Here is a 51,977-nt window from a genome sequence, read left to right as displayed (position 1 = left end):
AAGCCCGGCATGCCGGGCTTTTGGTGCGAGGAAAGGGCGGTGCGTGGCTTACTGGAAGTTCACGCGGTCCAGCATCTGCTGCACTTTGGTCATGTGCTCGCCCACCGCGCTGATCGGAATGGTCTCGCTCTTGAAGGGCTTGCCGTCCGTCATGGCTTTCAGGGCCGGATTGCCCGGGTCCACGCCCTTGGCGGCGGGCCATTCGTTGTTGCCGTTGGCGAAGTAGTTCTGCGCCTCGGGGCTGGCCAGGTATTCCAGGAACTTGACCGCGTTGGCCTGGTTCTTGGTGTTGCGTGCCACGGCGCCACCGGCGATGTTCATGTGCGTGCCCCACGATTGCTGGTTGGGAAACACCACCGACACCTTGCTGGCGATGGTTTTGTCCTCGGGCTTTTCCGAACGCAGGATGCGGGCCAGGTAGTAGCTGTTGGTCACGGCGATGTCGCACTCGCCCGACGCCACGGCCTTGATCTGGTCGGTGTCGCCGCCCTTCGGAGGACGCGCCAGGTTGCCGGCCACGCCCTTGAGCCAGGCCTCGGCCTTCTGCTCACCCATGTGCTCGGTCACGGCGCCGAACAGGCTCAGGTTGTAGGGGTGCGAGCCGGAGCGGATGCAGATCTTGCCCTTGTTCTTCGGGTCGCCCAGCTCTTCATAGGTGTCCACGTCTTCCTTGCTGACCTTGTCCTTGTTGTAGACGATCACGCGGGCGCGGGTGGACAGGCCGAACCAGGCAATGCCGCCGTCGGCCGCGGGCTTGGCGCGCAGGTTGGAGGGGATGGTGTCTTCCAGCACCTTGGAGCGGATGGGCAGGAACAGGCCATCGACCTCGCCGCGGTACAGGCGGGCGGCGTCCACCAGCAGGATCACGTCGGCCGGGGAGGCGGTGCCTTCGGCCTTCAGGCGGGCCATGATGCCGGCGTCGTCGGCGTCCACGCGGTTCACCTTGATGCCGGTGGCCTTGGTGAAGCCGGTATACAGCGCTTCATCGGTGGCGTAGTGGCGGGCGGAGTACAGGTTGACGACCTGGTCCTGGGCGGAGGCGGCGCCAGCGGCGGCCAAAAGGCAGGCCGCCAAAACGGCTTTCATGGACTTCTGCATGGAGAGGGTCTCTTCTCTGGAGGTTGGAAACCGGGCGATGATAGGTCGAACGAGAATGATTCTTAAACAAGACCTGCTGAACCAGAGGTCATATCGCGGTGGTCCCGCCCGGCCCGCGGCCACTCCAAGCGCCGCGCGCCCATAAAAAAAAGCCCGGTCGCAAGACCGGACTTGAATTGGATCCCTGAAACCCGGTTTCGAGAGATCCAAGGAGACAACGGGTTTTAGCGCTTGCGCTGCTGCACGGCGGCGGCCGACTTGGCGGCGGCGTTGGCAGCGGTGTTGGCCACGGCATTGAAGTTGGCTTCAGCGACATCGCTGGCTTGCTTCACGGCCTTTTGAACGGATTCGAAGGCGTTGTTGGCGGCAGAGACGGCGCTCTTGAACACGGCCACGCTGGTTTCCGAACCGGCGGGTGCATTCTTGGCGGCGCTGTCCACCAGGTTGCTGAAGTTGCGCTGCACTTCGGACGCCTGGGCTTCGAACGTGCGGCCGAATTCGGCGCTGGTGCTCGAGGCGATGTCGTACAGGTGGCGGTTGTAGGCAGCGGTCTTTTCTGCCAGGGGCTGGAACAGGCTGGCTTGCAGGGACAGCAGTTCTTGCGCATCCTTGGCGCTCAGCACGGCTTGCGTGTGCGTGGCGACTTCGGCCAGGGCAGCGCGGGAAGCGGTGACGTTCAGTTCCACCAGCTTTTCCACGCCTTCGAATGCCTTGTTGGTCAGGCCGAACAGGGTTTCGAGGTGGGCCTTGTGGGATGCAATGAGTTGTTCCGGGGTCAGCGACATGGTGTATCTCCTATTGATAGGTCCTCGAGGGACGGATGGTTGAGACATCTGCGCTGTCGTGACCTGGAAGTCATGTTGCAGTGCAGCATGGGGCGGATTCTAGGCGGTTGAGTTCAGGAATCAAGCGATTTTGCTGCGTTGCAACATGATTAGAGTGCATAACCAAAAATGCCGGTCACCTGAGGCACATCAAAGGGGGCGCCTCCACTGGCAGAATTTGCCGCCATGAATGCCCCCACCGTTTCCACGCCGCCCCGCCGCCTGCCGGAGCCGCGCTCCGCATATTCCGTGTTCCGGACGATTACCACCCGCTGGGCGGATAACGACGCATATGGCCATGTCAATAATGTCGTGTATTACAGCTGGTTCGATACGGCAGTGAATTCCTATCTGATTGAGCGTGCGCCCTGGATATCCATGCGGGCGAGACGATCGGCCTGGTGGTCGAAACCCAGTGCCATTATTTCGCGCCGCTCGCTTTTCCCCAGACGGTGGAGGCTGGCATCCGCGTGGCGCACGTGGGCCGCTCCAGCGTGCGCTACGAAGTCGGGCTGTTCGCCGAGGGCGCGCCCGAGTCGGCGGCGGGCGGGCACTTCGTGCACGTGTATGTCGGCCGCGAGGACCGCCGGCCCCGCGCCTTGCCGCAGGCGCTGCTGGACGCCCTCGCCCCCCCTGCGCATCGCGGTCGGCACCTGACCCGGCCCCTTTCATGAAAAAAGCACCGGAACGCTCACGCGGCCGGTGCTTTTTGGAGGGGGGCGCGGCAGGCGGCAGCCCTTCGGCCGGGCCGCCTGGCGCGTCAATGCACGGTCAGGGCTTGTAGGTATCGCCCAGCACCACGCCTTCGCGGCGGGGATCGGCGCCGCCCTGCAGCACGCTCTCGCCGTTGCGCTGCACGCGGATGATGGTGCTCGTGCCGCTCGACTGGGCCGAGGTGGACACCGTGTGGCCCAGTGCGCGCAGGCCCGTGATCAGCGGGTCGTTGTTGCCGCCGTTGCTGCTGTTGATGGCCGGGTGTTCGCCGCCCAGCGAGGTCGTGGGGCTGTTGCTCGCGCCGAAGTCCACCAGCGAGGTGGCCTGCTGCGCATCCAGGCCCCAGTCGAGCGCGCCGACGACCGTCTTCACCACGTACTGGATGATGGTGCCGCCGCCGGGCGAGCCCGTGCCCATCAGGAAGTCGCCCATGCTGCCGTCCGCGGCCTTCTTGAACACCAGCGTGGGTGCCATCGAGCTGCGGGGCCGCTTGCCGGCTTCGACGCGGTTCGCCACCACGGCGCCGGTGCTGTCGGTCGGCGTGGCCGAGAAGTCGGTCAGCTGGTTGTTCAGCAAGAAGCCCTGCGTCATGTGGAACGAACCCATGCCGGCTTCCACCGTCGTGGTCATCACCACGGCATTGCCCTGCTTGTCCACGATGGTGAAGTGCGTCGTGCCCTTCTCGTCGATCAGGCTCACGCCGGCAGGCTTGTTGCTCAGGTCGCCGGCCACGGCCGTGCCCATGCTCTTGGTCATGCTGATCAGGCCCGCACGGTTGCGCAGGTAGGTCTTGTCCAGCATGGCCGCGGGCGAGCCGCCGGGCAGCGACACGAAGTCGGTGTCGGCGATGTACTTGTCGCGGTCGGCATAGGCCAGGCGCTCGGCCTCGCTCACCAGGTGCACGCCCATCACCGAAGGCTTGCCGCCTTCGATGTCGATGGCCGTGGGCTTGTAGTTGGCGAGGTTGAAGTTCTCCAGGATGCCGAGCGCCGACGCCACGGCGATGCCGCCGGAGGACGGTGGCGACATGCCGCACACCCAGTAGTCGCGGTAGGTCGTGCAGACCGGGTCGCGGCGCTTGGCGCGGTAGTTGGCCAGGTCGCTCATCTCGGTCAGGCCGGGGGTGATCGCCACGGTGGGCGTGCCGCCGCTGGTGACCTTGATCTTGTTCACGATGCCTTGCGCCACGGGGCCGGTGTAGAACGCATCGGCGCCGCCGCTGGCGATGGTGTTCAGCGTGGTGGCGTAGGCGGGGTTCTTGATCAGCGTGCCCAGGCCCTTGGGCGTGCCGTCGGCATTGAAGAAGTAGGCGACCGCCTCGGGATCGCGCGAGAGGCCGGTGGTGGCGCCGGCGATGGCGCTGGCCATGCGGCCGCTGATCTGGAAGCCGTCCGAGGCCAGCTTGACCGCGGGCTGGAACAGCTCGCTCCACTTGAGCTTGCCGTGGTCATGGTAAGCCATCTCCAGCATGCGCACGGCGCCGGGCGTGCCGATGGAGCGGCCGCTGGCGCGCGCGCCGCCGGGCTGCGGCAGGGTGCGGTCGCTGTCGCTGACCCAGCGCAGGTAGTTTTCCGTCGCGGCCGCGGGGGCGGTTTCGCGGCCGTCATAGGCCTGCACTTTCTTCTGCGCCGCATCGTAGTGCAGCATGAACGCGCCGCCGCCCAGGCCCGACGATTGCGGTTCGACCAGGCCCAGCACCATCTGCACCGCCACGGCCGCATCGACCGCGGAGCCGCCCTGGCGCAGCACTTCGCAGCCCGCGCGGGAGGCCAGCGGATTGGCCGTGCTCACCATGTACTGCTTGGCATAGACCGCGGTCTTGCCGACCTTGTAGCCAGAGGCGGGTTCGGGCGCTGCGGGATCGCCGGGCAGGCCGGAGCCGACCGTGACCGAGCCGCCATCGCTGACGACCGCGCAGGCCGAATCCTGTCCGGGAGCCGAAGCGCTGCCACTGCCACCCCCGCCACCGCCGCAGCCGGCAAGGACCAGCAGGGCGGCCGTCAGCGTGGCGGTGTAGCGCCAGACAGGGCGCGTGGTGGAGGGTGTGATGGGCGGGCGGGAATGGCGCATTGGAAAAATACCTTTGTTCTTGAAGAAGGAAGTGCCGTCGTCTCTGCGGCGCATCGAGCATACGCGCTGCGCGGGCCCGTTCGGACCCGCTCCATTCCGCCGTGCGACATGTGCGAGATGCGATCGGTGGCGAAGCGGGTGGGTCGGTGACGCGTGCGCGCGTTGCGGGATGCATGCAGTGCGGCGGCCGAAGTGCGGTGCAAGATCCGGACCAGTGCGGTGCCCGGCAATGGGGCGCCCTTGATGACACAATGCCATGCGACGGTGCGCCGCTGCCGTTCACTGCAGATGCCCAGCCGGCCCGCCGCGGCCGCTTCCACCCATGATCATCACCAGCCTGCTCGACACCGATCTCTACAAGTTCACCATGATGCAGGTGGTGCTGCACCAGTTTCCCGGCGCGCAGGTGGAGTACCGCTTTCGCTGCCGCAATCCCGGCGTGCAACTGGTGCCTTTCGTCAACGAGATCCGCGAGGAGATCCGCTCGCTGTGCAGCCTGCATTTCCAGGATGCCGAGCTGGCCTACCTGCGGTCCATGCGCTTCATCAAGAGCGATTTCGTGGATTTCCTCGGGCTCTTCCGGCTCAACGAAAAGTACATCACCGTGAGCCCGCTGGCCTCGGGCGAGATCGACATCACCATCACCGGGCCATGGCTGCACACCATTCTGTTCGAGGTGCCGGTGCTGGCCATCGTGAACGAGGTGTACTTTCGCAATACGCAGAAGGTGCCCGACTTTCCCGAAGGCCGCCGCCGGCTCGACGCCAAGATCGCCCTGCTGCAGGCCGATGGCCTGGGTGACCTCAAGATCGCCGACTACGGCACACGTCGCCGCTTCAGCCGCGCCTGGCACGAGGAGGTGCTGCGCGTGCTGTGCGCGCGCCTGGGTACGGGGGAGCGCCGCACGACAGGCGCGCCTTCGGGGCCGGGACAGTTTGCCGGCACGAGCAACGTGCTGTATGCCATGAAGCTCGGCGTGACGCCGCTGGGCACCATGGCGCACGAGTACTTGCAGGCCTGCCAGGCGCTGGGCCCGCGCCTGCGCGACAGCCAGATCTTCGGCTTCGAAATGTGGGCCAAGGAGTACCGTGGCGACCTGGGCATCGCGCTGTCGGACGTGTATGGCATGAGCGCCTTCCTGCGCGACTTCGACCTGTATTTCTGCAAGCTCTTCGACGGCGCGCGCCACGACAGCGGCGACCCGTTCGCCTGGGGCGAGCGCCTGCTCGACCACTACCGTCGCAACCGGGTCGATCCGCTGACCAAGACGCTGATCTTCAGCGACGCCCTCACCGTGCCGCGCACCATCGAGCTGTACCAGCAGTTCCGCGGGCGCTGCCAATTGGCCTTCGGCATCGGCACCAACCTCACCAACGACCTGGGCTGCGAGCCGCTGCAGGTCGTGATCAAGATGACGCGCTGCAACGGCCAGCCCGTGGCCAAGCTGTCCGACACCCCCGGCAAAGGCATGTGCGACGACGAGAAGTACCTGGCCTACCTGCGCCAGGTGTTCGAGATCCCGGCGCCGCAACGAACGCATCGACCCCCATGCAGCGCACCGGTCCGCCGGCGCGCGCTTTGATGGCCACCCCCAACCCCGTTCCCACTCTGGAGGCTTCCAACGCCATGTCCCTGTCCTTACTGATGTCCCGCGGCCTGCGTGGCTTGTTGCTGATCGCCACGGGCCTGCTGCCGGGCCTGGCGCGGGCCGCCGAGATCGACGGCAGCGCGCTGTCGGTGCTGTGGGGTGTGCCCTTCGCGGGCCTGTTGCTGTCGATCGCGCTGGTGCCGCTGTTCGCCCCCGCGTTCTGGCACCACCATTTCGGTAAGATCGCTGCCGCGTGGGCGCTGGCGTTCCTGCTGCCGTTCGCGGCAGTCTTCGGGGCCGGTGCGGCGGGTGTGAACCTGGTGCATGCGCTGCTGGCCGAGTACCTGCCTTTCGTCATCCTGCTGGCGGCGCTGTTCACCGTGGCGGGGGGCATCCACATCCGCGGCAACCTGCATGGCGGCCCCGGGCTGAACACGGCCATCCTGGCCATCGGCGCGGTGCTGGCAAGCTTCATGGGGACGACGGGCGCATCGATGCTGCTGATCCGGCCGCTGGTGCGCGCCAACGACCACCGCAAGCACGTGGCGCACATCGTCGTGTTCTTCATCTTCATCGTCTCCAACGCCGGGGGCTCGCTCACGCCGCTGGGGGACCCGCCGCTGTTCCTGGGCTTTTTGAAGGGCGTGGATTTCTTCTGGACGGTCGGGCACATCCATCAGGAGACGCTGTTCCTCGTGGGTTCGCTGCTGGCGATCTTCTACGCGATCGACCGCTGGTTCCATGGCCGGCCGGGCGAGGCGGCACGGCCGGACCCCACGCCCGACACGCGCTCGATCGGCTTCGACGGCCAGGTCAATTTCTGGCTGCTGGGCGCGGTGATCGCCCTGGTGCTGCTCAGCGGGTTCTGGAAGTCGCCGGTGGTGTGGAGCATCGCCGGCACGCCCGTGGGCCTGCCCGGGCTGGTGCGCGACGTGGGGCTGCTGGCGGTGGTGGGCGCCTCGCTGTGGCTCACGCCGCGCCAGGTGCACGCGGACAACCAGTTCGGCTGGGCTCCCATGCAGGAAGTGGCCAAGCTGTTCGCGGGCATCTTTCTCACCATCATCCCGGTCATCGCGATGCTCAAGGCGGGCACGCAGGGGCCGTTCGGCGCCATCGTCGGCGCGGTGACCCGGCCTGACGGCACCCCCGATCCGGCCATGTACTTCTGGGCCACCGGCCTGCTGAGCGCGTTCCTGGACAACGCGCCTACCTACCTCGTGTTCTTCAACACCGCCGGCGGCGACCCGGCCGTGCTCATGACCACGCTCGCCCCCACGCTGGCCGCGATCTCGGCCGGCGCCGTGTTCATGGGCGCGGGCACCTACATCGGCAATGCGCCCAACCTCATGGTCAAGGCCATTGCCGAAGAGCGCGGCGTGAAGATGCCCAGCTTCTTCGGCTACATGCTCTGGTCGTGCGGCATCCTGCTGCCGCTGCTCGTCGCCATGACATTCCTCTGGTTTCGCTGAAAGGTCCTGATCCATGTCCAAGCCCCGCATCCTGGTCGCCCGCGCCATCTTTCCCGAGGTGGTGGAGCGGCTCTCGCAGCATTTCGAGGTCGAGGCCAACCCCGCCGACGCGGTCTGGTCGCCGGCCGAACTGGCCGAGCGCCTGCAGGACAAGGACGGCGCCCTGACCACCGGCAGCCAGCGCATCGACGCCGAGTTGCTGGCGCGTTGCCCGCGGCTGCGCATCGTGGCCAACATGGCGGTGGGCTACAACAACTTCGACGTGAACGCGCTCACCGCGTCGGGCGTGCAGGGCACCAACACGCCCGACGTGCTGACCGAGACCACGGCGGATTTCGGCTTCGCGCTGCTCATGGCCACCGCGCGCCGCATGACCGAGAGCGAGCACTATCTGCGGGCCGGCCAGTGGACGAAATGGAGCTACGACATGTTCGCCGGCTCCGACGTGCACGGCAGCACGCTCGGCATCCTGGGCATGGGCCGCATCGGGCAGGGCATCGCCCGGCGCGGCGCGCACGGCTTCGGCATGCAGGTGATCTACCACAACCGCTCCCGCCTCTCGCCCGCGCTGGAGGGCGAATGCGGCGCGCGCTACGTCTCCAAGGAGGAGTTGCTGCGCAAGGCCGACCACCTCGTGCTGGTGCTGCCCTACACGGCCGAGTCGCACCACGCCATCGGCGCCGCCGAGCTGGCGCAGATGAAGCCGACCGCCACCCTGGTCAACATCGCGCGCGGCGGCATCGTGGACGACGCGGCGCTCGCGGCGGCGCTGCGCGACAAGCGCATCGCAGCGGCCGGGCTGGACGTGTTCGAGGGCGAGCCGCAGGTGCACCCGGACCTGCTCACCGTGCCCAACGTGGTGCTGACCCCGCACATCGCCAGCGCCACCGTGCCCACGCGGCTGGCGATGGCCAACCTGGCGGCGGACAACCTGATCGCGTTCTTCGACGGCCGGGGCGCGCTGACGCCCGTGAACACGCCGGGCGAACGGCCGGTGTGACGGAGGCCGCCACGGTGCTTCCGCGCCGCGGTTTAGAGCCGAATCGGCCACATGCCGGCGATTTTCATGCCGGTGTAGCTATCAAATAAATAGCAAAAGGAGTGTCGGGTTTTGGAAATGTTCGCTGTCCTGGGTTTGCTGGTGCTGGTCGTCCTGATGCTTGGGGTGCTGCTGCTGCGCAGCCCGCGCGCCGAACTGCCCCCCGAGTGGCTGATGCGCCTGCAGCGCCTGGAGGCCACGGCCCAGGCCACGCAGCTGGCGGTGGCCAAGAACGATGGCGCGCTGGAGGGCATGGCCCAGCAGCTGCGCGGCTTCACGCAGACCATGCAGGGCACGCTGGAAAGCGTGCGCCAGGCCGTGGACGAGCGGCTGGCCCAGGCGGTGCACGAGTCGCGCAGCGGCCGGGCGGAGCTGCTCGCGGCCTTCACCGCCTTCGAAGGCAAGCTGGAGCAGCGCCTGGCGCTGGGCCAGACCGATGCCGTCGCGGCGCGGCAGGAACTGGTGCAGGCGCTGGGCGCTTTCCGCGCCGAACTCACGCAGACTGGCGAAGCCCTGCGCGGCGTGCTCAACGAGCGCCTGTCCGCCATCCAGGCCGACAACGCCGCCAAGCTGGAGGAGATGCGCCGCACCGTGGACGAGAAGCTGCACGCCACGCTGGAGCAGCGCCTGGGCGAATCCTTCAAGCTGGTGAGCGACCGGCTGGAGCAGGTGCACAAGGGCCTGGGCGAGATGCAGACGCTGGCCGGCAGTGTGGGCGACCTCAAGCGCGTGATGACCAACGTGAAGACGCGCGGCACCTGGGGCGAGATGCAGCTGGGCGCCATCATCGAGAACGTGCTCACCGTGGACCAGTTCGCGCGCAACGTGAAGGTCGTGCCCGGCAGCGACGACCTGGTGGAGTTCGCCATCCGGCTGCCGGGCCGGGGCGACGAGCAACCCGTGTGGCTGCCCTTCGACTCCAAGTATCCGGTGGAGCAGTACCAGCGCCTGCTGGACGCGCAGGACCTGGCCGACAAGGCGGCGGTGCTCTCCGCGGGCAACGCCTTCGAGACCTCCATCAAGGCCGAGGCGCGCAAGATCTTCGCCAAGTACGTGTCGCCGCCGCACACCACCGACTTCGCCGTGATGTACCTGCCCACCGAGGGCCTGTTCGCCGAGGTGATTCGCCGGCCCGGGCTGGTGGAGGCGCTGCAGAACGACTGCCGCGTGATGATCACCGGGCCCGCCAATCTGGCGGCCATGCTCAGCAGCCTGCAGATGGGCTTCAAGACGCTGGCGATCGAAAAGCGCTCGTCCGAGGTGTGGGGCCTGCTCGGCGCGGTGAAGACGGAGTTCTCCAAGTTCGGCGACGTGGTCGAGGCCACGCGCAAATCCATCGACGCGGCGGCCCGGCGGTTCGATGAGGTGGGCGTGCGCACGCGCGCCATCCAGCGCCAGCTGCGCGAAGTGCAGGCCCTGCCGGCCCCGGGGGCGGCGGTGCCCCTGGCGGGTGCGGGTGCCACGGATGGCGGGCTACCGCCCACTACCGAAGACGAGGCCGTTTGACATGAACACCGCACTGGCCCGCCTGATCGCCGGACAGATCTGCATTCACGCCTGCATGGCCGGCATGCGGCTGGCCGCACCGCTGCTGGCCCTGCGCGAGGGCTACAGCGCGGCGGCGGTCGGCATCCTGCTCGCGCTGTTCGCGCTCACCCAGGTGTTCCTGGCGCTGCCGGCGGGCCGCTATGCCGACCGCCATGGCCTCAAGCGCCCGGTCGGCTATGCCGTGGTCGTGGCGGTGGTCGGGGCGGCCGGGGCGCTGGTGTGGCCGGCGTTTCCCATGCTGTGCCTGGCCGCGCTCATGACGGGCGGCGCCACGGGGGCCGCCACCATTGCCCTGCAGCGCCATGTGGGGCGCGCGGCGCACGACTCCACGCAGCTGCGCCAGGTGTTCAGCTGGCTGGCGATCGGCCCGGCCGTGTCCAACTTCGTCGGGCCGTTCTGCGCCGGGATGCTCATCGACCATGCCGGTCCCACGGCCGGCAGCACCGAGGGCTACCGCGCCGCCTTCGCGCTGATGGCCGTGCTGCCCATCGCCACCTGGTTCTGGGTGAGGGCCACCGTGGAACTGCCGCCCGTGATCGCGGCGGCCGGCGGCGTGCGCCCCCGGGCCTGGGACCTGCTGGCCGAGCCCGGCTTTCGCCGCCTGCTCATCGTGAACTGGCTGCTGTCGTCGTGCTGGGACGTGCACACCTTCGTGGTGCCGCTCCTGGGCCACGAGCGGGGCCTGTCGGCGTCGGTGATCGGCACCATCCTGGGTGCGTTCGCCATTGCGGCGGCCGTGATCCGCGTGCTCATGCCCCTGGTGGCAGCCCACCTGCGCGAGGCGGTCGTGGTCACCTGGGCGATGGTCACCACGGCGGTGCTGTTCGCGGTGTACCCCTTGCTGCCCAACCCGTGGGCACTGGGCCTGTGTTCGGTGCTGCTGGGCTTCGCGCTGGGATCGGTGCAGCCGATGATCATGAGCATGCTGCACCAGATCACGCCATCGCATCGCCACGGCGAGGCGCTCGGCCTGCGGCTGATGGCCATCAATGGTTCGAGCGTGCTGATGCCGGTGCTGTTCGGATCGGCAGGGGCGCTGATCGGGGTGGCAGGGCTTTTCTGGGTCGTGGGGGCGGTGGTGGGCCTGGGGGGGCGTATAGCGTGGCGGATGGGGGATTCCGTTTCGGCGCATCACTGATTGCAAGAGGTTGAACGGTGCGCGCCCATCGCGCAGTGATTCGCCGGACGCTGACAATCTTCGTTAACCTACCGGGTGGGTTGGAGTGCTTTTGCCATAGTTTCTCAACGCAATACCCCGAGGAAACCATGGTTCGAGTCAAGTCTCGCAACGCCGATATACCGTCTTCAAGCCGCAGCTCTGACGAGAAAGCCAGTTCATCTAAAAAAGAGAGCAGTTCCGCGTCTCTCTCGCGTGATGGGCAACTCAAGGATCTGCCAAGTCGCAATGCTTCCAGCCGCGCTGGCCAGTCAACATCTGCTCCCCGCGGACGTCTTCCTTCCGGCGCTTCGCAGGCGCCAGACCGCGCAACCCCTGCGTCTTCCTTGCTTGGGAGAGCCGCTGAGGTGGCAGGCGGAGCGCTGCATCTCTCGTGGAAAACTTATGTGGGGGTGGCCGCAGTGGCTGCCGGATACGGGGTTTTCAAGCAAGCCGGCACTGCGCAACCCAAGCCGTCAGGCCCCGGCCCATTGGTCGACATGCCGACATTACATCAAGCGAAAGCTGAGGTCATGGACCGGCACGCGGCCTTCATCCCGGCTGATAGTGTGTGCCATGCGGTCGAACCCCAGGTGACTTCGAATTTGCCGAATGGCTATCGTGGCCTAGTCAGACGCCACAAGTCTGAGCCAACGAGTTTGTCGGTCAGGGAAGGACTGGCACGCGATGTCGGCATCCACACGGCCCGCCATGAATTCCTGCATTGCTTCAGCCATCCGAATTTCGTGAAGGGGCTGGCGGGTAGCCCTCATCAGAATTCCATTGACGAGGCGTTGACAGAGTATTTCGCCGATCAGTTTCCAGATCATCCCAACACGATGACGGTCGCCGATCTGCCGCTGTCCAACGGAAAAACCGGAGTGGCGGCAGCGGCTGAACTGGAACGCGCTGTCGGTAAAAAAAACGCTACAGCGCGCCTATTTCCAAGGCGAGCCTCGTGCCATGGCCAAGGTCGTTGACGCCCTCGTGGATATCTTTCCCAAAGAAACGACACCGATGGCCTGGATCAGCATCATGCGGTTCGATCAGCAACCTGCCAAGCAAGCGTTGGCGGAGTGTTTCATTGGCGCAGCGCTTCTGTACACCGACCGCATGCCCGAGGAAAAAGAACGATTGGTCGTTCCGGGTCATTTTCTGCCACTGAGACATTTTGCAGATATCACTCCATCGCAGGCAGCCTCCCTCAGACAGCAGGCTGAGGCGGCCCAAGCGCGGCATGGGCGCATCTTCGATCAGGCCTTTTGTAATTTCGAGCCAGCCCGGCAACGTGCCGCGATGGACAAGATCGCTCAGGAACTGCAAGCCCAGTGGCGGCCGGTTTTGGCCTGACGCAGGACCCGTCCGTGCATTCGACAGCGAGGTTGCGTCGGGCCTGAACTGCCATCAAAGCTTGTAGAACGCCTTGATGATGTTCCAGGCTTCCTGCGGGTCGTCCGTGTAGTGGAACAGGTTCAGGTCGGCGGCGGAGATGGTGCCTTGCTCCACCAGCGCATCGAAGTTGACCAGCTTCTTCCAGAAGTCGGTGCCGAACAGCACGATGGGTACCGGCTTGGCCTTGCCGGTCTGCACAAGGGTGAGCACTTCGAACAATTCGTCCAGCGTGCCGAAGCCGCCGGGGAATGCCACCAGGGCCTTGGCGCGCATCATGAAGTGCATCTTGCGCAGCGCGAAGTAGTGGAACTTGTAGCTCAGCGAGGGCGAGATGAAGCGGTTGCCGCTTTGCTCGTGGGGCAGGGCGATGTTCAGGCCCACGTTGAGCGCGCCGACGTCGTGCGCGCCGCGGTTGGCGGCCTCCATGATGCCCGGCCCGCCGCCGGTGCACACGTAGATGCGGTCCGCCGGCTGCTGCTGTTCGCTGTGCTCGGCCACCACGCGCGCGAACTGGCGCGCCAGGTCGTAGTAGCGGGCGTTGCGCACGGCGAGTCTGGCGCGTGCGATGCGGCTGTCGTCACCGCTCGCCTCGGCATCGGCCAATTGCTGCTCGGCTTCGTCGGGGGCGATGAAGCGCGCGCTGCCGTACACCACCACGGTGTTCTCGATGCCCTGTGCGGTCTGGCCCAGATCGGGCTTGAGCATTTCGAGCTGGAAGCGGATGCCGCGCGTTTCGCGCCGCAGCAGGAATTCGGGGTCCGCGAACGCCAGCCGGTAGGCATCGGCGTGCAGCGGGTTGCCGTTCACGGCGTGGTTGTTCAATTCGGCCCAGGCATTGGCCAGGCGGCTGTCGTTGAGTTCGGTATTGGAATCCATGGGGTGAGATTGTGGGGGCAAAAAAGAAGGGCCCGTTGCCGGGCGTCGGTCAGCGGGCCGCCCACCACAGGGCCGTGCGCATGCCGGCCCAGGTGAGGGTGAAGGAGCCGCCCACGTGCAAAAGCAGCGTGGCCAGCGCGATGCCGTAGCGCTGCTGCAGCAGCATGGTGACGACTTCGGCAGAGAAGCTGGAGAAGGTGGTCAGGGTACCGAGAAAGCCGGTGATGATGAGCAGCCGCCAGGCCGGGTCGATGTCCGGCCGCTGGGTGAACACGGCGATGGCGATGCCAATCAGGTAGCCGCCGATGAGGTTCACCGCCAGCGTGCCCCAGGGCAGCAGGCCGCCGGGGTTGAGCCACAGGGCGAAGCCCCAGCGCAGCAGGGCGCCCAGGCAGGCGGCCAGGCAAATGACGGCGACGTGAAGCAGCATGCCGCAAAGTATCGCAAAAACCCGGGGCCTCGCCGCCGAGGCGCTGTCATCCGTGGAGTGGAGGCGGCCTGCTGCCCCAGCAGGCCGGCGCCTAGCCGCCGTCCTTGCCCATCACCAGGTCCGGCAGCACGGTGACGATCTGCGGGAACACGGTGATGATCGCGATGCACACCACCAGGCACAGGAAGAACGGAATGGCCGCGCGTGCAATCGTGTTGCTGTCCTTGCCGGTCATGTTCTGCAGCACGAAGAGGTTGAAACCCACGGGCGGCGTGACCTCGGCGATCTCCACCAGCAGCACGATGAAGATGCCGAACCAGATCAGGTCGAAGCCGGCCTTCTGGATCATGGGCAGCACCACCGCGCTGGTGAGCACGATCATGCTGATGCCGTCCAGCGCCGTGCCCAGCACGAGGTAGACGATCGTCAGCACGCCGATCAGTGCGAAGGGCGAGAGGTTCATCGCATTGACCCACTCGGCCAGCTCGCGCGGAATGCCGGTGAAGGCCATGGTCTTGGTCAGGAAGGCCGCGCCGGCCAGGATGAACATGATCATGCAGCTGGTGCGCGTGGTGCTCATCAGCCCTTCGGTGAAGTTCTTCCACGTGAGCGAGCGGCTCCACAGCGCCAGCCCCAGCGAGCCGGCCACGCCATAGGCGGCGCACTCGGTGGCGGTGGCGTAGCCGGCCACCAGCACCCACACGATGAAGACGATCAGGACCGCCACCGGAATCAGGTTGCCGGACTGCCGGATCTTCTGGCGGAAGGTCGTCGGTGCATCGGCCGGCGGCACCTTGTCGGGGTTGCGCAGGCTCCACCAGCCGATGTAGCCCGAAAACAGCAGCATCAGCAGCAGGCCCGGCAGGAAGCCCGCCAGGAAGATGCGGATGATGGAGGCATCTGCCGCCACCGCATACACCACCATGGTGATGGATGGCGGAATGAGAATGCCCAGCGTGCCTGCCGTGGCGAGCGAGCCCAGCGCCAGGCGCTCGTCGTAGCCGCGCTTGAGCAGCTCGGGCAGGGCCACCTTGCTGATGGTGGCGCAGGTGGCGGCGGACGAGCCCGACACCGATCCGAAAATGCCGCACCCCAGGATGGTGGTGTGCATCAGCCGGCCCGGCACCCGGTTGAGCCAGGGCCGCAGGCCCTCGAACATCTCTTCGCTCAGCTTGGTGCGAAACAGGATCTCGCCCATCCAGATGAAGAGCGGCAGCGCCGCCAGCTCCCAGCTGGCATTGCTTTCCCAGAAGGCCGAGAACAAATTCTTGCCCGGCTGCGTGTTCGTGAAGAACGCCTGTCCGACCCAGCCGCAGATCGCCAGCGTCATCGCGATCCAGACGCCGCCCGAGAGCAGCACGATCATCAGCAGCAGCAAGATGCCGCCCACCATCAGAATGTCCATGGGATTCTTCTTTCGGGCCCGGCCGGGCCGCAGCGAGGGTTCAGGTCGGGTGGAGGGTCAGATGTCGGAAGAGAAATCGCCGCGCGCATGCCGGTCCTCGACTTCGCGCACGAAGGTGGGCACGCCGCCGCGCAGGACGATGATGAATTCATCGACCACCGCGACGAACAGCAGCACCGAACCCAGTGCGAAGCTCATCTGGGGAATCCATATCGGCAGCGGCAGCAGGCCCTGGGCCACATCGTTGAACTCCCAGCTTTCGTAGGTGAAGAGGCACGCCGACCAGGCCAGGTAAGCCACTGCCACCGAGCCGATGGCCAGCGAGACGATCTCGAACTGCCGGCGCCGGGGCGGCGAGAGCTTTTCCAGCAGCAGCGTGACCCGCACGAAGTCGCCGTGCTTGAAGGCATGCGCCATGGCGAAGAACGCCGCGGCGGCGCAGAACCACGCCACCACGTCGTTCAGCGCCCCGGTGCGCACCCCGACCTCGCGCAGCACGCTCTGCGCGATCATCAGCACGCAGATCAGGGCCACGAAGGTGGCGCCCAGGGCGCCCGCGCCCAGGTACAGGCGGTCCAGGAAGCGGCGCATCACTTGGCTGCCACGGGAGCCGGCTTGCGGTAGGCGGCGATGATGGCCTCGCCATCGGGGCCGGCCTTCTTGAGCCAGTCGGCCAGCATGATGTCACCGACCTGGCGCAGGTCGGCCACCAGCTTCGGCGGGGGCGGGAGGATCTTCATGCCCTTGTCGGTCAGGGCCTTCTTGTACCACTCGTTCTTTTCTGCGCTGACCTTCCAGCCGCGGGCCTCGGCCGCTGCGGCGCTCTTGAGCAGTTCGTACTGCGTGGGCTTGTCGAGCGCGTCGAAGGCCTTCTTGCTCACGATCACCGCGTTCTTGGGCAGCCAGGCCTGGGTGTCGTAGAAGTACTTGATGCTCTCGTAGAGCTTGCTGTCGTAGCCGGTGGAACCGGAGGTCATCATCGATTCGACCGCGCCGGTGGCCGTGGCCTGCGACAGCTCAGCCGCCTGGATGGTGACGGGCTGCGCGCCGATCAGCTCGGCGATCTTGGCCGTGGCGGGGCTGTAGGCGCGCCATTTGATGCCCCGCAGATTGGCCACCGAGGTGATTTCCCGCTTGGAGTAGATGCCCTGCGGAGGCCAGGCCACGGTGTACAGCAGCCGCAGGCCCTGCGCATTGAGCAGTTTTTCGAGCACAGGCTTTTGCGCTTCGTACAGCCGCTTGGAATCGGCGTACGAGGTGGCCAGGAACGGAATGCCGTCCACGCCGAAGATGGGGTTCTCGTTCTCGAAGTTGGGCAGCAGGATCTCGCCGGCCGGCGCCTGCCCGCCCTGCACGGCGCGCTTGATCTCGTTGGCCTTGAACAGCGATGCATTGGCATGCACCGTGATCTTGAGCTTGCCGCCCGTGGCGGTGTCCACGTCCTTGGCAAACTCCATCAGGTTCTCGGTGTGGAAGTTGGTGGCGGGATAGCCGCGGCCAGGTCCCATTTGGTCTGCGCGAACGCGGTGGGGGCACACAGTCCGCAACCCAGGGCGCCGGCAAGGGCCCATGCGGACAGAGGGAGAGCGCTACGCTTCATCGATGAACTCCACAGTGGTAGTGAGACAGGGAAACGAAAGACCGCATTCAATGTAACCGCGTGTTTGCGGCAACACCCTCAGGTGTTTACCTGAACAAAGCGCATGGCAAAGGCCCGGACCGGGCCCATCGCCAGTGCGGTTCGGTATGCACAGACCGTGCCAGAGAAGGGGGCTGCCAACCCCCCTGTTTTCATGCCGCCGGGCGCTTGCGGCAAGCGACGCGATGGCCTTCAGCGCCGGGCGTGCACCACGTCACGCACCGCCGAAGGGAACAAGGCCCGATCCCCCCATCCACCCAAGCGCAATCAGCCGCGCTCGGAAAGAATGGCCTGCCAAGCGTCCACCGCAGCCAGCACGGCGGCCTTCTGCACGCCGTGCGCGAAGCGGAAGGCATCGCCCGACACCGTCTCGTCGGGGAACTCGGTGATGAGCGTGACCGACGCACCGCGCGGGTTCTCGGACTGCGTACAAGCCGTGCCATGGATCACCTCGAACGGCAATGCGCCCGCGTGGCGTTCGTACAGCGCCATCTGGCGGGCGTTGTACTCGGGCAGGCCGGGAACGGCCTGCAGCGCGGCGGCCACCCGCTCCAGCAGCGCGCGGCCTTCGGCCTGCCAGCCCGGGTGGTGGCGCAGGATCAGAAAGAACCCCTTGGGTACCGTCCACAGGCCGAAGCCGCGCGGCACATAGCCGGACAGCGGCCGGGTCCACTCGTGCGCGGGGTAGCCGTGCAGGTTGATGTGCAATTGCGCGCCGGAAAGGGCCAGTGCCTGTTCGCGGGCTTCGCGTTCGTACAGCGGCGCCGTCTCGCGGTATTCGATGTCGTCGCCCAGCGCGCTGTAGCGCGCGGCATGCTGCATGTGGTGGGCGTGGTGCGCGCCCAGTTCGCGGTGCAGCGCATAGCCGTCGGGGTTCTCCAGCGCGATGAGGGCGAAGTGCGCGCCGGGCCGCGCATGCAGCGCCTCGGCCGCGCGCAGGGCCCCCACGACGCCGGAGGTTTCGTTGGCGTGCTGGCCGCCGCTCAGCAGGATCGGGGCCTCGGTGCCGGTGCGGTACAGGCCCAGCACCTCGCGCCCCTGGCGGCTGCGCGCGGAAAAGCGCTGGCCGCCCAGCCGCGCCATCGCTTGTGCGATGCGCTCGGGCGGCGGAGCCTGGCCCATGTCGTCCAGGGCCTGTCCGGCCGTGGTGTCCGCCCAGGCGCCCGCGTCCTGTGCGGCCACGTCGAAGGCGCGCAGCGCGATGCGCAGGCGTGGCGGGCCGTCGTGTTGGCGGATGTCGGGCACGATCTGCCCGGGCTGCAGCCGGCGGTCGCCCGCAGGGCGGCCGGAGTGCTGCTGAAAGAACTCGAGCAGCGAAAAAATACAGGTCTTCGTGCAGGGCCTCGTGCAGGCTCATGCATTCGTGCGGCGTGGACAGCGGCTGCTCGAAGCCCGGCAGGTCGACGCGGATGTCCAGCCGTTCGAAATAGGGCTCCTGCGCGGGCCAGGCATGCTCCCGCAGCGTGCGCATGGCGTGCGCGAAGAGGTCTTCGAAATCGGTGGATTCGGCCGCATCCTGGTTGCTGTCCGGCGCACCGGACGCGTCCACGCGCAGCCAGCCCGTGGGCGACAGCAGCGGGTCCGGGCTGGTGGGGTCTTCGTGCACCCGGTTGGGTGCGAAGACCCGATCGACCGTTTCGCGGCCATCGCGAAAGCGCAGCGCCACGCCGTAGTGCAGGTCGTCGCCCCCGGGTTGGAACCGCAGGTCGCACCCGGCCAGGAGGTCGGCCAGCGGATAGGCCTCCAGCAGAAAACGCCCGGGCGAGCCGGTGGCCGGCACTGGGTAGCGCACCGTGGCGGCGGCCAGCTGGGCGGTATCGACCTCTTCCAGAAAGTAGTGCACCAGGGGCTTGTAGGCACTGCGAAACCGCGCCACCACGCCCACCGCCGCAAGGCGTTGCTCGGCCGCGCGCCGTGCGGCCACGCCCTCGAACAGCCAGCCTTCGATGCGGGCGCGCGAGACACGGGTTGGCCGAAACGCTCCACCCAGGCGGACAGGGTGCGGGGAAAGGTCTGGTCCAGCAAGGGACGGTGGGGGACGAAAGAGGCCATGCGATTCGGTACCTGCGGCGCCCCGGTGACGGGGCTAAAGGAAAGGACCGCCCATTGTCATCGGGGCGATGCCGCCGCGGTGTACAGGCCGGACGCCGCACGGGGCGGATGCACGACGATGTTGCTGTACCCGCGGTAGGTGCCGTTCTTGAGCTCGTCCGTCACCCAGACGATCCATTCGGGCGGGTGGCCCCTGCCGTGGTCGATGGTGCCCACGACCTCCAGGCGGAAGAACTGCTCCGGGGTTTCCACCTGGACGGCGCTGCCTTCGGACTGGTGCGTGCCGGGCAGCAGCGCCCGGAGCGTGTGCTTCTTGCCATCGGCGCGATTGCGCAGCGACGAGGGGAACGACCGCAGGTCCAGTTTTTCGTACAGGGTTTTGCCCTGCTTGCCGGAGGCGGCGGCCTTCTGCGCGACGAAGGGCTTGCCGGTGATCACGCGGATGCTGTCGCACAGCCGGTATTCGCTGCGGATCTCGAAGTTGCGGGTCGACTCGACCGGCTGGCTCTTCGGCAGCAGGTCCGAATATTCGAGGCAGTTCTTGGCCGAAGCGCCATTGTCGAACGCGAGCGGCGTGCGCTCTGCCGTGAGCGAGGCCTTGAGGTTCTGCAGCGCCGAGAGCAGTTCCGGGTTGGTGACATGCACCACACCGACCGCGTGGTCGGCGCCAGGGTTGGCAGGTGCAGCATGCAGGGCGGCGCAAGCCATCGCGGCGCTGGCCAGGGCGATCCATCGTTTCATTTGACTTTCTCCAGCAGGGCGGCTTCCTTGCCGCGGCGGGTGGGATACACATCCCCGAAGTTCTTGAGCAGCTTGACCGCTTCGGTCCAGTCCTGTTCGGTGACGGCCTTCCAGAACTTCGGCGTGGCGGCATCCAGGTTGACGCCGTACTGGAACGACACCGACGCGATGACGGTCTGCGCTTCCGCCGGCAGGTCGATGAAGTTCTTCTTGGCGGCCGTGGCCGAATCGTATTTGAGCTTCACGCTCGCGATGTGGCTGGCCTTGGTGGCCTTGTCGATGGATTCGGCCTCGGCGGCAGTGATCGTCAGCGGGGTCTTCTCGATCAGCGTCTTGGCGTCGGTGCCCTTGGTGCCGAGGTAGGGTTTGAGCTTGGTGACCAGCCCGCTGGCCAGGCCCAGGTTCTTCAGATCGCTCTCGGAGCGCTGGCCCAGGTCGAACCCGGTCGCGATGGTCACGCCGCTCTTGCTCACGTTGGCCGCCGGCACGTAGCCGGTGGTCAGCGAGCCGCCCTCCAGGGCGCTCAGGAAGGCATAGTCGATTTGTTCTGGCATGTCTGGTGGATGAAGGGGATCGGTGGCTGCCGCACTCGTTGGAATGGGCTGGTTCGTTGAGGGGGCAAGCGGGCCGCAGCGGCGTGCCGCGGGCCGAAGATATCATCGAAAAAGGTCGGCAGATCGTGGATGCTCTCCTGTCTCGCAGGTGGTGCCTGCGTCAATGTTGTCCAACCATTTCATTCGTAACAGGCTGAGGAAAGCATCGACATGGCAACGCAACTGTGGCAGTTCTGGGTGGACCGTGGCGGCACCTTCACCGACGTGGTGGGCCGCCGGCCCGACGGCACCCTGGTCACGCACAAGCTGCTGTCCGAAAACCCCGGGCACTATCGCGATGCCGCGGTGGCCGGCATCCGCCATCTGCTGGGCCTGCAGCCCGGCGCGCCCGTGTCGCCCACGCAGGTGGAGTGCGTGAAGATGGGCACCACCGTGGCCACCAACGCGCTGCTGGAGCGCAAGGGAGAGCCCACGCTGCTGGTGACCACGCGGGGCTTTCGCGATGCGCTGCGCATCGCCTACCAGAACCGCCCCCGACTGTTCGAGCGCCGCATCGTGCTGCCCGAGCTGCTGTACAGCCGCGTGATCGAGGCGCAGGAGCGCGTGGGGGCCCATGGCGAGGTCGAGCAGGCGCTGGACGTGGCCCACCTGCGCGAGCGCCTGTGGGCCGCCCACGACGCGGGCCTGCGCAGCGTGGCCATCGTGTTCATGCATGGCTACCGCTACACCGCGCACGAGCAGGCGGCGGCGCGGCTCGCGCGCGAGGCGGGCTTCACGCAGGTGAGCACCTCGCACGGCACCAGCCCGCTGATGAAGTTCGTGAGCCGGGGCGACACCACGGTGGTGGATGCCTACCTGTCGCCCATCCTGCGCCGCTACGTGGAGCAGGTGGCCGCCGAGATGCCGGGCGTGCCGCTGTACTTCATGCAGTCGTCGGGCGGGCTCACCGATGCGCACCGTTTCCAGGGCAAGGACGCGATCCTCTCCGGCCCGGCCGGCGGCATCGTGGGGATGGCGCGCACGGCGGAGCTGGCCTTCGCGGGCGAGGCAGGCGGCGCAGGAGGTGCCGGCGGGGCCGCGGGCCCGGGGGATTCGGTGCGCGTGATCGGTTTCGACATGGGCGGCACCTCCACCGACGTGAGCCACTACGCGGGCGAGTTCGAGCGCGAGTTCGAAACCCAGGTGGCGGGCGTGCGCATGCGCGCGCCGATGATGAGCATCCACACCGTGGCCGCCGGCGGCGGCTCGCTCCTGGAATACGACGGCGCGCGCTTTCGCGTGGGCCCGCAGAGCGCGGGCGCCAACCCGGGGCCGGCCAGCTACCGCCGGGGCGGGCCGCTGGCCGTGACCGATGCCAACGTGATGGTCGGCAAGATCCAGCCCGCGCACTTTCCGCACGTGTTCGGCCACGGCGGCAACGAGCCGCTCGATGCGGGGGTGGTGCAGGCCCGCTTTGCTGACCTGGCGGCGCAGGCCGGCCGCCCCGCGCACGACGTGGCCCACGGCTTCATCCAGATCGCGGTGCAGCAGATGGCCAATGCCATCAAGAAGATCTCGGTCGCACGGGGCTACGACGTCACGCGCTACACCCTGCAGTGCTTCGGCGGCGCGGGCGGGCAGCATGCCTGCCTGGTGGCCGATGCGCTGGGCATGCAGCGCGTGTTCGTGCACCCGCTGGCCGGCGTGCTGTCGGCCTACGGCATGGGCCTGGCCGACCAGAACCTGATCCGCGAGCAGGCGGTGGAGGCGCGCCTGTCGCCCGAGGCCCTGGGCGGCATCGCCCACACGCTGGATGCGCTGGCCGAGGCGGCCCGGGCCGAGATGGCACAGCAGCAGCAAGGCGGTGCGCCGGTGTCGGTGCGCCGCCGGGTGCATGTGCGGTACGAGGGCTCGGACGCGGCGCTGGTCGTGCCCGTCGGCGAGGTGCCGGAGGTGGCGGCCATCACGGCGGGGTTCGAGGCCGCCTACCGCCAGCGCTTCGCCTTTCTCATGCGGGGCCGGGCGTTGATCGTGGAGGCGGTCTCGGTCGAGGCGGTGGTGGCCGGCGACGCGCCGGTCGAGCCGATGCAGGCCCTGCAACCGCCGCGCGAGGCGCCGCGCCGTGGCACCGTGCGCATGTACACCGTGGGCGTGGACGGCATGCCCGCGTGGCACGACGCGGCCCTGGTGGTGCGCGAGGACCTGCGCCCCGGCGATGTGATCGCCGGCCCGGCCATCATTGCCGAGAAGAACGCCACCACCGTGGTGGAGCCGGGCTGGCAGGCCGCGCTGACGGCCCTCGACCACCTGGTGATCGACCGCACCATCGCGCGCAGCGTGCGGCATGCGCTGGGCACCACGGTGGACCCGGTGCTGCTGGAGGTATTCAACAACCTCTTCATGAACATCGCCGAACAGATGGGGCTGCAGCTGCAGAACACCGCGCACTCGGTGAACATCAAGGAGCGCCTCGACTTCAGCTGCGCGCTGTTCGACGCCGAAGGCCACCTGATCGCCAACGCGCCGCACATGCCGGTGCACCTGGGCTCGATGGGCGAAAGCATCAAGGCGGTCATCCACCGCAATGCCGGGCGCATGCAGCCGGGCGACGTGTACGTGCTGAACGATCCGTATCACGGCGGCACGCACCTGCCGGACATCACCGTCATCACCCCCGTGTACCTGGCCGAAGAGGCCGAGCCCACGTTCTACGTCGGCAGCCGCGGCCACCATGCCGACGTGGGCGGCACCACCCCCGGCTCGATGCCGCCGTTTTCCACGCGCATCGAGGAAGAGGGCGTGCAGATCGACAACGTCAAGCTGGTGGAGCGCGGCGTGCTGCGCGAGGCCGAAATGACGGCCCTGCTGCAAAGCGGCGAATACCCCAGCCGCAACCCGCAGCAGAACCTGGCCGACCTGAAGGCGCAGATCGCCGCCAACGAAAAGGGCGTGCAGGAACTGCGGCGCATGGTGCAGCAGTTCGGCCTGCCCGTGGTGCAGGCCTACATGGGCCATGTGCAGGACAACGCCGAGGAGTCGGTGCGCCGCGCCATCGCCCGCCTGGCCGCCCGGCTCCAGGACGGTGCCTTCACGCTGCCGCTGGACAACGGCGCGCAGATCCAGGTCGCGGTGCGCGTGGACGCCGCCGCCCGCAGCGCGGTGATCGACTTCACCGGCACCTCGGCGCAACAGGCCAACAACTTCAATGCCCCCACCGCGGTGTGCATGGCCGCGGTGCTGTACGTGTTCCGCTCGCTGGTGGACGACGACATTCCGCTGAACGCCGGCTGCCTCAAGCCGCTGGAGGTCATCATCCCGCCCGGCTCCATGCTCAACCCCTTGCCGCCAGCGTCCGTGGTGGCGGGCAACGTGGAGACCTCCACCTGCATCACCAACGCGCTGCTGGGCGCTTTGGGCGTGTCGGCGGGCAGCCAGTGCACGATGAACAACTTCACCTTCGGCAACGACCGCCACCAGTACTACGAGACCATCTCGGGCGGCAGCGGCGCCGGTGGGGTGTTCGGCGATGGAGGGGAACTGGTGGAGGGTTTCGACGGCACCGGTGTCGTGCAGACGCACATGACCAACTCGCGCCTGACCGATCCCGAGATCCTGGAGTTCCGCTTTCCGGTGCGGCTGGAGAGCTACGCCATCCGCGCCGATTCGGGCGGGGCGGGGCGCTGGAAGGGCGGCAATGGCGGCGTGCGCCGGGTGCGTTTTCTCGAACCCATGACGGCCGGCATCCTCTCCAACGGGCGCCGCCACGGCGCGTTCGGCATGGCGGGCGGCCAGCCGGGGCAGCCCGGCATCAACCGCGTGGTGCGTGCGGACGGCCGGGTGGAGGTGCTGGAGCACATCGGCCAGGCGCAGATGGAGCCGGGCGATGTGTTCGAGGTGCACACGCCGGGTGGCGGCGGCTTCGGTGGGGCGGGTTCTTGATTCGAGCGGAAAAGGCCGCCAGCGCAGATTCCACTAGGGCATCATGCTATTGAATTGGTAGCGTTCGGCTGTGTCCAGCCACCGATGCCGCTCGTCCGGCACGGACCGTTCGGCATGTGGTCAAACAGGCCGTGGCGGCATATTCTTCTAGGGGATATTGCTATAAATTTGGTAGCAAATGCGTCGAAGAAGGCGCCGAGAAGATACGCCGAGAAACACGCCGAGAAGATGCGCCGACGATCGCCTCAGGAGTCGCGGTCGGTGCTCTCGTGCAGGCGGCTCAGGCTGGGCGGCACGTTCTGGCCGGCCCGGCGCGCGCGGAACAGGGCGGCGCGCATCAGGAAGATGTTGGTCACCGGCACGGTGACCGCCACGAACAGGCCGATGAGCAGCGCGTGCAGCGCCAGCCCGGCGCCCTGGACCGAAAAGTACAGCAGCGTGGCCAGCACGATGCACCAGCACCCGAGCGTGGCGATCACGGACGGCGCGTGCACCCGCTCGAAGTAGGTCGGCAGGCGCAGCAGCCCGAGCGACCCCAGCAGGGCGATGCCGCACCCGGCCAGCACCAGGGCCGCGATGGCGATCTCGGCCCACAGGGGCAGGGTGGTGGCGGTCATTCGATCACCTCGCCGCGCAGCAGGAACTTGGCCATCGCCGTGGAGCTGGCAAAGCCCAGCAGCGCGATCAGCAGCGCCGCCTCGAAGTAGTTCGTGCTGCCGTAGTAGATGCCCAGCACCAGCATGCACAGCATGCCGTTCAGGTACATGCAGTCCAGGGCCAGCACCCGGTCCTGCGCCGACGGGCCCTTGAGCATGCGCACCAGGGCGCAGGACATCGCCAGCACCAGCAGGAAGACGGCGACCGGCAGCGCGATGGACAGGATGGAACCGTTGGTCATGATTCGAAAATCTCCATCAGGGGGCGCTCGTAGCGCGTTTTGATGTGATCGATGGCGGCCTGCTTGTCGTCCAGCTCCAGCACGTGCAGCATCAGCACCGAACGGTCCAGAGATAGTTCGGCCCACGACGTGCCGGGGGTGATGCACACGATCATCGCCAGCACCGCCAGGGCGTTCGGGTCGCGCATCTCCAGTGGAATCTGCACGAAGCCCGGCGGGTGCGGCCGATGGCCCGATGGCGTTGCCAGAAAGCGCAGCAGCCGCAGGTTGGACGCCACGCTGTCGGCGATGACGGACGCTACCAGCCGCAGCACGGTGCCGGGCCGGCGGATGCGCACCGGCAGGGGCCGCAGGCCACGCGTGAGCACCGGGATGGCGATGGCCACGCACGCCGCCAGCACGAGCTGCCCGGCACTCACCGAGCGGTTGAGCATCAGCCACATCACGAACAGCGCCACGGACAGCAGCGGGGCCGGGAACAGGCGCTTCATGGCGTTTCCTTCGCGGGCGGCTGCGCCGGCGTGACCGGCCCGGGCACGGGCCGCGCCGACATCACCGCGCGGATGTAGCTGGACGGGGTGTGCAGCGCGTTGGCGGTGGCCTGCGTGAACCGCATCACCGCGCCGGCGTGCAGCGTGAGGCCGATGCACCCGGCCAGCAGCAGCGCGATCGGCAGGCCTTCCAGCACGCGCAGCTGGGGCGGGCGGCGGTCGTGCGTGGTCCAGAAATAGCGGATGCCGGTGCGGGTGAGGGCGATCAGCGCGAACAGGCCGGTGACGATCATCAGCGCCAGCAGCACCCATCCCGGCGTGCCGGGCTGGTAGCCGGAAGACGAGCCCAGGCCCAGCGGGTTGAGCAGCGCCGTCAGCATGGCGAACTTGCCCACGAAGCCCGACAGCGGCGGCAGCCCGGCGATCACCAGCGTGCACAGCAGGTAGGCCAGGCCCAGGAAGGCGGCGGCGGCGGGAATGACCCGGCCGATCAGCACGGTCTCGTCCTCGTCGAGGTTCAGGCCCGCGGCGGGCACCAGCTCGGCCGTGAGGAAGGGCGCGTCGTCGTGCCGCTCGTGCGGCGCGAGCGTGGCGCCGTCGTTGCGCCAGCGGTCGATCAGGTCGCCCAGCAGGAACATCGCGCTGATCGCCAGCGTGGAGCTGGGCAGGTAGTACAGCAGCCCGGCGGTCAGCACGTTCTGCCCGAAACCGGCCGCCGCCAGCAGCGTGCCGGACGAAAGAATGGCCGCATAGCCCGCCAGGTGCGTGAGCCGCTGCGAGCCCAGCATGCCGATGCCGCCGAAGGCCATGGTGATCATGCCGCCGCCGATCAGCCACAGGCTGCCGAACAGCGCGGAGGCGCCGGCCTCGCTGCTGAACATGAGCGTCCACAGCCGCAGGATGGTGTACACGCCCACCTTGGTCATCAGCGCGAACAGCGCGCCGGCCGGCGCGGTGGCGGCGCTGTAAGCCGGCACCAGCCAGAAGTTGAGCGGCCACATCGCGGCCTTGATGAGGAAGGCCGTGGCCAGGATGGCCGCCGCTGCGTGCAGCAGGCCCCGGTCCGCCGCCGCCACCTTGGGAATGCTCTGCGCCAGATCGGCCATGTTCAGCGTGCCGGTGATGCCGTACAGCATCGACACGCCAATGAGGAACAGCGACGAGGCCGCCAGGTTGATGGCGATGTAGTGCAGCCCGGCCTGCACCCGAGTGCGTCCGGAGCCGTGCAGCAGCAGCCCGTAGGAGGCGGCCAGCATGATCTCGAAGAACACGAACAGGTTGAACAGGTCGGCGGTGAGGAACGCGCCCGCCAGCCCCATCAGCTGGAACTGGAACAGCGGGTGGTAGTGCACCCCGGCGCGGTGCCAGCGCGCGGCCGCGAAGACGATGGAGCACAGGGCGACGGCACTGGTCAGCACCAGCATCATGGCCGAGAGCCGGTCCAGCGCCAACACGATGCCGAATGGCGCGGGCCAGTTGCCCGGCAGATACACGCCCATGGTGGTGGGCACGGTGGCCTGGGCCGTCCACAGCAGCAGCGCCGTGGCCACCAGCAGGCCGAGGAAGGTGGATGCGATGTTCAGGCCCAGCTTGAGCCGCTGGCGCTCTTCGCGCAGCAGCAGCATCAGCGCGGCGGTGAGCAGCGGCAGCACGATGGGCACCAGCATCAGGTGCGGCATCCATGCGGAAAGGGCGTGCGCGAGGGCAGGGGTCACGGCATCTCCTGCACGTCGTGCGAGCGCGTGCCGTCCACATGGTCGGTGCCCGACATGCCGCGCGATGCCAGCAGCACCACGAGAAACAGCGCCGTCATGGCGAAGCCGATCACGATGGCAGTCAGCACCAGCGCCTGCGGCATGGGGTCGGCATAGTGCAGCAGGTCCTTCGGAACACCTTCCACCAGCACGGGCTCCTTGTTGATGGCCAGGCCCAGGCGGCCCATGCTGAAGATGAACAGGTTGACCGCATACGACAGCAGGGCCAGGCCCATGATGACCTGGAAGGTCCGCGGGCGCAGCAGCAGCCACACGCCGGAGCCGGTGAGCACGCCGATGGCAATGGCGAGAACGATTTCCATCAGCGGGCTCCTCCTTCGGGGGCGGTGGCGTCGGGGCTGGCCGCCAGTTCGGCCTCACGCTCCTCGGCCAGGCGCGCGTGGTAGCGGTGGCCCCGCACCGATTGGTGGGCGATGGCGGTGAGGATCAGCAGCGTCGAGCCGACGACCAGGGTGAAGACGCCGATGTCGAAGAACAGCGCGCTGGCGATGTGGATCTCGCCGATCACCGGCAGGTGCAGGTGCGCGGTGTGGCTGGTCAGGAACGGATAGCCCAGCGCGATGGCGCCCAGCCCGGTGCCCAGGGCGAACAGCAACCCCGTGCCGATCCAGCGGCGCGGGTACAGCGGCAGATGCGCCTCGACCCAGTGCGTGCCCGAGATGATGTATTGCAGCAGCAGCCCCACCGACAGCACCAGCCCGGCCACGAAGCCGCCGCCCGGCTCGTTGTGGCCGCGCATGAACATGTAGAACGACACCAGGGCCGTGAATGGCAGCAGCAGGCGCACCAGCACCGCGGGCACCATCAGGTAGCCGATGGCGGTGTCGGTCGCATTGCGCGGGTTGAGCAGGTCGGTCTGCAGATCGGCCGGCATGTTGCGCTGCTGCTCGGGCAGGTCCATGGTCTCGCGCGCCGGGCGGAAGCGCCGCAGCAGCGCATACACCGTCAGGGCGACGATGCCCAGCACCACGATCTCGCCGAAGGTGTCGAAGCCGCGGAAGTCCACCAGCATCACGTTGACCACGTTGGTGCCGCCGCCCTCGGTCTGCGCGCGCTCCAGGAAGAAGGTGGAGGTGCTCTCGGGGAACGGCCGGCTCATCATGGTGAAGGCCAGCCAGGCCATGCCGCCGCCGGCGGCCAGCGCCACCGCCATGTCGCGCAACCGCCGTGCCCGCACGATGCCCGGGTGGGTGGTGTCCACGCCGCGCAGCCGCTCGTCGCGCCGGGGCAGCCAGCGCAGGCCCAGCAGCACGAGCACGGTGGTGACGATCTCCACCACGATCTGCGTGAGCGCCAGATCGGGCGCCGAGAACCACAAAAAGGTGATGCAGGTGCACAGGCCCGCGCCGCCCATGAGCGTCAGCGCCGCCAGCCGGTGGTACTTGGCCTGCCACGCGGCGGCCACCGCGCAGATCGAGCCCAGCGTCCACAGCACGACGAAGGCCGGCGACAGGGGCAGGGTGCCGCGGTCGCCGAGCTGCAGGCCCTGCGTCCACAGCGGCAGGGCCGCGCCGGCCAGCGCCGCCAGCACCAGCCACAGCATTTGCCACTGCAGCCGCGGCGTGGCCATCAGCCGCCGCCCGTTGTGCCCGCACAGCGTGAGCCAGGTGAGGGCGATCTCGAACAGGCGCCGTCCGCTCACGCGGTAGATGAGCGGGGGCGCATCCACCTTGCCGGCGGCGCGCTGGCGGCGCAGCAGAAGGTAGAGCGCGGTGCCGCCGCCCAGGGCGACCAGGCTCATCACGAAGGGGGTATTGAAGCCGTGCCAGATGGCCAGGCTGAACTCGGGCAACGGGCCGCCGACCACCGGCCGCGCCGCCGCGTCCAGGTACTGGCCCACCGACCACGCGGGAAAGATGCCGACCACCAGGCAGGCCAGCACCAGCAGTTCCACGGGCACGCGCATCCAGTGCGGCGGCTCGTGCGGCTGGCGCGGCAGGTCTTGCGCGCGCGGGCCCCAGAACACGTCCACGATGAACCGCAGTGAGTAGGCCACGCTGAACACGCCGGCCAGCGTGGCGGCGACGGGCAGCACGGTCGCCACCAGCGGCGAGGCGTCGAGGAACACCGTCTCGGCGAAGAACATTTCCTTGGACAGAAAGCCGTTGAGCAGCGGCACGCCCGCCATGGAGGCGCTGGCCACCATCGCCAAGGTGGCCGTCACCGGCATCATGGTGCGCAGTCCGGACAGGCGCCGGATGTCGCGCGTGCCGCTTTCATGGTCCACGATGCCCGCCGCCATGAAGAGCGAGGCCTTGAAGGTGGCGTGGTTCATGATGTGGAACACCGCTGCCACCGCCGCCAGTGGGCTGTTGAGCCCCAGCAGCAGCGTGATCAGGCCCAGGTGCGAGATCGTGGAATACGCCAGCAGTCCCTTGAGGTCGTTCTGGAACATGGCCGCGTAGCCGCCCACCAGCAGCGTGCACACGCCCGCGCCGCCCACCAGCCAGAACCAGGGCTCGGTGCCGCCCATCACGGGCCACATGCGCGCCAGCAGGAAGACGCCCGCCTTGACCATCGTGGCCGAGTGCAGGTAGGCCGACACGGGCGTCGGCGCGGCCATGGCGTTGGGCAGCCAGAAGTGGAAGGGAAACTGCGCGCTCTTGGTCAGCGCACCCAGCAGCACCAGCACCAGGGCCGCCAGGTACCACGGGTGGTTGCGGATCTGCTCGCCGGCGGCCAGCACATGGTCGAGGTCGTAGCTGCCCACGATGTGCCCGATCACCAGCATGCCTGCCAGCATGCACAGTCCGCCCGTGCCCGTCACGGTGAGCGCCATGCGAGCGCCCCGGCGCGCGTCCTGGCGGTGGTACCAGTAGCCGATCAGCAGGAAGGAGAACAGGCTGGTGAGCTCCCAGAAGAAGGCCAGCTGGATGATGTTGCCCGACAGCACCACGCCGGCCATGGCGCCCATGAACGCCAGGAAGAACGAGAAGAAGCGCGGCACCGGATCGGCCGGCGACATGTAGTAGCGCGCATACAGCACCACCAGCGAGCCGATGCCCAGGATCAGCATGCAGAACATCCAGGCGAATCCGTCCATGCGGATCACCAGGTTCAGCCCCAGCGCGGGCAGCCAGGGGATTTCCTGGCGCAGCACCCCGCCCGCGGCGATCTCCGGAAAGTACAGCGCGGCCTGCACCGCACAGAACAGCGCGATCGCACCGGCGAGCGTGGATTCGGTGTTGCGCGCGTTCGACGGCAGCACCGCCGCCAGCAGGCTGCCGATGAAGGGGAGGAGGACGAGGAGGATCAGGGGCATGCCCGAACGATTCTACGGGCATGCCTTTCGGACATGCTATGAATACCCTAGCAGAGCCCGGAGATTGGGCGTGCTGCGGGCTCGCAATCCATTGGGTGTCTAACGCGACGCGCCCGCCATGGGCGGCAATGGGGCGGCTGTGGCCGGCGCGCCGTCGAACGAGGCACCGTTCACCGTGAGGCCTTCGCTGGACAGTCGCGCGGCAGAGGCCTTGCCCAGGCCCGGGACGCGGCCGACGAGGTCCGGCCAGTTCTGGAACGGACCTTTCTCGCGCGCCTGGAGAATTTTGGCCGACAGCGCCGGGCCGATGCCTTTGACCCCGTCGAGGTCGGCGACGGACGCCGTGTTGACCTCCACCGCCGCCACGGCGGCGACGCAGTGAACGGCTGCGGCCATGGCCATGGCGATCAGCAGGGCCTTGGTCCCCCGCAGCCTCATAGCTCTTCCACCCGCCGGGCGGGGTAGCTGTCCCAGGTCTGGCAGCCGGGGCATTGCCAAAAATGCTGCCGGGCCTCGAAGCCGCAGGCCGCGCATCGGTAGCGGGTGAGCGGCTTGGTCGCCTGGTCCAGCGCCTTTTGCACCTGGGGATGGAACTGCTCGTGCTCCAGTGTTTCCTGCGCCAGCCACTTCGCGGCCGCCACCAGCGAGGGCTCCTTGTCCAGATGGCGCACGTACCACTGCGGCCCGGGCCGGGACGCGTCGCCCGAGGCGGCGTCCATCGACACGATGGCCTCCAGCATGTCCAGCGACGGCGCCCGCTCGTAATGGCTCAGCAGCAGCTGGTAGGTTTCCTCGGCGCGCTGGGTGGCTGCGCCCACCTCGACCAGCAACGGGGCGGCCAGGGGCAGGGCGCCGGGCGATTCGCGCGACAGCTCCAGCAGCGTGGAAAACGCCTGTTCCGGCCGGCCGCAGCGGTGGTGCAGGCGGGCCAGTTCGATGCGCGGGCGGGGTGCGTGGGGCGCGGCGGCCACGGCCTCTTCGAACTGCGCCTGCGCGGCTTCCTGGTCGCCTTGTGCGGCCCGTGCGATGGCCTGTTCGCACAGGTAGTGGGCCTGACGCGTGCTGAAGTCGCCCTGATGCGATCCGTGCATCTTGCGGGCGATGGCCGCCGCCTGCGGCCAGTCGCGCGAGCGTTCGTAGATGGCCAGCAGGGCCAGGCGCGACTGGCTCTCAAACGGCGTGTTCTCCAGCCGCCGCAGGGCGTCCTCGGCGCGGTCGAGCAGGCCGGCCTTGAGGAAGTCCAGGGCCAGCGCATGCTGTGCCCGGTCGCGGTCGGTGCGGCTCAGGTCGCCGCGTGACAGCAAGTGCTCGTGCACTCGGACGGCGCGGTTGTACTCGCCACGGCGGCGAAAGAGGTTGCCCAGCGCGAAATGCAGCTCGGACGTGTCTGGATCGTTCTGCACCGCCTCGATGAACGCATCGATCGCCTGGTCCTGCTGCTCGTTGAGCAGGAAGTTCAGGCCCTTGAAATAGGCCTTGGGCGCGCGGCGGTTCTCCTCGCGCAATTGCCGCAGGTCGAAGCGGGAGGCGAACCACCCCAGCACGAACGCCAGCGGCAGGCCCAGCAGCAGCCAGCTGAAATCAAATTCCATGGATGGAGGGCGGTTGTTGTTGCAGGTCCGGCACGGCTGGAGCCGCGACCGGTGCGGGAGCCGGGGCTTCAGCCGGCAACGCGGCCTGTGCGCGCCGGGCGGCGCTGCGGTGCTTCCACCAGCGGGGCACCATGCCCAGCACGCCCACGACGACCCCGGCCGCGAAGGCCGTCAGCACGACGAGCACCAGGGGCGCGCTCCAGTGCGTGCCGAAAAAGAAGTGCACGGTGGCGTCTTGCTGGTTGTTCAGTGCAAAAGCGAACAGGGTAAAAAAAAATGGCTGCCTTGAGCAGCCACAGGAGGTATTTCATGCGTCTCCCCGGTGGTGTGGGGGCATTCTACGGGCAGGCCGTGGCGCGTCTGCCATCTGCGCCGATACCCGTGCCACGGGCTCCCGGCGCTTGACAGCCAAGCGCAGGCAGCTATCAATTTTGATGTTTTTGCGACGGTGCATCGACGATGCCCATTTCGACCGTGCGCTGGTCTACGGCTTCGCGCAGGGCCTTGCCGGGCTTGAAGTGGGGCACGCGCTTTTCCGGGATCGCCACGGCTTCGCCGCTGCGGGGATTGCGGCCCATGCGGGGCGGGCGGCGGTTGACCGAAAAGCTGCCAAAACCCCGGATCTCGATGCGGTGGCCACGCACCAATGCGTCGCCCACGGCGTCCAGAATGGTCTTGACGGCGTATTCGGCATCGCGCTGGGTGAGCTGGCTGAACCGTGCCGCCAGTTCTTCAACGAGGTCTGATCGGGTCATGGAATCCTAGTCTTTGCAACCTGGGAAACAGAACAAAAAGAAGCGGGCGCACGAGGCGCCCGCCATTCACAACCGCCGAAGCGGTCGTTGCCTGACTCTCGGATTACTTGTCCGAGTTGTCCAGCTTGGCGCGCAGCAGGGCGCCCAGGCTGGTCGTGCCGGCGCTTTCGCGGCTCGATTGCTGGCTCAGGTTGGCCATGGCGCCTTGCTCGTCGGCCATGTCCTTTTGCTTGATCGACAGCTGGATGTTGCGGGTCTTGCGATCCACGTTCACCACCACGGCCGTGACTTCATCACCTTCCTTGAGCACATTGCGGGCATCTTCCACGCGGTCGCGGGAGATTTCCGAAGCGCGCAGGTAGCCGATGATGTCTTCGCCGAGGTCGATCTCAGCACCACGGGCGTCCACGGTCTTGACCTTGCCGGTCACCGTCTGGCCCTTGTCGTTCACCGTCACGAAGGTGGTGAATGGGTCGCCGTCGAGCTGCTTGATGCCCAGCGAGATGCGTTCGCGGTCCACGTCCACGGCCAGCACGATCGCTTCGACTTCCTGGCCCTTCTTGTAGTTGCGAACGGCGGCTTCGCCGGTTTCGTTCCACGACAGGTCGGACAGGTGCACCAGGCCGTCGATGCCGGCAGCCAGGCCCACGAACACGCCGAAGTCGGTGATCGACTTGATCGGGCCCTTGACGCGGTCGCCGCGCTTGGTGTTCTGCGCGAACTCTTGCCATGGGTTGGCCTTGCACTGCTTCATGCCCAGGCTGATGCGGCGCTTGTCTTCGTCGATCTCGAGGACCATGACTTCGACTTCGTCACCCAGCGACACGAGCTTGGAGGGAGCGATGTTCTTGTTGGTCCAGTCCATTTCGGAGACGTGCACCAGGCCTTCGATGCCGGGTTCCAGTTCCACGAATGCGCCGTAGTCGGCAATGTTCGTGACCTTGCCGAACAGGCGGGTGCCCGAAGGATAGCGGCGCGAAACGCCCATCCACGGATCGTCGCCCATTTGCTTGAGGCCCAGGGACACGCGGTTCTTTTCGGTGTCGAACTTGAGGATCTTGGCCGTGATTTCCTGACCGGCCGTGACCACTTCCGAAGGATGGCGAACGCGGCGCCATGCCATGTCGGTGATGTGCAGCAGGCCGTCGATGCCGCCCAGGTCCACGAACGCACCGTATTCGGTGATGTTCTTGACCACGCCCTGGACGATGGAGCCTTCCTTCAGGGTTTCCATCAGCTTGGCGCGCTCTTCGCCCATGGAGGCTTCCACCACCGCGCGGCGCGACAGCACCACGTTGTTGCGCTTGCGGTCGAGCTTGATGACCTTGAATTCCAGGGTCTTGTTTTCGTAAGGCGTCAGGTCCTTGATCGGACGCGTGTCGATCAGCGAACCTGGCAGGAAGGCGCGGATGCCGTTGACCAGCACCGTGAGGCCACCCTTGACCTTACCGCTGGTCGTGCCGGTGACGAATTCGCCGGATTCCAGGGCCTTTTCCAGCGCCAGCCAGGAGGCCAGGCGCTTGGCGGTGTCACGCGACAGGATGGTGTCGCCGTAACCGTTTTCGATCGAGCCGATGGCCACGGAGACGAAATCGCCCACCTGGACTTCGACTTCGCCCTTGTCGTTCTTGAACTCTTCCAGGGGCACGTAGGCTTCGGACTTGAGGCCGGCGTTCACCACGACGAAGTTGTGTTCCACGCGCACGACTTCGGCGGTGATCACTTCGCCCGGACGCATTTCGGTGCGTGTCAAGGACTCTTCGAAAAGGGCGGCAAAAGATTCAGACATGTATTTCCTAAAGCCGCAAACAGGGTTCCGACAGCACCATTGCCATCGTTTTTAGAGCTGCCTGCGGAGGTTTTTTGCGGCAAAACCGCGGTTAGGTTGGAGAACCGCACGGTCTGGGCACTGGGTGCCTGTGGGGCCGGGCGGGCCTGTCCGGGGCGTGAGCCTCGGCTTGCAACCCCGTGCCTAGGTGGCGAAGGGCTGTCGTTCCTGCCACCAGGCAAGTACCTGCTCGACAGCCGCATCGACCGTGAGCGAGGAGTTGTCCAGAACCAGGGCATCCTGCGCCGGCTTCAAGGGCGCAACGCTGCGGGAACTGTCCCGGGCGTCGCGCGCCTCCAAATCGGCGCGAAGGTCTGCGATGCTAGCCGAAATCCCCTTTGAAATCAACTGTTTATGCCGGCGTTCGGCCCTGCATGCCGCGCTGGCGGTCAAGTAGACCTTCAAGGCGGCCTGGGGAAAGATCACGGTGCCCATGTCGCGCCCGTCCGCCACGAGTCCCGGAAGCCGCCGGAAGCTGTGCTGCAGGGCCACCAGGGCCTCCCGCACGGCGGGCAGTGCGGAGACGCGCGACGCATTCATTCCCGCTTCTTCGGTGCGGATGGTATCGGTCACATCATCGGCGCCGAGCCAGATCCGCCCGCCTTCGAATCGCACGGGCAGCCCGCGTGCGAGCGTCGCGATGCGCGGCTCGTGCGCCGCATCGATCTGCAGGCCCGCCCGCAAGGCTGCCAACGCCGCGATGCGGTACATGGCGCCCGAGTCCAGAAACCGGTACCCCAGTCGCTGCGCCACGGCGGCGGCCACGGTGCCCTTGCCGGATGCGGTGGGGCCGTCGATGCAGATCACCGGAATGCGTTCCGTGGGGGTGTGCGTGACGGAAAACAGTGCCTCGAAATAATCCGGAAACGTCTTGGCCACGCACTTGGGGTCTTGGATGCGAACGGGCAGCGCCGCCGGATTGAAAGCCGCCAGCGAAAAGCACATGGCCACGCGGTGGTCGTCGTAGGTGTGGATGCTGGCGGCCCGCCAGCCGGCAGGCGCAGCCGGGGGCGTGACGCGCAGGAAGTCCGCGCCTTCCTCTACCGTGGCGCCGAGTTTGCGCAGCTCGGTCGCCATGGCGGTCAGGCGGTCGGTTTCCTTGACGCGCCAGCTGGCGATGTTGCGCAGCGTGGTCGTGCCTTCGGCATAGAGGGCCATGACGGCCAGCGTCATGGCGGCGTCGGGAATGTGGTTGCAGTCCAGATCGATGGCCTTGAGCGGCCATGCGCCGCGGCGGATCTTCAGCCAGTTGGGCCCGCCCGTGACCTGTGCGCCCATGGCCTGCGCGGCCTCGATGAAGCGGATATCCCCCTGGATGGAGTCTTGCCCCACGCCCAGGATCTGCACGCCGTCGTCCTGCTCGGCAACGCCGGCGATGGCGCCCAGCGCAATGAAATAGCTGGCCGAAGACGCGTCGGCCTCGACGTGGATGCTCCCGGGCGAACGGTATCGGCTGCGGGCCGGGATGGTGAACCGCTGCCACCGGTCATGCTGTACATCGATGCCGAACCGCGCCAGCAACTGCAGCGTGATGTGGATGTAGGGCCGCGAGATCAGCTCGCCCACCACCTCGATCACCACGTCTTGCTCGACCGCGACCAGTGGAAGCGCCATCAGCAGGGCGGTGAGGAACTGGCTCGACACGTCACCGCGCACGGAAATGGGCCTGGACAGCGATAGCGGCGGCACGCCTTGGGCGTGTGCAATGCGAAGGGGTGGAAACCCTTCGTTGCCCAGGTAGTCGATGCGGCAACCGAGCTGGCGCAGCGCATCCACCAGGTCGCCGATGGGCCGCTCGTGCATGCGCGGCACGCCGGACAATTCGAATTCGCCACCCAGCAGCGCCAGCGCGGCCGTCAGCGGGCGCATCGCCGTGCCGGCATTGCCCAGGAAAAGGGCGGCCGGCGCGTTCGCGGGTTGGGTGCCCAGCCCGGTGATGCGCACGCTGGCGCCTTGCTCGTCCACCGTGCAACCCAGTTGCCGCAGTGCATCGAGCATGACCCGGGTGTCATCGGATGCCAGCAGGTCGTGGATTTCGGTGGTGCCTTCGCTCAGTGCCGCCAGCAGCAAAACACGGTTGGAGATGCTCTTGGAGCCTGGAAGCTGTATGGCGCCGCCCGCCGTGGACAGCGGCGGGAGGTCGAGAAACTCGGTGCTGAACATCAGGAATTGGGGGTGGGGGTGCGTTGGGCGCCCATGCGCCAGTGCGCGCGGGTTTCGCTGGCCAAGGTGATCAGGTCTTCAAGCGCCTGGGGATTGCCCTGCTGCATGGTCTGCTCCAACTGCTGCAATGCCTGCTGGAAAAGCCGCGACTGTGCCAGAAGCTCTTCGCGGTTGGACAACAGAATGTCTCGCCAGACCTTGGGGTCGCTGGCCGCGATGCGGGTGAAATCGCGAAAGCCCGGGCCTGCCAGGGACAGGAACATATCGCCATGGTCTTGCGCCGTGATGCTGTTCATCATGGCGAAGGCCAGCAAATGAGGCAGGTGGCTGACGGACGCAAAGGCAGCGTCGTGCGATTCGGGCGACATGCTTTGCACCCGGCAGCCCAGCGTGCGCCACACTTCTTCGGCCTTTTGCAGATGGGCGGTCAAGGTGCGCTCGGTCGGCGTGAGGATGACCTGGCGCCCGCTGTACAGCTCGGCTTCCGCATATTCCACGCCGGACACCTCGCGCCCGGTGATCGGGTGGGCCGGAACGAAGGATCCCACCTGGTCGCGGAGGGCGCGGCGTGCGGCCTGCACCACGTCGGCCTTGGTCGAGCCCACGTCCATGATCAGCATCTGCGGTGTGACGAGGTGCTTGATGGCCTTGAGCGTGGCCTCGGTCGCGGCCACGGGGACGGCCACGAGCACGATGTCGGCGCCCGCCACGGCGAGCAACGCGGACGGTGCCTCGACATCGATCACGCCCATCTGGCGGGCGCGGTCGGTGGTGGACGGCGACTTGCTGTACCCGACCACGCGCTTGACGAGGCCGGCCTTCTTCATGGCCAGAGCGAACGACCCTCCCATCAGGCCGCAGCCGATCAACCCCAGCTGTTCAAACATGGCGGGCCCGCTCATGGCGCGACCGGGTAGGTGCCCAGCACCTTGTAGAACGCACACAGCGCACGCAGTTCTTCGAGGGCCCGTGCCACATGGGGCAGGGACGGGTGGCCGTCGAGGTCGATGTAGAAGTAATACTCCCACTGGCCTGTGCGGGCGGGGCGGGATTCGAACCGGGTCATCGACACCCCGTGTGTCTTGAGCGGCACCAGCAGGTCGTGGACCGCGCCGGGCCGGTTGGGCACCGAGATGACCAGGCTGGTGCAGTCCTTGCCCGACGGTGGCGGCGTCTGCAGCGTGTGCGGCAGGCAGATGATGGCGAACCGGGTGCGGTTGTAGGCATCGTCCTGAATGGCATGCGCGACCAGATGCAGGCCGAATTGCGTGGCGGCCCGTTCGCTCGCAATGCCCGCCCACGCCGGATTGGTCGCGGCCAGTCGGGCCCCTTCCGCATTGCTGGATACCGGGCGGCGCTCTGCGTGGGGCAGGTGCTTGGAAAGCCATCCCTGGCATTGCGCCAGCGCCTGCGGGTGTGCCAGCACCGCCTCGATGCCTTCGAGCGAGTCGGACTGCCGCATCAGGTTGTGGCGCACGAGCAGGCTCACTTCGCCGACCACGTGGCAAGGCGTGTGCAGGAACAGATCGAGCGATCGGGTCACCACGCCCTCGACCGAATTTTCCACGCCGACCACACCGTATTGCGCGCTGCCTGCCGCCGTGGCGTGGAACACTTCGTCAAAATTGGCGCAGTACATGAGGTCGGCCGCGCCACCGAAGAACTCCACGGCCGCCTGCTCACAGAAGGTGCCGGCCGGGCCGAGCACGGCCACCCGCTGCGGTGACTCGAGTGCCAGGCAGGCGGACATGATCTCGCGCCAGATGGCCGCGACATGCGGCCCCTTCAATGGGCCGGGATTGGCGGTCTGGATCTTCTCGATGACCTGGGCCACCCGGTCGGGGCGGAAGAAGGGCGTGCCTTCGCGCTTCTTGATCTCGCCCACCCGTTCGGCGACCAGGGCGCGCTGGTTCAGCAGCGTGAGCAGCTGCTGGTCGATGTTGTCGATTTGGACGCGCAGGCTGGCGAGGTCCGGAGAGGCTTGCGGGATGGTCATGAAAGGTGTGGGGGCGTTTTCTCTGGACTGTCAGGGCTTCAGGCGTGCTTGCGTTCAAATTCTCGCATGTAGGCCACCAGGGCCTCGACGCCCGACAGGGGCATGGCGTTGTACAGGCTGGCACGCATGCCGCCCACCGATTTGTGCCCCTTGAGCTGCAGCAGCCCGCGTTCCTTGGCGCCTGCCAGGAAGGCATCGTTGCGAGATTCGTCGCGCAGGAAGAACGGAATGTTCATGCGGGACCGGGCGTTCTCCGACACCTTGTTCACATAGAACTGCGACTGGTCGATGGTCTCGTACAGCAGCCGGGCCTTTGCGATGTTCCGATGCTCCAGCGCCGCGATGCCGCTCAGTTCGCCCTCGCGCTGGCGCTTGAGCCACTGGAAGGTCAGGCCGGCCACGTAGATGCCCCAGGTGGGCGGGGTGTTGAACATGGACTGGTTGTCCGCCACGATCTTGTAGTCGAAGGCGCTGGGGCAGGCGGGCAGGGCGTGCCCCAGCAGATCCTCCCGCACCACCACCAGCGTGAGGCCGGCAGGGCCCAGGTTCTTCTGCGCTCCACCGAACGCCAGGCCCACGCGCGACCAGTCGACGGCGCGCGATGCCACATGGGAAGAAAAATCGATGACCAGGGGCGCATCGCTGCCCAGCGCCTTCAGGTCGGGCAGTTCGTGGAATTCAATGCCGTGGATGGTCTCGTTGCTGCACAGGTGCAGGTAGCTCGCGCCGCGGCTCAGCTGCCAGCTGGCTGGCTCGGGAAGCGTGGTGAAGTGGCTGGTCTCGCCCGATGCGGCCACGTGCACTTCCGCCGCATATTTGCGGGCCTCCTTCACCGACTTCTGGCTCCAGCTGCCGGTGACGACCATGTCCACCGTCGCTGCGCGCGAGAGGTTCAGCGGCACGATGGCGTTCTCAGCCAGACCGCCCCCCTGCATGAACAGGATTTTGAACTGCGAAGGCACCGCCAGCAGCTCACGAAGGTCGGCTTCGGCCTGTTCGTAGATCGACAAGAACTCCTTGCCGCGGTGGCTCATCTCCATGACGCCCATGCCGCTTCCGTGCCAGTCCAGCATTTCGGCAGCCGCTTGCTGCAGGACTTCGGCGGGAATGGCGGCCGGGCCGGCGGAGAAGTTGTACGGGCGATTCATGGTTTCAAGTGAAATAAGGCCTCAGCGCATATTTATCTAGGGCTGATTGCTATGGTTGTGATAGCAAAGCGCCCATCGGAGCGCTTTGCATGGGGCAGGGATCAGGCTTCTGCGGGCGGCGTGCCACCTTCTTCATCGGCGTCGATGTCTGGCACATTGGCATCGTTTTCCACGATGCGTTGCAGGCCGCTCAACTGCGAGCCTTCGTCCAGCGCGATCAGCGTCACGCCTTGGGTGGCGCGGCCCAGCTCGCGGATCTCCGACACGCGGGTGCGAACCAGCACACCCTTGTCGGTGATCAGCATGATCTCGTCATCGGCGTGGACCAGCGTGGCCGCCACGACCTTGCCGTTGCGCTCGCTCTGCTGGATCGCGATCATTCCCTTGGTGCCCCGGCCATGGCGCGTGTATTCGACGATGCTGGTGCGCTTGCCGTAGCCGTTCGCGGTGGCAGTGAGCACGCTCTGGGTCTCGTCTTCGGCCACCAGCATGGCGATCACGCTCTGCCCGTCTTCCAGCATCATGCCGCGCACGCCACGTGCCTGGCGGCCCAGGGGGCGCACGTCGTTTTCGTCGAAGCGCACCGCCTTGCCGCCATCGCTGAACAGCATGACGTCGTGCGCACCGTCGGTGAGCGCCGCGCCGATCAGGTAGTCGCCATCGTCCAGGTTGACGGCGATGATGCCGCCCTTGCGGGGGTTGCTGAATTCATCGAGCGCCGTCTTCTTCACGGTGCCCATGCTCGTGGCCATGAACACGTAGCGATCGGCCGGGAACGTCCGCATGTCGCCGGTCAGCGGCAGAACCACATTGATCTTTTCGCCTTCTTGCAGCGGGAACATGTTGACGATCGGGCGGCCGCGCGAGCCGCGCGAGCCTGCCGGAACCTCCCACACCTTGAGCCAGTAGAGTCGACCACGGTTGGAAAAGCACAGGATGTAGTCGTGCGTGTTGGCGATGAAGAGCTGGTCGATCCAGTCGTCTTCCTTGGTGGCCGTCGCCTGCTTGCCGCGGCCGCCGCGCTTTTGCGCCCGGTATTCGGACAGCGGCTGGCTCTTGATGTACCCCGTGTGGCTGAGCGTGACCACCATGTCGGTGGGCGTGATCAGATCTTCGGTCGACAGGTCCTGCGCGCTGTATTCGACCACGCTGCGCCGCGCCCCGAGCTTGTGCTGTCCGAACTCCTGCTTGATGGACGTCAGCTCTTCGCCAATGATGACGGAGACGCGTTCTGGCTTGGCCAGGATGTCCAGCAGGTCTTCGATCACCGCCATCACGTCCCGGTATTCGGAAACGATCTTGTCCTGCTCCAGGCCGGTCAGGCGCTGCAGGCGCATCTGCAGGATTTCCTGCGCCTGGGTGTCGGACAGCCGGTACAGGCCGTCCTGGCCCATTCCGTATTCACGCTCCAGCCCTTCCGGCCGGTAGTCGTCCGCATTCACGGTGCCACCGTCGGCCCGGGTGCGCGTGAGCATCTCGCGCACCAGTTTGCTGTCCCACGAGCGGGTCATCAGTTCCGCCTTGGCCACGGGGGGGCGTCGGCGATTCGCGAATGATCCGGATGAAGTCGTCGATGTTGGCCAGCGCCACCGCCAGACCTTCCAGCACGTGGCCGCGTTCGCGTGCCTTGCGCAGTTCGAAGACCGTGCGGCGCGTCACCACTTCGCGGCGGTGCTGCAGGAAGACGCTGACCAGTTCCTTCAGGTTGCAAAGCCGCGGCTGCCCGTTCACCAGGGCCACCATGTTCATGCCGAACGTGTCCTGCAGCTGCGTTTGCTTGTAAAGGTTGTTCAGGACCACCTCGGGCACTTCGCCGCGCTTGAGTTCGACCACTAGGCGCATGCCCGACTTGTCGGATTCGTCCTGGATGTGGCTGATGCCTTCGATCTTCTTTTCGTGCACCAGCTCGGCCATCCGCTCCTGCAGCGTCTTTTTGTTGACCTGGTAGGGCAGCTCGTCCACGATGATGGCCTGGCGCTGGCCGCGGTCGATGTCTTCGAAGTGGCAGCGCGCACGCATGACCACCTTGCCGCGGCCCGTGCGGTAGCCGTCCTTCACCCCGTTGATGCCGTAGATGATGCCGGCCGTGGGGAAGTCAGGAGCGGGAATGATCTCCATCAGATCGTCGATGGACGCGTCGGGATGGTGCAGCAGGTGCAGGCAGCCATCCACCACTTCATTGAGGTTATGGGGCGGGATGTTGGTGGCCATGCCCACGGCGATCCCGCCGGAGCCATTGACCAGCAGGTTGGGCAGCTTGCTGGGAAGCACCAGCGGTTCTCTTTCGCTGCCGTCGTAGTTGGGGCCGAAGTCGACGGTTTCCTTGTCGATGTCCGCCAGCATTTCATGGGCGATCTTCGCCAAGCGGATTTCGGTGTAACGCATCGCGGCCGCGTTGTCGCCGTCCACCGAGCCGAAGTTGCCCTGGCCATCGACGAGCAGATGGCGCATGGAGAAGTCTTGCGCCATGCGCACAATCGTGTCGTACACCGATTGATCGCCGTGCGGGTGGTATTTACCGATCACGTCGCCCACGATACGGGCGGACTTCTTATAAGGCCGGTTCCAGTCGTTGTTGAGTTCGTGCATGGCAAACAGCACGCGCCGGTGCACCGGCTTGAGGCCGTCGCGCGCATCGGGCAGCGCGCGACCCACAATTACGCTCATGGCGTAATCGAGATAACTTCGCCGCATTTCCTCTTCAAGGCTGATGGGCAGGGTTTCTTTGGCGAACTGTGTCATGGAGAACTGCGTGGACGGCGGAGGAGGGCCATTCTAGGCGGAACGTCTTGTCGCAAGTGCGCAACACATCAGGGGTAAAGCGCTTTTGTCCTACCGTGCGCGCCCCGTCTGCAACCACTTTGCGTTGTTACGTATGGCACAATCATTTCAACGTTTTTAGTGATGGTCACTGATGACGTCCATATTCGCAGCGCGGCTGCGGCTTTTTCCCCAAGAGGAGAACCATGAAGAAACTGAACAAAGTGGCGATGTTGTTGGCCTCTGCTGTGCTTGCTACCTCGGCTGGCGCTCAAGTCAAAGCAGCCGACGGCGGCAAGGTTGTTGACAACTGGCAGAACGGTACCGGCGAACTGGTGTGGAAGAACGGCACGAACGAACTGTGCTGGCGCGATGCCAACTGGACCCCTGCTACCGCTGCTGTCGGTTGTGATGGTGCTCTGGTTGCTCAGGCTCCTGCTTCTACCCCTGCCGCTGCTGCTCCCGCACCTGCTGCAACGCCTGCCCCTGCAGCGCCTCCTGCTCCCGCAGTGGCCAGCAAGGTGACGTACGCTGCCGATGCGTTCTTCGACTTTGACAAGTCCGTGCTCAAGCCAGAAGGCAAGGCCAAGCTGGATGACCTGGTTTCCAAGGTCAAGAGCGTGAACCTGGAAGTCATCATCGCCGTGGGTCATACCGACTCCGTCGGTACGGATGCCTACAACCAGAAGCTGTCGGTTCGCCGCGCTGAAGCTGTGAAGGCTTATCTGGTGTCCAAGGGCATCGAAAAGAACCGCGTTTACACTGAAGGCAAGGGCGAGAAGCAACCCGTCGCCGACAACAAGACCAAGGAAGGCCGTGCGAAGAACCGTCGCGTGGAAATCGAAGTGGTCGGTACCCGCGCTTCTAACTGATTTCCGAATCAGTCATGAAAAAGCCCCGGAAACGGGGCTTTTTTTATGGGCCATCCTTTTGAAGCACCTACCCACATGAGCGATCACATTAATGCCGATCCAGCAGAGCTGGCCAAATTTTCCGCACTCGCCCACCGCTGGTGGGATCCGGAAAGTGAATTTCGTCCATTGCACCAGATTAATCCGCTGCGCCTGGAATGGATCAATGGCATATCGCCTTTAGAAGGGCAGCAGGTGCTGGATGTGGGATGTGGTGGCGGCATCCTCACGGATTCGATGGCCAGAAAAGGCGCGCAGGTAACAGGCATTGATCTGGCCAGCAAATCATTGCGAATCGCGCAACTGCATGCCTTGGAAACCGGGACACCCCATGTGCAGTACCGTGAAGTCAGCGTGGAGGACTTGGCCGCGGAAGTACCTGGCACGTTCGATACTGTCACATGCATGGAAATGCTGGAGCACGTGCCGGACCCCGCCTCCGTGATTCAAGCGTGCGCGCGTCTGGTCAAGCCGGGTGGCTGGGTCTTTTTTTCCACCATCAATCGCAATGCCAAGGCGTTCATGCTGGCAGTCGTCGGCGCCGAATACATTTTGGGCATGCTGCCCAAAGGCACGCACGAGTATGCGAAATTCATCAAGCCCAGCGAATTGGCGTCCGCCAGTCGGCTGGCGGGCCTCGATATCGTTCACAGCCGGGGACTGGAGTACAACCCGCTGACCAAACGCTATTGGCTGAGTGCCGCCACCTCGGTCAACTACATGCTCGCTGCACGCCGCGCCGCCGTATGAGTTCACCTATCTTTACCCATGTTCGTGCCGTCTTGTTCGATCTCGACGGCACATTGATCGATAGTGCTCCCGACCTGGGTGCTGCCGCCGACAAATTGCGAACGGATCGTGGCTTGCCGTCTCTGCCTGCCGATCGGTATCGGCCCATGGCAGGGGCTGGAGCCAGGGGCATGCTGTCCGTAGCATTCGACATGGATACGGCCCATCCCGACTTTCCGGCGTTGCGAGAAGAGTTCTTCGTCAACTACGAGGCCTGCATTCAGCAGCGCACGAAAGTGTTCGATGGTGTGGAGTCAATGATCGCCGAGTTGACCCGGCGTGGCATGCCTTGGGGCATCGTCACCAACAAGGCGGCAAGGTTCACGGATGTGCTGGTGGCTGCCACGCCACTGTTCAGTAGCGCCGGTGCGGTGATCAGTGGCGACACCACCGCACACAGCAAGCCGCACCCCGAGCCCCTGCTCGAAGCGGCCAGACGCCTGGATATCGAACCAGCGCATTGCATCTACGTCGGCGACGATGAGCGCGATATCGTCGCGGGCCTCGCGGCCGGCATGCGCACCGTGGCTGCGTTGTACGGCTACCTCGGCACGCAAACCGCTGTGCACGAGTGGGGCGCACAGGCCGCAATTAAATCTCCGCTCGAGGTCTTGCAATTGATCTCTGCGCCTTAAAATACGAGGCTTGGGGCTGCCCTGGTTTCGACGTGGGTTCGGAATCGGTGTGGTGCATGTCGAGCTTGAGTGGCGCTCGTAAATCTGCATTCAAAAAACTAACTGCAAACGACGAACGTTTCGCACTCGCCGCTTAAACACCGGTGAGCCTTGCAACAGCATGCTAGCGGGCTGGGCAAGGGGGTCGCAAGACCTCCCGGCTGCAAGGTTATTCACGCTGGCTGGTTCCGTGCCGGGTACCTTGGCATGGAGCGAGATCCAAGGGTACTGGTGTCCCACGTAGCGTGCGACTGCGCGACGTGGGCCATGAGAATCAAAACAGACCGCTAAACATGTAGATCTGCCCGAAGAAGGCTTGCGGACGCGGGTTCAATTCCCGCCAGCTCCACCAATTTTATAACTCGTTGTTTTTAAAGGATTTTTTAGGGTACGGTTACACAACCACTGCGGGGAGACACAAAGGGGCACACTCGGAGTCCTTGAATGCTGTCCTCGTCGTACCTTCAAAAGTCCCGCAACGGCGTCTATTTCGCGCGGTTCGTCATACCTGCGCCTCAAAGAGCACCTGCCGATGGCAGGGACTTCAAGCTCTCTACCGGTACCAAAGACCCGCGCCCCGCTAAGGCGGCGGCGCGCTATTTGCGCGTTCTTTTCGACGCCTTCTTGATGGAGAATGCAACAGTTACGCGCGCTAGCGCGGTTGCTTACCTTCAAGCGCGCATGAAAAAACCGACAGTACCGCCCATGCCCTTTGGGGTGAAGATAAAGGGGCAGGGGTTCGACATTGAACTGACCGACCTTGGCCCACAGGATGTGGGCAACATGGATGCGCTCATCGAGAACGTGACCCGAGGCGCCGCCAGGATTGCGCCTTCGACCATTGCGGTTTGGGAGCGGCCTTCCGACCAACTGACCACGCCAGACCATGCCCCAGCCATCAACGAGCCCGGGCGCCTATCTCCCGTAGCAGCAAAGACCGTTGGCCGACTGGTCAAAGAGTATTTGAAGTACGAGGAAGACCGGGCCACCGAGAAGGAAATCGGCGTCAAGAAGGTGCCGCAGATTCACACTCGATTGAAGCCGTTCATCGACCGTTTCAGCGCCCGCCATGTTGGCACCCTTACGCCGCTGGACTTGGAGCAGTACCGCAAGGACTTGGCGTACTACCCTAAGAACATCGACAAGCTGCCAGGGGCCGGGGGACTTCCCTTCGATGCGCTCATCCAGCGGGTGCGTTCCAAGTCGCTTTTCCGGGCGAATGGACAGCAAGCCCAAACCATCACGCAGAACACCTTGGATGGCTACCTAACCGTTGCGGCCAACTTTCTGGAGTTTTGCAAACGGCAGTACGCCGTCAATCCAACCCTGTTAGAGGGATTCAAGGTGAAGACAACCCAGGCCCGCAAGGGTGCATCCCGACGCGCCTTCACCCAGAAGGAAATGCAGCAAATCTTTGGGTCAGACTACTATCGGGATGGGGCTTACAACCGCTCCTATCAGTATTGGGTCATCCACTTGGCAGCGTTCACCGGAGCGCGCGTTAATGAGCTCTCGCAACTGACCACCGATGATGTCCGGCAGGACGATGAAGGGCTATGGTTCCTGAACATCACGGCAGCGGAAGACGACGGCCAAAGCGTCAAGAACGAAGAGAGCCGCCGCATCATTCCGGTGCATCAAAAACTCATCGACTTGGGGTTCATCGACTATTGTCAAAACAAAAAGGCGGCAGCGAAGGACGGAACGGTCAACCTTTTTCGACCTAAACCGGGCCAAGGCTGACGGTTACGGGAAGGCTGCAAGCCAGTGGTTCAACACAAAATACCTGCGGGACTATTTGAAGATTGAAGACCCGAATGTGGTGTTTCACTCGTTCCGCCATCGGTTCATCAGTTCGCTGGCCCAAGCTATCTTGGATGCCTCTGGCGTATTGGAAGAAACGGCCATCAAAGAGCGCATCCCCGAGGCCCTGATTCTTCGGCGCCTTGCTGGTCACTCCGTAGCCCACGCCATGACGGCAGGCCGTGGACAGTTCGATGTTCACACGGATACCTACACCGGGGCTTTTTCGGTCAGGAGTATGAAGCGGGTAATTGACCGTCTGAATTATCCCGGCGTCGATTTTTTTACCTACGTATCTCCGAGCACTTCTTCGCGAAAGAGAATTCGCAAGGTTGCTGCTAATGAGCCGTTTGAGGTCTTCTCGTTAGACGGTCTTGTTTAGCGGCTGGGTAATACTCACAAGCTCCGGTATTTGAGCATCTTCGAAGGCGCGGGGCTTGTCGCCTTTGGCGGTCGCCCAAGCCTTTTTGAGAATGCTGTGGGCCTGAGGGTCATTAGCCGCCAGCTTAAGTAGGGCGCCTCCCAAAGCGTATTTTCTAGCGTCTGAATTTTTTCTGGCGGTGGTGGATACCTTTGCGAGGATTGCAGCCTTCTCCGCATCAAGTTGGCTCAATCGCTTTTTCATGGCGGTTATACTGGTCATGCTATAAATCTCCTTTTCATCCTACCAAATTACCACTTTCTTTTTGATTGTGCTAATTTAATAGGGTGAATATCCCGAGCGCGTTAATCAGTCCCAGCCCCCAGGTAGCCCCCTGCAAGGGCTCACTTATGCAAACTCTGCGAGTTTGCGTTCGCCATGGGCTGCGCCCCTGGACCCCGTTGCTTCGCAATCGCCCCGGGGGGTGCTGTGCCTAGCCTCGCCACTTGGTTTACCCCCTCGCTGCAAGTCTTGCAGCGCTCCAAAGGCCGTAACGCCGTCGAGGCGGCTGCGTACCGCTCCTGCACTCGGCTGAGCGAGGAGCAGCTAGGCGAGGTGCACGACTACCGCCCTAAGACTGTTCACGTCTGCACCGAACTGTTCGGTGTTGCCGGTCTTGAAATGGGTTTGGATGATATCGGCACCTTATGGAACAAAGCCGAGCGGGCAGAGACTCGAAAGAACTCGGCTATCGCCCGCGAGTTGATGGTGCCTCTCGCGCACGACTGGACGGACGAGCAGCGCCGACTTTGCGTGCGTGGCTTGTCCGAAATGCTGGTGGCCCGCTACGGGGTTGCGGTGATGGCTTCCATCCATCGCCCGGCCAATGGGCAAAACGACCATGTCCATATTTTGTTCACCACCAGAGAGGTGGATTCGCAAATGACCTTCGGCAAGAAGACCCGCATCCTGGACGACATGAAGACCGGTGAAGTGAAGAACATGCGGGAGGAGGTTTGCCGCATCATGAACGAGCACGCCAAGGCCAACGGCGCCGACTGGTATGTGTACGCAGGAAAGTTTGCAGAGGTGGTCGAAGGACACATTCCCACGGCTCATATTCCGGTCAACGCCCCCCGCGAACTGCGCGAGGCTATGGAAGCGGAAAACCTGGCGATTGTGGAGGCGCGCCCCCTGCTCAAACGCATCATGGAAGAGTCGAAAGAAACGGCCGCGCAAGTGGAGGCAGCGTTGCAGGTCGCCGCAAGCGCGGCAACCCAAGAGCACCAGATTGTCAAAGCGGAAGTGCCCCAAGAGCGTCCCTCACGTCTGCCACCTGTTCCCAGCACAAGCCCATTGGGCGAGGACGCCCGACAGCGGAAATTGCAGCTCACGAATTCCCTTGACCTTCGTCAGGCCTTCCGTGAGGTGAGTCGGACCCACGCCAAGCGAAAAGAGGGGCGTGAAGTGGCGAAGAAATGGAAGGAGCATCTCCAGGCACTGGAAGCCGACCCACCCGGTACACTGGTCTCCATCGTGTCCAAGCTGGCTCGTGCCTTGGGCGTCCGGGACACTCTGGCGATTTACGAGGATAAGGTAGCCAAAGCTCGAGCGGCCATTGAGCGGTGCAGGAAGAACGATGCGGTCTTGACTGCGTACATCAATGACCCGGAGCGCAAGCGCAAATACGACGAGTGGAAGCAATGGCCCGAGCACCGCGAGCGGGTCAAGGCGCACGAGGCGACATTGCCCGATGCTCCCCGTCCCAATCCGGTGCCCGGACCAGAAGACCACAGCGCAACCCCGTCCAGCACTTGGAATGGCCCTTTCACTTTGACGCTGCACCAAACGCCAAAGATTCCCGAACCGTGGGAGTGGTGATTGATATCATTCTTTATTTATCGCCGTCGCCTCGCGGGGGCGACCTCATCTATTTTTCTGGATAAAAATGGATGAGGGCCACAAAGCAAAATTGATATCAGACTGCCGACCTTGGGAAGAATAGGAATACTCCGACACATTGCTTCAAAACGATATCAGGAGTGCAGTTCCCCCGTCATCACTTGACCTCGCACCCTCTCAATTGATAAGTTGATTGGACAAAGAAAAAAGGCCCGCACGGGGCGGGCCTTTTTTACTGCATCTTCTTTTTGCCGGGAAATGCAGTACAGGGAACAAGTCCATGATACTAATTCATCGTTCATTGTCAAGTAAACAAGTCGGCGCGAAAGCCGGCGATGTCGCTTGACCAAAAAACACCATCAAAATCGAGCCCTAATAGGTCGTACATCCGCGTTTCAACCGCGTCGCGGCTAGCGGCAGGCTACTACCACCGCAACGGTGAAAATCTCAGGGGTTCATCGGTTGTCGGGTGCGGTCGTTGGCGCGCCTTCGGATTCGACGCCACTCACGCGGAAATTGAGGTTGGCCCAGACGGTACGAAGCTCCATGGCCACTTTAAATGCGGCAACGTCTGGACCTGTGACCAGTGCGCCCGCGCCAGAGTCTCACAGGCCCGTTCGTGGATTCGTGCTGCCTTAATTCCGGCATTGGAAGCCCATGGCCTGGGGGCAGCGATGATGACCTTCACCATGGCCCACAGCTACGACGGCAACTGGAAAGACTCCATCGACCTCCTGCACGCTGCCTTCAAGCTCTTCGACAAGAACATGTCCAGGCGCTACAAGGCAATCGGCTGCATGGGCAAGCTGAAAAGCTTGGAAGCGCCGGTAGGTGTCCATGGTATCCATGGGCACTTCCACGTCCTTCTAACCCACCTTCTAGGGGCAGATTTGACCGCGTTCGAAGCGCTTGCCCGCGCCGAGTGGGAAAAGGCCGTGGCGCAGGTGGGCGGCAAGTGCAATGACCACGGCTTTGACCTGAAACTGAACGCCATGGCGGACTACCTCGCCAAACAGGAATTGGCTCACGAAATGTCCAACCACGACACTAAGAGAGCGCGCAAAAAGGAGCTGTTGCTGGGGCAGTTGCTGGACCGCGCTGCCCGAGGCGATGCCAAGGCATCCGCCGAATGGCTGCGCGCCATCGAAGCGCTGCAAGGTCGTAGCCGGTTCCACGCTGGCGATATTGCCAAGAAATTGGGCATTTCGACATGCACAGCTTGGGAGGATGAGGAGCGGCGGGAGGAGAGGGAAAGCCTCTCCGCTGACGCGCCCGAGCCGGTGCGCATTACGTATCCGATGCGCGACCACCTGACCGCAACACGACCCGACTCCCCGCGCTCAGGCTTGGCCATGATTCTGCGCGCAGCGAGAGACGGCGACGCAGCGAAGGTGCTGCAAATGGTGGCAGGCCTATGCCGAGAGGCGAGGGCGCGTGACCGGCGCACGCCGAACAGTGCCCCGCCGTCCTTCTGGGATTGGCCGGACGACTACTTCGACCAGTTCACAACGTCCGTCACAAGCTAGGCTTCACGCCCTTGTTCTGTTGGTCTTGGACCCGTTTGCGTGCATCGGCCTCGCTGCCCGCGTTTTTGCCGTCGATGGCTCGCAGGATTGCAGCAGAGTCAATGGCTCTCAGGGCCACTGCCTCCACCAGCCCGTCGCTATCGTGAGTCCATTCTGCGTAGTACGCGCGGCTGCACGAGCGCTTGAACTCGGATGGCAGGATGATTGACATGGGTTCAGGGAGGAAGTTGTCCCCACCTGTGGGGTTGGACCCAATCCTCACGAGGTCGAACATCCGGCACGGTGCTGCCGGTATCGCAGCGCCCGTAATGGTCCGTCCCCCTTCGGAGTACGGGCCGAAGAACTGCTTTCCGTCCTGGTCAAACTCCCACCCAACCACTATGGCACCGAGCTTGTCGCCCATCTCACCCTTGATGAAGCTCTCTTTGCCGAATTTTTTCCGGATGGCTTCCAGCAGGACTTGGCGCGTGTATCGCGCGGTCTTCGGTAGGCGCTGATTTTTTTGCACGAACCAGATGCTGTCGGCGTGGCCCTTGAACGCCGCGAACTCATCGAGTGGGCCACTCCACGAGTTGTCGTAAAGCCGGTCCCCTTGCCACGCAGCAAGGCCGCTCTCAACCTTGTTGGTGTAGATCGGTATGACCTTCATCTGTGCAGGTCTGCCAAACGCTGCTTTCGCCTCTGCTACCGACATTCCCAGCCTTACGCCAGCAATGTCGGTGGCATGTGCGCCAGAGGTAAGCAGCGCGAGAGCAACGCCAGCCGCAAGGGCCGCTCGTATTTTTTTTGAAGATAGAACGCATCTTGCCCCCTTGTATCTTTGACGCTCG

The 51,977-nt window shown here is 65.4% G+C and carries 40 protein-coding genes, 1 other RNA gene and 5 pseudogenes; 17 read left to right on the top strand and 29 right to left on the bottom strand.

Annotated elements, in window-relative coordinates; genetic code table 11:
* Positions 1 to 48 precede the first annotated feature (48 nt).
* On the bottom strand, positions 49 to 1,098 hold the full coding sequence (locus tag AC27KI_RS02920; protein WP_284403705.1) for an extracellular solute-binding protein: 1,050 nt from the start codon (positions 1,096 to 1,098) through the stop codon (positions 49 to 51).
* Positions 1,099 to 1,322: 224 nt separating this feature from the next.
* A complete protein-coding gene (locus AC27KI_RS02915) occupies positions 1,323 to 1,883 on the bottom strand; it encodes a phasin family protein (protein WP_272568836.1) in 561 nt (186 codons plus the stop codon).
* Positions 1,884 to 2,108: 225 nt separating this feature from the next.
* Between AC27KI_RS02915 and AC27KI_RS02910 the strand changes: the two are divergent.
* Positions 2,109 to 2,596, top strand: a pseudogene (locus AC27KI_RS02910) (acyl-CoA thioesterase).
* A 97-nt stretch (positions 2,597 to 2,693) separates the two neighbouring features.
* Here AC27KI_RS02910 and ggt read toward each other — a convergent pair.
* A complete protein-coding gene (gene ggt / locus AC27KI_RS02905) occupies positions 2,694 to 4,706 on the bottom strand; it encodes a gamma-glutamyltransferase (RefSeq protein ID WP_487112532.1) in 2,013 nt (670 codons plus the stop codon).
* Between the two features lie 322 nt (positions 4,707 to 5,028).
* Between ggt and pncB the strand changes: the two genes are divergently transcribed.
* From pncB to AC27KI_RS02870, 7 genes are all read left to right on the top strand, one after another.
* Complete coding sequence (pncB, locus tag AC27KI_RS02900) at positions 5,029 to 6,288, top strand: nicotinate phosphoribosyltransferase (protein WP_487112529.1); 1,260 nt, start codon at positions 5,029 to 5,031, stop codon at positions 6,286 to 6,288.
* A 62-nt stretch (positions 6,289 to 6,350) separates the two neighbouring features.
* Entirely contained in the window at positions 6,351 to 7,763 is a 1,413-nt protein-coding gene (locus AC27KI_RS02895) for a sodium:proton antiporter (protein WP_284429554.1), read from the top strand.
* Between the two features lie 13 nt (positions 7,764 to 7,776).
* Entirely contained in the window at positions 7,777 to 8,763 is a 987-nt protein-coding gene (locus tag AC27KI_RS02890; RefSeq protein ID WP_487112527.1) for a 2-hydroxyacid dehydrogenase, read from the top strand.
* A gap of 117 nt (positions 8,764 to 8,880) precedes the next feature.
* On the top strand, positions 8,881 to 10,308 hold the full coding sequence (locus AC27KI_RS02885) for a DNA recombination protein RmuC (protein WP_487112525.1): 1,428 nt from the start codon (positions 8,881 to 8,883) through the stop codon (positions 10,306 to 10,308).
* 1 nt (position 10,309) lies between these two features.
* Positions 10,310 to 11,488 (top strand): MFS transporter, encoded by a 1,179-nt coding sequence (locus AC27KI_RS02880; protein WP_487112523.1) that lies wholly within the window; start codon positions 10,310 to 10,312, stop codon positions 11,486 to 11,488.
* Positions 11,489 to 12,039: 551 nt separating this feature from the next.
* Complete coding sequence (locus AC27KI_RS02875; protein ID WP_487112521.1) at positions 12,040 to 12,486, top strand: hypothetical protein; 447 nt, start codon at positions 12,040 to 12,042, stop codon at positions 12,484 to 12,486.
* Positions 12,470 to 12,856: a hypothetical protein gene (locus AC27KI_RS02870; protein ID WP_487089675.1), complete on the top strand. Its 387-nt coding sequence runs from the start codon at positions 12,470 to 12,472 to the stop codon at positions 12,854 to 12,856. Before AC27KI_RS02875 ends, AC27KI_RS02870 begins: the two co-directional genes overlap by 17 nt.
* Positions 12,857 to 12,910: 54 nt before the next feature.
* On the opposite strand, the gene AC27KI_RS02865 is transcribed toward AC27KI_RS02870, so the two are convergent.
* From AC27KI_RS02865 to AC27KI_RS02830, 8 genes and pseudogenes are all read right to left on the bottom strand, one after another.
* The gene (locus AC27KI_RS02865) at positions 12,911 to 13,774 is read right to left on the bottom strand and encodes an LOG family protein (RefSeq protein ID WP_284428669.1); all 864 of its coding nucleotides are present in this window, start codon (positions 13,772 to 13,774) and stop codon (positions 12,911 to 12,913) included.
* A 49-nt stretch (positions 13,775 to 13,823) separates the two neighbouring features.
* Entirely contained in the window at positions 13,824 to 14,204 is a 381-nt protein-coding gene (gene crcB / locus AC27KI_RS02860; protein ID WP_284401062.1) for a fluoride efflux transporter CrcB, read from the bottom strand.
* Positions 14,205 to 14,295: 91 nt separating this feature from the next.
* Positions 14,296 to 15,609 carry a TRAP transporter large permease gene (locus tag AC27KI_RS02855; RefSeq protein WP_284427132.1) on the bottom strand — a complete coding sequence of 438 codons (1,314 nt, stop codon included), beginning with the start codon at positions 15,607 to 15,609 and terminating at the stop codon, positions 14,296 to 14,298.
* Between the two features lie 57 nt (positions 15,610 to 15,666).
* The gene (locus tag AC27KI_RS02850; protein ID WP_487112518.1) at positions 15,667 to 16,200 is read right to left on the bottom strand and encodes a TRAP transporter small permease; all 534 of its coding nucleotides are present in this window, start codon (positions 16,198 to 16,200) and stop codon (positions 15,667 to 15,669) included.
* Positions 16,200 to 17,209: pseudogene (locus AC27KI_RS02845) on the bottom strand (TRAP transporter substrate-binding protein). Before AC27KI_RS02845 ends, AC27KI_RS02850 begins: the two are co-directional and overlap by 1 nt.
* 306 nt (positions 17,210 to 17,515) lie before the next feature.
* Positions 17,516 to 19,300: pseudogene (locus AC27KI_RS02840) on the bottom strand (M14 family metallopeptidase).
* Positions 19,301 to 19,357: 57 nt separating this feature from the next.
* The gene (locus AC27KI_RS02835) at positions 19,358 to 20,041 is read right to left on the bottom strand and encodes a hypothetical protein (RefSeq protein ID WP_487089674.1); all 684 of its coding nucleotides are present in this window, start codon (positions 20,039 to 20,041) and stop codon (positions 19,358 to 19,360) included.
* Entirely contained in the window at positions 20,038 to 20,595 is a 558-nt protein-coding gene (locus AC27KI_RS02830) for a pesticin C-terminus-like muramidase (RefSeq protein ID WP_272568865.1), read from the bottom strand. Before AC27KI_RS02830 ends, AC27KI_RS02835 begins: the two co-directional genes overlap by 4 nt.
* A gap of 210 nt (positions 20,596 to 20,805) precedes the next feature.
* On the opposite strand from AC27KI_RS02830, the gene AC27KI_RS02825 reads away from it, so the two are divergent.
* The gene (locus AC27KI_RS02825) at positions 20,806 to 24,513 is read left to right on the top strand and encodes a hydantoinase B/oxoprolinase family protein (protein ID WP_487112516.1); all 3,708 of its coding nucleotides are present in this window, start codon (positions 20,806 to 20,808) and stop codon (positions 24,511 to 24,513) included.
* A gap of 245 nt (positions 24,514 to 24,758) precedes the next feature.
* Here the strand turns inward: AC27KI_RS02825 and mnhG are convergent, their stop codons facing one another.
* From mnhG to gyrA, 16 genes and pseudogenes are all read right to left on the bottom strand, one after another.
* Complete coding sequence (gene mnhG, locus AC27KI_RS02820) at positions 24,759 to 25,130, bottom strand: monovalent cation/H(+) antiporter subunit G (RefSeq protein ID WP_284401042.1); 372 nt, start codon at positions 25,128 to 25,130, stop codon at positions 24,759 to 24,761.
* On the bottom strand, positions 25,127 to 25,411 hold the full coding sequence (locus AC27KI_RS02815; RefSeq protein ID WP_284415051.1) for a K+/H+ antiporter subunit F: 285 nt from the start codon (positions 25,409 to 25,411) through the stop codon (positions 25,127 to 25,129). The genes mnhG and AC27KI_RS02815 overlap by 4 nt, the downstream gene beginning before the upstream one ends.
* A complete protein-coding gene (locus AC27KI_RS02810; protein WP_487112514.1) occupies positions 25,408 to 25,902 on the bottom strand; it encodes a Na+/H+ antiporter subunit E in 495 nt (164 codons plus the stop codon). The genes AC27KI_RS02815 and AC27KI_RS02810 overlap by 4 nt, the downstream gene beginning before the upstream one ends.
* On the bottom strand, positions 25,899 to 27,581 hold the full coding sequence (locus AC27KI_RS02805; protein WP_487112534.1) for a monovalent cation/H+ antiporter subunit D: 1,683 nt from the start codon (positions 27,579 to 27,581) through the stop codon (positions 25,899 to 25,901). The genes AC27KI_RS02810 and AC27KI_RS02805 overlap by 4 nt, the downstream gene beginning before the upstream one ends.
* Before the next feature lie 32 nt (positions 27,582 to 27,613).
* Positions 27,614 to 27,979, bottom strand: a complete 366-nt coding sequence (locus tag AC27KI_RS02800) for a Na+/H+ antiporter subunit C (protein ID WP_272568874.1) — start codon at positions 27,977 to 27,979, stop codon at positions 27,614 to 27,616.
* A complete protein-coding gene (locus tag AC27KI_RS02795; protein ID WP_284428663.1) occupies positions 27,979 to 30,939 on the bottom strand; it encodes a monovalent cation/H+ antiporter subunit A in 2,961 nt (986 codons plus the stop codon). Before AC27KI_RS02795 ends, AC27KI_RS02800 begins: the two co-directional genes overlap by 1 nt.
* A gap of 99 nt (positions 30,940 to 31,038) precedes the next feature.
* The gene (locus AC27KI_RS02790) at positions 31,039 to 31,377 is read right to left on the bottom strand and encodes a ComEA family DNA-binding protein (protein WP_487087406.1); all 339 of its coding nucleotides are present in this window, start codon (positions 31,375 to 31,377) and stop codon (positions 31,039 to 31,041) included.
* Positions 31,374 to 32,531 (bottom strand): lipopolysaccharide assembly protein LapB, encoded by a 1,158-nt coding sequence (lapB, locus tag AC27KI_RS02785; RefSeq protein ID WP_487087408.1) that lies wholly within the window; start codon positions 32,529 to 32,531, stop codon positions 31,374 to 31,376. Before lapB ends, AC27KI_RS02790 begins: the two co-directional genes overlap by 4 nt.
* Positions 32,521 to 32,842 (bottom strand): annotated as a pseudogene (locus AC27KI_RS02780) (LapA family protein). Before AC27KI_RS02780 ends, lapB begins: the two are co-directional and overlap by 11 nt.
* Before the next feature lie 114 nt (positions 32,843 to 32,956).
* Positions 32,957 to 33,286, bottom strand: a complete 330-nt coding sequence (locus AC27KI_RS02775; RefSeq protein ID WP_284415059.1) for an integration host factor subunit beta — start codon at positions 33,284 to 33,286, stop codon at positions 32,957 to 32,959.
* A 103-nt stretch (positions 33,287 to 33,389) separates the two neighbouring features.
* Positions 33,390 to 35,075: a 30S ribosomal protein S1 gene (rpsA, locus tag AC27KI_RS02770; RefSeq protein WP_092739611.1), complete on the bottom strand. Its 1,686-nt coding sequence runs from the start codon at positions 35,073 to 35,075 to the stop codon at positions 33,390 to 33,392.
* Between the two features lie 183 nt (positions 35,076 to 35,258).
* Positions 35,259 to 37,277 (bottom strand): bifunctional 3-phosphoshikimate 1-carboxyvinyltransferase/cytidylate kinase, encoded by a 2,019-nt coding sequence (locus AC27KI_RS02765; protein ID WP_487087410.1) that lies wholly within the window; start codon positions 37,275 to 37,277, stop codon positions 35,259 to 35,261.
* Positions 37,277 to 38,164: a prephenate dehydrogenase gene (locus AC27KI_RS02760; protein WP_284415064.1), complete on the bottom strand. Its 888-nt coding sequence runs from the start codon at positions 38,162 to 38,164 to the stop codon at positions 37,277 to 37,279. The genes AC27KI_RS02765 and AC27KI_RS02760 overlap by 1 nt, the downstream gene beginning before the upstream one ends.
* An 11-nt stretch (positions 38,165 to 38,175) precedes the next feature.
* Positions 38,176 to 39,273 carry a prephenate dehydratase gene (gene pheA, locus AC27KI_RS02755; protein WP_284428660.1) on the bottom strand — a complete coding sequence of 366 codons (1,098 nt, stop codon included), beginning with the start codon at positions 39,271 to 39,273 and terminating at the stop codon, positions 38,176 to 38,178.
* 38 nt (positions 39,274 to 39,311) lie between these two features.
* Positions 39,312 to 40,421, bottom strand: coding sequence for a 3-phosphoserine/phosphohydroxythreonine transaminase (gene serC, locus AC27KI_RS02750; protein ID WP_487112511.1), 1,110 nt, complete (start codon positions 40,419 to 40,421; stop codon positions 39,312 to 39,314).
* Positions 40,422 to 40,522: 101 nt separating this feature from the next.
* Positions 40,523 to 43,163, bottom strand: a pseudogene (gyrA, locus tag AC27KI_RS02745) (DNA gyrase subunit A).
* Positions 43,164 to 43,387: 224 nt separating this feature from the next.
* Between gyrA and ompA the strand changes: the two are divergent.
* From ompA to AC27KI_RS02715, 6 genes are all read left to right on the top strand, one after another.
* Complete coding sequence (gene ompA / locus AC27KI_RS02740) at positions 43,388 to 44,053, top strand: outer membrane protein OmpA (protein ID WP_272568896.1); 666 nt, start codon at positions 43,388 to 43,390, stop codon at positions 44,051 to 44,053.
* A gap of 75 nt (positions 44,054 to 44,128) precedes the next feature.
* Positions 44,129 to 44,842, top strand: coding sequence for a bifunctional 2-polyprenyl-6-hydroxyphenol methylase/3-demethylubiquinol 3-O-methyltransferase UbiG (gene ubiG / locus AC27KI_RS02735; RefSeq protein ID WP_487112509.1), 714 nt, complete (start codon positions 44,129 to 44,131; stop codon positions 44,840 to 44,842).
* Positions 44,839 to 45,516, top strand: a complete 678-nt coding sequence (gene gph, locus AC27KI_RS02730) for a phosphoglycolate phosphatase (RefSeq protein WP_487112507.1) — start codon at positions 44,839 to 44,841, stop codon at positions 45,514 to 45,516. Before ubiG ends, gph begins: the two co-directional genes overlap by 4 nt.
* A gap of 12 nt (positions 45,517 to 45,528) precedes the next feature.
* Positions 45,529 to 45,907, top strand: a transfer-messenger RNA (tmRNA) gene (gene ssrA / locus AC27KI_RS02725).
* A 92-nt stretch (positions 45,908 to 45,999) separates the two neighbouring features.
* The gene (locus AC27KI_RS02720; protein WP_487112505.1) at positions 46,000 to 47,298 is read left to right on the top strand and encodes a hypothetical protein; all 1,299 of its coding nucleotides are present in this window, start codon (positions 46,000 to 46,002) and stop codon (positions 47,296 to 47,298) included.
* Between the two features lie 55 nt (positions 47,299 to 47,353).
* Positions 47,354 to 47,740, top strand: coding sequence for a hypothetical protein (locus AC27KI_RS02715; protein WP_487112503.1), 387 nt, complete (start codon positions 47,354 to 47,356; stop codon positions 47,738 to 47,740).
* On the opposite strand, the gene AC27KI_RS02710 is transcribed toward AC27KI_RS02715, so the two are convergent.
* Positions 47,723 to 48,001, bottom strand: coding sequence for a hypothetical protein (locus AC27KI_RS02710; RefSeq protein WP_487112501.1), 279 nt, complete (start codon positions 47,999 to 48,001; stop codon positions 47,723 to 47,725). The genes AC27KI_RS02715 and AC27KI_RS02710 overlap by 18 nt on opposite strands.
* A gap of 249 nt (positions 48,002 to 48,250) precedes the next feature.
* On the opposite strand from AC27KI_RS02710, the gene AC27KI_RS02705 reads away from it, so the two are divergent.
* Complete coding sequence (locus AC27KI_RS02705; protein ID WP_487112499.1) at positions 48,251 to 49,600, top strand: MobA/MobL family protein; 1,350 nt, start codon at positions 48,251 to 48,253, stop codon at positions 49,598 to 49,600.
* Positions 49,601 to 50,295: 695 nt separating this feature from the next.
* Positions 50,296 to 51,147 carry a hypothetical protein gene (locus AC27KI_RS02700; RefSeq protein ID WP_487112497.1) on the top strand — a complete coding sequence of 284 codons (852 nt, stop codon included), beginning with the start codon at positions 50,296 to 50,298 and terminating at the stop codon, positions 51,145 to 51,147.
* On the opposite strand, the gene AC27KI_RS02695 is transcribed toward AC27KI_RS02700, so the two are convergent.
* Positions 51,137 to 51,977, bottom strand: an 841-nt coding sequence (locus AC27KI_RS02695) for a hypothetical protein (RefSeq protein ID WP_487112495.1), incomplete at its 5' end; no start/stop codon positions are given. The two genes, AC27KI_RS02700 and AC27KI_RS02695, sit on opposite strands and share 11 nt — an antisense overlap.

The sequence above is a fragment of the Acidovorax sp. KPB24-03 genome (assembly GCF_057546605.1).
The sequence above is the reverse complement of the archived record's forward strand: the minus strand, read 5'-3'. Positions and strand labels throughout refer to the sequence as shown.

What these genes read in the sequence shown, in the direction of transcription:
- AC27KI_RS02920 (WP_284403705.1), bottom strand. Translation starts at nt 1,098, where the DNA reads ATGCAGAAGTCCATGAAAGCCGTTTTGGCGGCCTGCCTTTTGGCCGCC.
- AC27KI_RS02915 (WP_272568836.1), bottom strand. Translation starts at nt 1,883, where the DNA reads ATGTCGCTGACCCCGGAACAACTCATTGCATCCCACAAGGCCCACCTC.
- ggt (WP_487112532.1), bottom strand. Translation starts at nt 4,706, where the DNA reads ATGCGCCATTCCCGCCCGCCCATCACACCCTCCACCACGCGCCCTGTC.
- pncB (WP_487112529.1), top strand. Translation starts at nt 5,029, where the DNA reads ATGATCATCACCAGCCTGCTCGACACCGATCTCTACAAGTTCACCATG.
- AC27KI_RS02895 (WP_284429554.1), top strand. Translation starts at nt 6,351, where the DNA reads ATGTCCCGCGGCCTGCGTGGCTTGTTGCTGATCGCCACGGGCCTGCTG.
- AC27KI_RS02890 (WP_487112527.1), top strand. Translation starts at nt 7,777, where the DNA reads ATGTCCAAGCCCCGCATCCTGGTCGCCCGCGCCATCTTTCCCGAGGTG.
- AC27KI_RS02885 (WP_487112525.1), top strand. Translation starts at nt 8,881, where the DNA reads ATGTTCGCTGTCCTGGGTTTGCTGGTGCTGGTCGTCCTGATGCTTGGG.
- AC27KI_RS02880 (WP_487112523.1), top strand. Translation starts at nt 10,310, where the DNA reads ATGAACACCGCACTGGCCCGCCTGATCGCCGGACAGATCTGCATTCAC.
- AC27KI_RS02875 (WP_487112521.1), top strand. Translation starts at nt 12,040, where the DNA reads ATGGACCGGCACGCGGCCTTCATCCCGGCTGATAGTGTGTGCCATGCG.
- AC27KI_RS02870 (WP_487089675.1), top strand. Translation starts at nt 12,470, where the DNA reads ATGGCCAAGGTCGTTGACGCCCTCGTGGATATCTTTCCCAAAGAAACG.
- AC27KI_RS02865 (WP_284428669.1), bottom strand. Translation starts at nt 13,774, where the DNA reads ATGGATTCCAATACCGAACTCAACGACAGCCGCCTGGCCAATGCCTGG.
- crcB (WP_284401062.1), bottom strand. Translation starts at nt 14,204, where the DNA reads ATGCTGCTTCACGTCGCCGTCATTTGCCTGGCCGCCTGCCTGGGCGCC.
- AC27KI_RS02855 (WP_284427132.1), bottom strand. Translation starts at nt 15,609, where the DNA reads ATGGACATTCTGATGGTGGGCGGCATCTTGCTGCTGCTGATGATCGTG.
- AC27KI_RS02850 (WP_487112518.1), bottom strand. Translation starts at nt 16,200, where the DNA reads ATGCGCCGCTTCCTGGACCGCCTGTACCTGGGCGCGGGCGCCCTGGGC.
- AC27KI_RS02835 (WP_487089674.1), bottom strand. Translation starts at nt 20,041, where the DNA reads ATGAAACGATGGATCGCCCTGGCCAGCGCCGCGATGGCTTGCGCCGCC.
- AC27KI_RS02830 (WP_272568865.1), bottom strand. Translation starts at nt 20,595, where the DNA reads ATGCCAGAACAAATCGACTATGCCTTCCTGAGCGCCCTGGAGGGCGGC.
- AC27KI_RS02825 (WP_487112516.1), top strand. Translation starts at nt 20,806, where the DNA reads ATGGCAACGCAACTGTGGCAGTTCTGGGTGGACCGTGGCGGCACCTTC.
- mnhG (WP_284401042.1), bottom strand. Translation starts at nt 25,130, where the DNA reads ATGACCGCCACCACCCTGCCCCTGTGGGCCGAGATCGCCATCGCGGCC.
- AC27KI_RS02815 (WP_284415051.1), bottom strand. Translation starts at nt 25,411, where the DNA reads ATGACCAACGGTTCCATCCTGTCCATCGCGCTGCCGGTCGCCGTCTTC.
- AC27KI_RS02810 (WP_487112514.1), bottom strand. Translation starts at nt 25,902, where the DNA reads ATGAAGCGCCTGTTCCCGGCCCCGCTGCTGTCCGTGGCGCTGTTCGTG.
- AC27KI_RS02805 (WP_487112534.1), bottom strand. Translation starts at nt 27,581, where the DNA reads ATGCCGCACCTGATGCTGGTGCCCATCGTGCTGCCGCTGCTCACCGCC.
- AC27KI_RS02800 (WP_272568874.1), bottom strand. Translation starts at nt 27,979, where the DNA reads ATGGAAATCGTTCTCGCCATTGCCATCGGCGTGCTCACCGGCTCCGGC.
- AC27KI_RS02795 (WP_284428663.1), bottom strand. Translation starts at nt 30,939, where the DNA reads ATGCCCCTGATCCTCCTCGTCCTCCTCCCCTTCATCGGCAGCCTGCTG.
- AC27KI_RS02790 (WP_487087406.1), bottom strand. Translation starts at nt 31,377, where the DNA reads ATGAGGCTGCGGGGGACCAAGGCCCTGCTGATCGCCATGGCCATGGCC.
- lapB (WP_487087408.1), bottom strand. Translation starts at nt 32,531, where the DNA reads ATGGAATTTGATTTCAGCTGGCTGCTGCTGGGCCTGCCGCTGGCGTTC.
- AC27KI_RS02775 (WP_284415059.1), bottom strand. Translation starts at nt 33,286, where the DNA reads ATGACCCGATCAGACCTCGTTGAAGAACTGGCGGCACGGTTCAGCCAG.
- rpsA (WP_092739611.1), bottom strand. Translation starts at nt 35,075, where the DNA reads ATGTCTGAATCTTTTGCCGCCCTTTTCGAAGAGTCCTTGACACGCACC.
- AC27KI_RS02765 (WP_487087410.1), bottom strand. Translation starts at nt 37,277, where the DNA reads ATGTTCAGCACCGAGTTTCTCGACCTCCCGCCGCTGTCCACGGCGGGC.
- AC27KI_RS02760 (WP_284415064.1), bottom strand. Translation starts at nt 38,164, where the DNA reads ATGTTTGAACAGCTGGGGTTGATCGGCTGCGGCCTGATGGGAGGGTCG.
- pheA (WP_284428660.1), bottom strand. Translation starts at nt 39,273, where the DNA reads ATGACCATCCCGCAAGCCTCTCCGGACCTCGCCAGCCTGCGCGTCCAA.
- serC (WP_487112511.1), bottom strand. Translation starts at nt 40,421, where the DNA reads ATGAATCGCCCGTACAACTTCTCCGCCGGCCCGGCCGCCATTCCCGCC.
- ompA (WP_272568896.1), top strand. Translation starts at nt 43,388, where the DNA reads ATGAAGAAACTGAACAAAGTGGCGATGTTGTTGGCCTCTGCTGTGCTT.
- ubiG (WP_487112509.1), top strand. Translation starts at nt 44,129, where the DNA reads ATGAGCGATCACATTAATGCCGATCCAGCAGAGCTGGCCAAATTTTCC.
- gph (WP_487112507.1), top strand. Translation starts at nt 44,839, where the DNA reads ATGAGTTCACCTATCTTTACCCATGTTCGTGCCGTCTTGTTCGATCTC.
- AC27KI_RS02720 (WP_487112505.1), top strand. Translation starts at nt 46,000, where the DNA reads ATGCTGTCCTCGTCGTACCTTCAAAAGTCCCGCAACGGCGTCTATTTC.
- AC27KI_RS02710 (WP_487112501.1), bottom strand. Translation starts at nt 48,001, where the DNA reads ATGACCAGTATAACCGCCATGAAAAAGCGATTGAGCCAACTTGATGCG.
- AC27KI_RS02700 (WP_487112497.1), top strand. Translation starts at nt 50,296, where the DNA reads ATGATGACCTTCACCATGGCCCACAGCTACGACGGCAACTGGAAAGAC.